The organism is Pseudomonas sp. LB-090624 (genome assembly GCF_003205205.1).
Taxonomy (GTDB): Bacteria; Pseudomonadota; Gammaproteobacteria; order Pseudomonadales; family Pseudomonadaceae; genus Aquipseudomonas.
Genome location: NZ_QJRL01000027.1, coordinates 1 through 57051, shown reverse-complemented (window position 1 = coordinate 57051; position 57051 = coordinate 1). Strand labels below are relative to the sequence as shown.

Below are 57051 nucleotides of genomic sequence, written 5' to 3'. Positions count from 1 at the left end.
ACTCAGGGGGCCTCGATTGCGGGCATAGTCACCGGCATCTTCGACAATACGGCTGGCCTCGTACTCGAAGCCTAGGTCCGCAAAGGCCGATGAGCCTTCGTGGTCGATCCGAAGCACTGCATACCTAGGCGGCAGGCTCGGGGTTGGCAGCGGCACCTCTTCAAGGCCGAGCCGTTGAATGTGCTCTATCTCTGGCTTCGAGCCCGCGAGCAATAACGAGAGTTCAGCCACTTGCTTCCTTGACTGCGCAGCCTCTTGTGCCTCGAAGCGTTCTTGTCGAGCCTCTACTGTCCCGCTAAAGCTGCTATCGGGCTGGTAGTCAGGCAACGACGAAGAACCTTCGGCCTTGTCGCTCCACCCGAAGAAGTTCTGACCTAGCTCCTTGCCGATGCGTCGGATAACTGGCTCGCCGCGCGAACCATCATTTTCAAATATGACTTTCCGGCCGCTCACCGCGTGATCGAAGGGCTGTTTCTGCCACTCCAGGCGCTCCAGAATTGTCCACCCCAGCACATTGGCCGTGCCACGCTCCGTCGGAAACGGTCGATTGTTGAGCACTGTCCAGGACCCGTTTTCCTCGCGCCTGAATGCTTCATTGCCTTTGAGCAATCGAGAATCGATCAACGCATCCTGCAACCGGTCAGGGTGCTTGATCAAAGCGTTGTATTGTTCGATGCGCTTCATTTCTTCCGGCGGCAACGGCCCCAATTCGACGCCAGCAGACTTCAGGCGATCGTACATGAAGGCCAGTGGACCAGCAGCCAGCAAATCGTTGCGGTAGCCGCCCCCAACTTGAGAGTGCGCGCCTGCGAACTTAATCTCTTCAACCCTTGAGTTGTCGTCGTTACGCAACGCGCTGGTCAGCGGAAACGTCGTACGATACTCATGCATTGCCACCAGGTGAGTGGTCGACTTTACGTTCCTGCTTATTTCCAGGTTCTTGTCAGGGTGGCTTTCCGTTATGGGCAAGCCGTAGGAGGCAACAGTGTCGAATATGGCGAGCTTGTTCACCTGCGCCTGACCAGGCGGAATCAGGTACTCCCGGGTCGCTTTCCACTGGCTATCAAGCTTAGGTATACCCCGATCAATGATCTCGTTCGCCAAAGCACGTGCTTGCGCTGCGCCGCGACTGAAGCCGATCAGGTTCAGGTCGACCTGCAGATCCTGGTTCTTGTTACAAAACGCGACAACGGCCTCGTAGGCTTGCTCGATACGGCTGTCGCCACCGCGCCCGGTACCACGCTCGATCAGGGCAGTCGGTGTGCTGCGCTGATGGCTACCCACCCCGTCGAAATAGAGCTTTTCTGAAAGACCCAGGTAATGGGCGGAATCATAGGCGACGGGCGCATGGCCGGAGTTTCGGGAAAGGTTGGTACCTTTCGCCGCATCACACTCATAAAGACGGGCCACGTTGGTGTGGCTGCCCAACGGTTTGTCGTTGTCCTTGCTATTAGCCGTACCGTCAAAGTACACGCTAAAGTATACGGTCTTACTCATGTCATATCCCTATGAACAACTGCAAGCGTCAGCCTTCATTCAACTTCAGAATATGGGCCTTTATGGCCGCACCGGCCCGTTCGATAAAGTCGCCGAAAAACGCCTTGCCCAAGGCCCGCAACGGTGAGCCGTCCAATGAATCCGCAGCCGCCTCCACGGTGACAATGGCAAACTGCTCGGCAATTATTTCGACACTACGCTTGCGCATCCAGGGCTCGTCATACGGCTTCTGATACCACGTGGCGATCTGGTATTGAATGTCGTCCCTCTCAAATGCCTGGTACAGATGCTCGGCCAGCGCGATAACAGTTTCGCGGATCAGACCGGGATCAATATTGTGCGCTTCAAGCAGCGCCTCCACAGGGGCGTTGGCAACTGCCATTAGGTCCCCAGTGGTGTAGCCTGGCATCGGTGGAAATACGCCGGGAGGCAACTCAACACCCGCGCCCTTGTTGTTGCCCACGTTGTCCTCGTCTTGCATATGAACACCCTCATGCTGCATACCAAATACTGATTACCGAGGCTGCTTCAGTACTTGAAGCTTGCCCGCTCGGCTAGCCCGCTTGCTGCAACCGCTGAGCAGCAGCATGGTAAAGAATTGTCAGATCCTGCCTGGCACCCATTACTTCATTGTGAAAAACCGCCGACACAAACGGCGCCACCTTGAAGAAATCCGGCAGCACCTGCGGAGCGCTGGCATGAATAGGAAAGACCGGATTGGCCGGCGCAGCTAGCTGAAACTGATAACCAAACCCGCCCAACCCCGCGCGCTCGGACAGCGCCTGGGCAATGCACAGCACTGCCACCAGGCCGATTTCCGCCACATCATCAGCGTACAGTTCACCACCATCGTAGATAAACTGCTCACCGCGCACGATGGCCTGGTCTGCCAGGCCGGTCAGAAGCCGTCGAAGCTGGTCTTCCAGTTGATTGTCATCCATGCCAAGCCTCCGCCAAGCGATCCGAGTCAGGTATCAAGATACGCACACGATTGCGCGTCACCGTCCAAGACAACCCGGGGCGAGTAAAATTCCGCCCAGGCTAGCAAATTGCCATCTCTTAACTGCACCCACCCAGTGCCTGAATATCTGCATCCCCACATCGCTGCCGCTCATCGGCTTTCGCCGTCGTCGCCTTTGCCGTTTGTCGAGTCAGCCCCGGCCGGAAGCGCAGCCTCATTGAACTGTTGACCCTGTGCGCCGGCACTTTCCGCCTGCGCGTCAGGCGAGGCGTCCTGCTCTTGAGTCGTGTCGCTCCCGGCGGGGGCTGAGCCACCGCTCAGAGAATCCTGGTACGCCTGAATTCGCGAATCCGCGCCTTCGTTATACGCAGCCTTGCCCTCAGCACCTGCTGTGCTGAAGGCTTGCTTGTAGTCGGCCCCGGCGGCACCTGCTGTAGACGCCAGACCCGCGCCTGCAGTCAGCACACCGTTGGCAACGCCATCACGTACCCGCCCTCCCAGCGAGGCCGCCCCAGACTCGCGGAAGGAATCTACGCCAGCACGCCCAGCGGACAAGGCAACACTGCCGGCCCTGCGCATGGTCCTGCCGGTGGCAGCTGTGCCACCCGCGATGGCCCGCCCCAGCGCCACCCCTGCAGCGTCAGTGCGTTTTTCACCCAAGGTTCGTTTGTCTCCCGACTCAGCCTCGGCTTTTGCGCTCGAGTCGCCAGCGGCCGGTCCGCCAACCCCCTGACCGTTGGCGTTGACCAGCGCCGCTTTATCGCCGGAACCACCACGGGACCCACCGCCACCTGACCCACCGCCGCCTGACCCACCACCGGGTGAGGAGCCATCCGGCGGGGGCAGCTTGCCTTGATCACGACCCAGGCGCATGCCCGTGCCAGTACCACTGATGCTCCCCCCTGCGGCAGCAATGCCGCCGCGCATCTGGCCAGTCGCATTGGTCTCACCCAGGTCACCAATACCCGCGCCGATCCAGCGCAGCACCTGGTCAGGCAAGGTCTGCGGCAGGCCAAAGATCATGTACAGCACGGGCAGCAGCGTCAGCCCGAACACCATGAACCACCAGGCAAACGTCAAGAATTCCGCAATGACACCCACTCCCCCCGTCGAGGACACGACTGCACCGCGCATGGCGAAAAAGCCCGTGGCTATGTAGTCGATCACGGGGTCGGACACCAGCACCGCCGCGAACAACCCCAGAATCGCAAGCGCAGGGCGGGCGAACAGTGACAGCAACAGCAAGTAACCTTGCGTCTGCGACCCCACGAACGTTCTGTCCGGCGTCATGTGCATCACAGCCCATAGCGGCGCAGCGATGATCGATTGCAATACGGCGAGCACCCAACCGACGAATACGATCATGAACAGCGTGTACGGCAGGCTAGGAAGGAAGACACTGAAGTAAAAGGCCAGAGGCTCGATGTAACTGGCCATCAACGCAAGCTGCTTGATTGGCACCTCGATCACCCAGTCCCAAAGCGGTGTGACGATCTTGTCCGCCTCCAGGCCGTTACCCAACACTTTTGCTGCGGAAACCGTACCCGCAAGCAAGCGCACAGCCGTGGTCGTGGTCTTGATCGCGACATCGGCAAGCAGGATCCCGGCGCGCGCAACGCTCAGATAGTCGCCCACGCACTTCATGCGGTTGAGCGAGCCCCCCATCTGTCCTGCCGTTCCGCAGAGCGGCGTCTGCCCGTTGCTGCCGGCACCGGTGGCAATCTGCACCACATTCAGCATCATTCCGTTGACGAACGACGACATCTTGCTGTCCATGTCTGCCCGCAGCGAACCCACGTTGATATCGGTTTTGGGGTCCTTGGGTATGAGGCTGGCAAAGTCTTCCGGCTTGGTGGTCTTGGCCTTGGTGTAAGTATCCTTCTCTTCAGCCTTTTTGTTGATTGCCTCGGTAACGGTGGTCACGCTGTTGCTCAGCAACATATAACGCGCATCCACAGGCAAACCGACCAAAGACGGTGCGCCTACGGAGCCGACCGGTTCCGCAAGCACGCCTGCAATCTGGCCGCGCACCATGCCAACGCGCTGGAACCAACCGCCAGCGGCTGCCCAGCCATCGTCGGTGAGGGTTTTCAGGAAGTCTTTCAGCCCACTGTCCACCTCACCCTGCTCGTTGTTGACTTCATTGACGAGCGCAGTGGCGATATGGTTCTCCCAGGTCTTCACAATCTGGTTGAAACGGTCGGAATCGACATCTTCCCAGCCTGAATCATTGATGCTCACAGGCCACGAGTCGACCCACGCGTCCAGATCTGCCATCAGGTAGCCGGCGGCTTCGATCTTCTGCCCTTGCACCTGCTGACGCACCTTCTCCAGGGCCTGGGGAATAGCATCGGATTTCGTCTGGGCCATGTACGAGGACAGCTTCACCGTACCGCAGAAAGGCTGACCACCGGCCAGGTTGGTCACCGCATTCCGGTCCTTGAGGAGGAAGGTGGACTCGAACCGGCCATCTATCTCGACTCGTTTGTCGGCAGCCTGCTTGCTGACGCCTTCGCTGATACTTTCGTTCTTGGCCTGAACTTTCGGCACTTCGGCCGGAGTGGGTCCCGCATAGATGGCATTTGCGGCCTTGGCACAGTAGGAAACGCCAATGTACTGGCGTGCGAAATCACGCAGCCCATAGAAGTTTCCTGCCTGGTTGACGCCCTGAACGATACCGTCTGCCGAGAGGACCCCGATGGCCATGCCAGCTTTATAGGTGCCATTGGCAAAGCCGATGCCCCACAGGGAAAACATCAGAACGATCAGCTGGATGAAAGAGAAACCGCTGGTGGTCGGCAGCAACACGGCGCCACCTGCCACGATCCGCACCGGCGTCCACAAGGACGACCAGCTCTTGCCCATTGCCTCGCCATCATTGGCCGTGTTGGTTACCCCCATCACCGCCACGTACGAGACGATCAGCGAGCCGATGATCAGGATGCCGCTGTTGAAGAAGCCGAACATGGTGGCAAGGATGTTCGCGCCCGACTCCACAGAGTTGGGGTCGGTGCCCATGACCAGCGAGTCGATGACCGGGCCGAATATCCTGCCAAGCATCGCGACCGACTGATCGGTACACGCGCTTGGGTCGCTGCATGGAGAAAACGGCATCTGGGCCATTTGTGATACCTACCTGAATCGAGTTGCGGACGGTTGATCTGAATCGTTCGCGACGAATTCCCCTTGGAATGCTCCGTCGTCCTTGAGTTGAGCTGTCGAGCAGCCCGGCAAGCGTTGCCTGCACAGCGTTGCTTTCGAGCCTGAGCCATGGCGTCACGCTACAAGCCGCGACCCACCAGATATCCAAAGCCAGGCAATCTTAAACCAGAAATCACTCATTTATCAAAATATTGTTATGAAAGAAAACTAACAAAAAACCGAAACAGGCCGACAAGTACTTGTAGCTACCGATGCCGCAAGGGCTACGTAAAGAAATGTAAAGTCGTGTAAACATTGGCATATTGCCACCAAATCAGCGATTAAAGGCGAAAAAACCGTGATAACCTGCACATCTGAACGAGAAGAATCCTTGCCGGGTTGATCTTTCTTCAGATAGTGCTTTCATAGGAAACTCAGCCAGTTTTCAGGCGTCAATTTAGCGTTGACCGAGGCATTTCAGGTCGCTTGACGGCGGTTCGGTAGGCAAAGCGCACGCCAGCGACGCTTTGCGCCAAAGGCAGTTGAAAAATTGACGGGAGACCCATGTTACGGGCGCTGGAGCCAGGCAGGCCCGATCAGCACAGGCATTGTGCTCAACGAGGAAGGCCCTGTTTTCAACGAGATCTACTGGGATACTTCAAGTAACCAAAAAAAACGATTTTTAAAGCGCACCCACAAGAATTGTGAAAGCAAAAATGCTAAGGTCATTCAAGCAGATGAACCCTTAGGGTTCGCATGGGTTTACCCGCAGCACGTCAGCGGAGGAGCTAACGAGATCCGCATGCCTGCGCGACGCAATTACGGCGAACCGCGCAGAGAAGCAGATACCGCTGAATGCAGACTGGTTCGGGCGCGTTCAAGCCCTGTGAAAAAACGACGGACATAGATGCAGCTATCAATACGCGATGCCAGCCGATTCGTGATCGGTGCCGGGTCCATGCGAGACAGAGCCATAGCGGCCTCTGGCAACCCGGCAATCAGCTTGGAAAACGTAGCGCAAGCCGCGTTACGGGAAGGTCCTGACGGCCAAAAAATTCGCCAGACGATTGACGCCCTGGGCGAGCAGGAATCGGCGTGGCTGCGTAATACGCCACCGCACACCCTGCGTTCCGACCGGGTCATGCAAAGCCGTAAAGCCGAGGCCGATGCATTCATAGCCATCCATCGCGCGGTGATCAGCGGCGTGGTGTTCGAAGCCGCAGGCGCAGGTGACAAGCGCGAAGCGGAAACCGGCCTGCGCCAATCACTGACCAGCGCCATCGAAGCAATCGACCAAGCTCCCGGCTCTCGAGCCGATCGAGAGGGGCTGCTGGCCAACCTGCGCGACCAAGTGATTGCAGTGGCCTCGGATGGCGACTTCATGAAGCAGCTATTACGCCATAGCGAACAAGCCTATCTGGCTGCCGACCTTGACAAGACATTTGCCCGTTACGCCAATCCTTCGCTGTCGCGCAGCGAGGACCTGGATGGGTACGGCCCCTAAGGACAAAACCATGCCGAACGCGCAGGACTTCCAGAGCTTCACCGCCTCCGTTTTTCCGTCACAAGCGGCGGAAATCGTCATTGCCAAACAGCCCGCACTGGCCGATTACGGCCAACAGCTACGCAGTGCCGTGAATCAGCTTCCACCGGAGGCCTCACGAGCGCTGCTAGGCGAATATGGTACGGCTTCGCCAGCGCTCGTCAGCGGGATTGAAGAAGCTATCGTGCAGCGCGAGTTTGCTCACGACCACGCAGCGCAGCAAGCAAACCTCAATCAGAATTGGCTGAACGCCGCAGATATGCATACTTCCGGCATCGACGAGGCGGTGGCGGCAGCAGACGATGCCTGGAATGCGGCGCCATAAGCGCCGCCCCCCGCCCCACCGATTCACAGAGACGGATTAGCGCACGGCGGCCTGCTGTGAGGCGCTCTTGTAGGTGCGCAAACCATCACGGCACGACATCGAAGCAACCGTGAACTGCACCTCATACTGCAAATACTCGTTCGCCGAGATAGTAGCCGGGCGCCGACCCCTGTCCTTTGTGGAGGTGTAGGCAAGCACTGCATCGCACGTGGTCCACTCACCGGATCGGGTGTTGAGTCTGCTTGCCTGCGAGCGCATCTGCGTCGCGAAACCGGCATCATCCATGACAACCGGAATTCGGTGAGGGGTGGTAACCACGGCCACATGCCGCCCACTTCCCTCGCCCATGAAGCCTGGCGTTATGGTGATGCTGCCATTGCTGTCGATGCGCGGAATTGCCGTGAAGCGCGCAGCAAACTGCTGCGTACTTGCCAGCTGGGCAAGGGTCTGGCCCTTAAGTTTGCCCCAGTAAGCATCAGGTGGGTTGCGCGCATCATAGCTAGGCGCGGCCCTGTCATAAGGGCTACCCGCCAGCTTCAGTTCCGCTTGACGCTGGAAATACCTGTCGCGACATGACGCATTGGTGTTCTTGTCCAGGTCCTGCCCGGATTTCGCACTGTAGAGCAAGGCGCTCGCGCAGGCGAAGTCGTATCGGCCATTGAAATACAGGTAGAGCCCGCTGCCGGCCAGGCTTTTGGTCGGGATCAAGTCCAGCTCGCCGCTGCTTGCCCCGCCACCAACAGCGGTAACAAGGCCGCTGGGCATCATCGAAGTCAGCGAGCTGACCGCTTCGTCCGAGAAACGAATCTTGGTCTTCCCGTCCGGCATCTGCTCGGTCGTGACACAGCCCGCCATTGCCACGGCGGCCAGCACGGGCAGGAGGAATTTACACTTGGTCATGCACGTATCCTTACTTGAAATGTCTGCTTGAGCGCATCAGAAGAACCGCCCCATGTCTTGCTGCTGCACCTTCGCCTGGCGGGTCTCGCGCAGCTGGCGCACCACGTCCCCTGCGCGCATCTCGACAGGTTCGCCACACGGCTCGCCCACCTCGACCACGTAGCCGTCACGGACCGACACCTGCACGAACTGGATGAAACGAGCAGCGGCCATGAGCGCGCGCTTTTCACCCTCGTCGACGAAGATACCCAGCGCCAGCGGCGGCATGCGCGAATCCATGAAGTTCACGCCCTCCACCGACAGGTACAGCCGGTCAGAGACGTAGGCAGCTTCGAAAGGCATGCACGAAGCCCAAGCTGCCTCGAATGGCTGGACACCGACATACAAAGTGTCGCCCTCCAGGGCAAAGCTGAAACGCCCACTTTGCATGGGCGAGAGCAGTATCACGCGGTCGTGCTCAGGATGGCGCAGCACTTCGTCCCGCTTGAAGTTCGCCGTCCAGCGCAGAAAGTTGGCATACCCCACCACCTGCCTGGCCGCCCGCGCTACACGGGCCCGCTCCCCTGCACTTATTGCCGGCCCGACGTCCTTATGGCCCTGGATCCCCATGTAAATCAGTCCTCGTGCTTTTTGCGTTTTTCCAGCATTCCGAAGAAGTCATCCAGAATCTTGTTCAGCATCTTCTGCGGCGTGTGGCCAAAGTTCTTGGCGTGCTCCGACACCCGCTCATGGTTGTCATTGCGCAAGGTGTAGGAGTTGGACGGGTCCTTTTTGCGGTTGCGGAACGAAATCAGCCCGGAACGGCGCGCCATCGACATCATGCGCTCGTAGTCCGTGTGCGAAATGTTGAATTTCTTGCGGATATCGACCTTGGTCAGGCGCTCGTCCGCCTTCATCAACCGCACCGACTCCACCATCAGGTTATGCAACTGGTTCAGCCGCACCAGGTGGTTGAAACCGCTGTCGATTTGCCCCCGCTCTACAGCCCCGCGATCGGTGTCCGGACGCGCCAGGCCACTCGAGAGGTTCTTCAATACGACCTCGTCGGACAAGTCGAGCGGGTTTCGGTTCTTCTTGGTTTCCTTGAAATCGGGTGATTCGCCGCTCAGGTAGTACACCGAGCCTTGTTTGGCGATTTCCACTTCCAGGAACGAACAGGCAACCATGAAGATGTCTTCGGTACAGAGCTTGCGCGACACGCCCTGCTGAATAGCCTCGCGGCTAAGCGGCTCGTCGGCAGCGCGCATGGCGGCCTGGGTATGCTTGGCCCGCTGGATGTCCTGGACCATGTTGAAATACGACTTCAGAGGCAGCACCTTGTCGGACAGGTTGACCAACGGGTGCAACTCTTTGACGGTGTCGGCCAGTACATCTGGCGAGGGGACCAGCAGCGACCTCAGGCCCTGGGCAAGGGACAATAACTTGGCCCCGTCTTTAACTTCATTCGCTGGTCGCATATACGTACCTAAGATTTCCAATCCAAAATAGTCTTAAAGTGCCTGCGCAGGCATACACACTCCGCTCAAGCAGAACAGCAGCACCAGGCTTCGTAGGCCCGGCCCGCTCTCATTCTCCAATCCTGGAAAAGATCCTCCTTCGGCACCGTAAGGCAGCATTCGGGCGACGCGAGAGGGCTCCCCGCCATTCTACGCGCCCGCAAACCAGCGAAAGGCATACCCCATCCGTGAAGCAGGAAGCAATGGCAATCATTGCGGCGCCAGGCACCCAATGTCGCCGCCCTGACCTGGATCAAGCCCCATGGACTGCAGGGTCTGCTTGGTCAGTTCCACCTGCGCCTTGATCGACTCAGGGTCGTTCGCCATCTGCTGCGCGACAGCATTTTCAATCGGCGCCTGGGAGGAAGCAAGATGAGACATGGTCGCCATCACCGCAATGACCACCAAAGGCGGTACCAGCCAGGCCATTGCGGTCTTGCGCCGGCGTGACCTGGCCTGGCTCTGGGCACTGCTTGCGGCCTGCTCGCGCAAGGCCTTGCGCGAAGGCTGCGGCGCTGCGCCCTGGTACTGCGAAGCAGTCAACGAAACCGGGCGCACGACCTCTGCTGGCACAGATGCACGTTCAGCTTCCTGGCGCTGGAAGTAGTCGTTCAAGGCCTCGTTCAGGCATTCCGAAAGGGCCTGGCGTACCGTGTAGGCAACCAGCGCAGGCTCGATATGGGTGAGCGCCCCCTTGCGGTCTGCCTCGGCATGAAACACCAGTTGCAGGGCCGCCAGTTCGTGACTGACCGGCAGCCCGCCATCGCCCTCGATCGCCAGGCTGACGCTGCCTTTGAGCACCCGCTGATGGCCATCGTCCTCAGCCGCGTCGAAGCCGGCCACTACCAGCGACAGTTGCTGGAACCCCCTGGCGATACGCACGGTACGGGTAGCCCGCTGCGCGTCATGGGGGCTTTGGCTGTCGAACACCACCAGCAAGTGCTCGCCCGAACCGAAGATGCGGATACTGGGGTCGAACTCAAAGTTCGGCGCTTTGGCTTTCATGTACTTTGCTCCTTAAAGTTTTCCAAAGATGTCTTCAATCACGACCGCCTGTGAAAGGCCGGTCATCATCCTTGGCTTCCCTGTACGGTGATCGATGAAGAACGCAGCCGGTACACCAGCCTGTTCCTTGCCGTTATGTTCGAATGCGGCGAACAGAAACGCCAGGTTGGTGCTCAACTGCTCGACGGTTTCCGGCGACGGCTCGGAGCGCACCTGCTCATGTTTGCCCAGCACCCGCGCCAGCATATTCTGGTCCTTGGCCTGCAGGATGGTGGCGGCCAGCGGTACGCCGTCTGCCGGGTTACCCAGCGCTGCGGACGGGATCCACTTGATGGAGTGGCCTTTGGCTGCGTAAGCCCTTGTCAGGTTGTATGCTTCGCGGCAGTACGGGCAACGTGGGTCGATGATGATGTAGACGGTATCGCCGATACCACCTTTGCCTTCCTTGATGCCTGCCAGGGAGTCGACGGTTTTCATCGACTCTGGGATCGCGCCTTTGAAGCTGCCGTCCATGGCGGCGGCTTCGCGCACATTCGGCGCCTCAACGGGTGACATCTGCGGCGCAGCTGGCGCGGCAGCGACCGGGGCAGCAACAGGCGGCGCGACGACGGCCTGTGCAACGCCAGGCAGGAAGGCATCGGAGATATTGCTGCCGGTTTCGGCATTCCAGGCCACGCCGGTGAACAGCACCGCAGAGTCAGGCGTACTGAAAAGCACCACTTGATGGCCGTTCTTTTCAACAGTCCAGGCGGTCAGCCCGCCGAGACCCACCGGCCGGGCGCTGACGATCCGCCCATAGCGCGACACCCGCTGCGCGGTCAGGTCATCAAGCTCCTGTTGGGCGGGGTTTACCTGTGCAGTGCCTTGAGCGGTGATGAAGGCAGAGAGGTCCGCCGGTTGTGCCGGGGCGGCATGGGCGACGGAAACCCCCGCCGCAAGCGCCGCCAGCATGGCGACAGGTCTTGCAATCACACCCTTCATGGCTCGATGTCCTTATTAAGAATCCAATACGACCGTATTCTAACAAAAAAGCAAAAAAAGGCACCAAAAAAACAAAAAAAGGCCATCTATAAAGATGGCCCTTTGCTTCTATCCAAACCTTCAAGGCTGCCGCTTCAGGCAGGCCCCTCATCGAGCGCTGCCCCTTGTGCCGCGGCATACCGTTCCTGCTGCAGGGCCTCATAGCGCTGCTTGTCGGCCTCGGAATACTTGTACGCCGACATCGCCAGCTCGAGACCGTTGACCGCCTTGTCCAGCTGGGGCTCCGCCAGCGATACCCCCGCTTTGCACTCATACAGGAAATGCGACAGGATCCCCGGCGCTTCCGGGAAACCGGCCTGGCGCCCGATCGTCTGCAGGGCATACCACATGTCACGGTCGAAGAAACGCAGCCAGCGCATTTCTGCGGGTGGCAGCACACCCAGGCGGCGAGCCTGGAAGAACATGGCAAAGATGATGGTGCGGACGAATGCATGCGCATGCAGAATCGCACTGGCATTGGGGTGCTTGATGTACTTCTGGATGATCGCCCGAGGCTCTTCCAGCGGCACTTCGGGCTTCAGCCAGGCATAAGGGTCGCCCCGCTGCTCGGCCTTGCCGACAGGTGCCTTGAACTGATCCCAGCACCAGGCAACCATGTAGTCGCTGTCGGCCATGGCCGCCTTGAAAGCATTGTCATCCAGCGCTGTATCGGTGGCGACCACCCGCGGCAACGCTATCGCCACCAGCAGTGTTTCTGCCGGCGTCAGGTTGGCAACCCGGGTCCAGTGCTGGCCCAACTGGCGACGCATCACCTCGGTGGTTTTCTCGCGATCCAGGGTTGGGGCCCAGCTGCGATCCGATTGCTCCTGCCAACCACTGATCAGCAAGTGCCGGTAGGCAAACTGGCGGGAAGTCTGCGACATGCCGAACACGGGATGGTCCAGCGGCTGGGCGATCAGGTCGAGTTCGGCGAACATGCGCAGGTGCGGGTACTGCGCCTTGTTCTCCTGCACAAAGCTCTTGATATTGTGCGTCTTGGTGAACCTGAGCTTGGGGTGGGTCTTGTTGATACGCAGGAACATGCGCACCGACAGGATCACCATCAGCAGCAGGAAAAAACCATTCATGAACAGCGACGACGAAGTGATTTCACCCCACGCCACGCTCGAAAAATCTCGCTGACAGGCACCGATGATGCCTTCCGGCGCACACATGCGCCCGACCCACTGGTTGATCGAGGCAATACCTGGCAGCGCGGCGAAGTCACCCAGCACACTCGGCAACCAAAGCTCGACGTAGCGAATGTAGGTGTACACCTTGGCAATCTTGTCGTGAGCGAAGTACCAGGCACCCCACCCCCCGAGGTAAAGCACCGCCATGATCCCGAGCAAAATGGCGGGGTCATCCCAGGTAAAGCTCTTTTGCCCACCTCCCTGTTGCTTCATTCAACGCCTCCTCTGGCCGCCACAAAGACTCTGCCGGTCATGTCTGTCTTGCCAACTACCTGGCCAGTTCTTTGAGCAAATTGTGCGTGGTACGCACTCGCCCCACCATGAACACGCCGGCGCGGCGGCAAACCGCCCGCACGGTCATTTTCTTCACCACCTCGATGTAGACCAGGCCAAAGGTCATGCACAGCGCCAGTGGCAGCAGAAACTTCCACAGCGCCGGCACCAGCAGCAACATCAGCCACGGCAAAGCGGCGCTTGCGTTGATCACGAAAAAACGTGCGGGGGGAGCGCATCTGCTCCAGTGATACCGTCCTGTTGCCATAACTTCTCCGTAAACTCGTTGCAGTCAGCATTAATGGGCAGCCAGCGCCTTAGCCGTGGCGCAGGTCGCGGGCAGTCGCCTCGCTGATCAGGCCTGCGGCCAGCAGGCGATCCGCCTCCGCAGCAAAGGTATGCCCTTCTTCACGCACGAACTCGGCAACCCGCTGGGTTACCCGGCCCATGTCGGTCAGGTCCATCAAGGTGTCACGCACCTGTTCGGTAAACCTCAGCCAAGATCGCGCAGCGGTGCGTTTGCCATCCACCGTCGGCACAAGCTTCTGCGCCATCATGAAACGGCTGGTATCGACAAGGTCGTAGATAGCGGTGGCACGCTCCTGTTCCGGAAAGCGGGAAATCATCCGGCGCATGATCGCCGCCACATCCTTGGCGTGCACCGTGCCGAATACCGGGTGCCCCGTCAGCGACAGCTCCACCGCCGCGCGAATGGTCTCCTGGTCGCGCAACTCGCCGATCACGCACAGGCCTGGCGCACGTCGCATGGCCTCGCGGTTTGCCCGGTAAAAGTCTTTGAAGTGCGTGGGGATCTGCGACTGCACGAAGATCGAATGCTTGCTCTGGACTTTGTCGTAGGTGAATTCGATCGGTTCTTCATGGCTGATCAGGTTGCCCTTGATCGGCGTGTCGTTTTCCAGGATGAAGCGGTTGATGGCGGCAAAGGTGGTGGTTTTGCCATGGCCGGTGGCACCGGCCACGTAGACGATGCCATCACGCGGCGTGGCCATTCTGACGATTTCCTCACTCAGGCCCACGTCCTGGATGCGTGGCGGGTCATCGGGAATGGCACGGATGACGATCTGGCACGAAGTATCGCCATGGCAGGCGATAGGCGAGGCGTTTACCCGGTAGGCATAGCGCAGGCGCGCACCGCGGGCATCCTTGCGCTCCGGGTCGAACAACTCGTAACGCTCGTTGACCGCCGTGCCGGAGACGATATCGGTGGTGGCGGTGTCCCGGTTGGCCGCCATCTTCAGCAGTTCGTTGACTTCCCCGACATCCAGCGCACGCCGAGTGACCGCATACATCCGCCCGTATTTCTTCACCACCACCGGCAATGCGGGCTGGATGAAAATGTCGCTGACGCCATGGGTCAGGGTTTCCAGCATCATGGCTTTGAACTGATCGGCGCGATCGAAACGAAACGGGTCTTCGTAACTGGTCAGGCGCTCCAGGCGCTCGATCATCGCCCCCGGCTCCAGCATCATCACGTCGTCGTGGAAGTCCTGCTTCATTGCCGCCCGCCTTCAACGCCCGCAGGCTGTCGGGCTGCAGCAGGCGTTGGCGCTGGGCTGCCAGCGCCGGTTACCGGGGCACGGCGTGGCGGGTTGGCAATGGTCGAAGTAGCGATCGAACTGCGCCACACGTTCATGTTGTCGTTGAACTCGGGCAAGGCGGTGATGCGCAGCAGGGTTTCGTCCACTGCCATCGACCGCCCTTCCCGGGTAACCGGGATCGCCGCACCGGAGATGATCGGCATGGTGACTTGGCCGTGACGGGCAAACTCATTGAAACGGCGCATACCATCGATATCGCGGTTCATCCGGTCGAAGCCGTAGGTCAGCATCAGGTTGGCCTGCTCGACCCCTTGTTGCCAGCCCTCGCGCACGGCCAGTTTCCATACCCGTTCTTCCTCGTCAGAGCGCGGCACCAGCGCCGAAACCAACGAGGTGCGGTCGAAGGTGGGCGGCGGGAAGCTGAGGTATTCGCGCCAGCTGGGCGGCACGGAGGAAAAGCGTGCCTGCGACTCGATCTTGTAGGCCGCCCCCGACAAGCGCAGCGTGTAGTCGCCGTCCTGGTTGTACAGGTGGCGCGCTTCGGTGATGACCGGCGGCACGACGCGGTCCTGGATCATCAGGCTGCTGAAGTCATAGACGGTGTCGAACTCACGCTCGCGCAGCTTCAGGGCTTTGTTGATGTTGGTCAGCTGCCACGCCAGGCCAGCTTTCACCCCCACCTGCAATGCCGCATCGAGAATGGCTTCGCCGCGTGCGGCCGATGCCTGGTTCTTCTCGTCACGCATGGCCTCGATCGCCGACCTGGCATCGCCTGCCTCACCCTGCTGCTGCACGTAGGCGGGTTTGTCATAGAGGCGCTCGGCGTCCTCGAGGGTCATCGGGGGCATGTCCATCGCCATGTTCAGCCCCTCCCCAGCGCCAGCGGCACCGGCTTGTAAATCAGGCGCAGCGTGTTGGTGCTCTTGTCCAGCACCACATCGGCACCGGTATCGATCTGTGCACCCACATCCTTCAGCACGTTGATCGGCGTTGCCTTGCGCACCCACACATTGATGGGCTTGAGATCGACGCGCTTGCCGCTCTCGACATAGGCGTAGCCATAACGGCTGGCGAAGGTCTGCAGAAGCTCCTGAGGCTTGCCAATGAAGTCGATATCGACCTGGTCGGTGTCTACCGCAGCCTGCCGCGAAGCCGCTTGCACACGGTCGGCGTTCAGCCGCGAAACGTAGGTGTGCTGAGAATTGACCGCCACCGACACCTTGTCGGCGATGATCCGGCTGGCAAACGCCTCGGTGTCTTCGGTAGTGGGCTTGGCAGAGCTGGCACAACCACCCAGCGCAACCAGTGCCACCAGCACACCGCCAGCCTTGCAGGCGCGTGCACCCATGCGTATTCCTTTCATGTAAAAACTCCTGAAGTTGTCTTGTTCATCGACCCGGGGCAACCCTGGCCCAGAAGGCTTGGCATTCTGCGGTGGCCTGCGTTACTGGTAGCTGACCACCAGTCTGGCGTGGCGCTGTCGCTCGAGGTACTTGCCCCATTTCACCGCCAGCGGGATCAGGTCTTTCTTGTAGATGTCGTTGAATTTGCGGGTGCGCGAGTGGTAATTGGCGGCGCGGGTCCAGAAGTCCTGGCCATTGTTCTCGTCCAGCTTCTGGCGCAGCAGCCACGCCGCCAACTCCGCGTTGTAGCAACCGCGCCAGGCAACATCGGACTTGGTGATCGCCGGGTATGCGGCAAACACGCCTTTCGGGCCCCAGTGGGTGGTATTGATCTGGAAGTGGCCAAGGTCGAAGGTGCCATTGCGGTTCGACACGCTTTGGCCGTTCTTGCCGCTTTCCTTGCTGGAGATGGCCAACAGCACGTTGGCCGGCACACCCTGGCGCTGCGCTGCCTGCACGACGCAGTCGATATCCGCAGGGCGCACGGCATAGAAGTCATCGGCCAATGCTTGCATGGCGCAACACATCAGGGGAATGAACAGCCACTGGGGCCGTTTGCGCATCATGGTCAGATGATCCATTTCTGGTGCTGGAACCAGAACCAGAAAGCGCCCTCGACGAACAACTGCCCGGTCGAGACCTGCCAGCTGCGATAGGATTTCTTCATGCCGAAGACCCACAGCGCGAAGCCGATCGACAGCCAGTTGAGGGCAATCAGGATGCCCGCGCCGGTCGCCAGCATGTAGACGAACCCGGCAATCGCAGCAGCGCTGGCAATGAAGAACGCCCGGGAGTGCAAGCGGTGGTTACGGGCAATCCGGTCGATCTCGTCACGTTCGATGGTGGTCAACTGCGCCTTGACGCGCTCGTTGCGATAGCGCGCGGCATGCTCCTTGACCTTCTTGACGTCATCCTCTTCAAGCAAGGCGAAGTCGCAGTTGTTGCAACCCCAGCTGTGCAGGACACGCATCTTGCCATGCGGCCCCTGCTCGAACTCCTGGTGGTCACCTTCCGTTTTTAGCAGCACACCCCGCTCGCACTGGGGGCACGCTGGGCTGAAGTTGGAACGCCAGAGTGCCTTGATGTGCTGGTTGCCCATGCGCAGCTGATTCACGCCAAGCGCCGCCATCGGCATGGTGACGAACGCGAATTTCGCAGCTTTCTTCCCTGAACTGAACAGCCCCATTGCCTCACCCTAGCATGCAAAAATTCTTGTTTCTGATTATCTGTCAGATATCTATCGTCGTCAATTTATGACATCAAATAGCATCGCACGCCGACCGACGGCCTTGATGCCCGGTATTACTCGGGCGGCTGCTCCTTCATCATCAGGCGGCACTTGGCCTGCAGATCATCCAGCCGCTCGCGCATGCCGGCCACACCCTGAGCACCGGGCTCAGGGGTTACGCTGTAGTCGGTCTGCCGGGCAATTTCTGCGCAGGTTTGCTCGATCCGCTCTTGTGCGGCCCACTTGTCCGACAGCGATGCGAAGCCTTCGCCGCTGGCCATCAGCTGCATGTCGAGCATCTGCTGAGGCACCACCATGGCCAGCTCACGTGCCCATTCATCGTCCAGTTCCGGCTCGCCTACCGGTGCAATGGCTGGCGTCACAGGCGTCACGGCCAACAGGTCGGCAACGGCCAGGATGCTTGCCTGGATCCCCTCCGGGCTCATGGGGTCAACTTGTGGTGCGGGCACAGGCGCTGCTGTAACCATTGCCGCAGCTGGCACCTCGGCGGGGGCCTGCTGCGCCGGCTTTTCTGCCAGTGGTGCTGCTGGAGCCGGCTTTTTCAGGTCGCCGGACAAATACGCCCCCAGCACGCCGAACGAGGTGTCCAGCCGGCCCAGCAAAGGCCGGTCTGGGTCGGCATAGTTATGCTCGAACACACTGTGCATGCGAGCAAGCGTGGGATCACCCTTCACTGCCGCCCGCACCCGTTTGGCGAAAGAGCCATCCTTCAGGCTGTCAACGAATGCCTGGCGCGACTGCCGATTCTGCGGCAGGTCCGAAGGCTCGGGCGGCTCGACCGGAATGAAATCGTTGATGCGCATTTCCTTCGGCGCCGGGCCGGCCGTGTAGAAGCCCAGGCCACGAATAAGCGCTACGCCACCGGTCTTGCCATTTTGCGATTTCTTGCCGATCAGGAAGGTGAACTCGCCGTTCTCCTGCATGGCGACGTCGTCGTAGTTCAACCGGCTGCGCTGCTCGATGGCAATGTTGTCCGACTGCCGCAGTTTTTCGTTGCCCGCAGTACGCTCGAAGTTGCCCAGCATGGCCTGCGCAGACTCGGCCGCCGCACCCTGCACGCGCCGCCAGGTTTCCGATTCGGTACCCGAGGTCAGGCGGCCAACGGCGCGAATGTTGGTGTTTTCCCAAGTGGCATCAGCCTCTTCGGCGCTGGATTTCTTCAGCGAGGAGAAGTCCTGCGCCGCGAAGGTGACACTGAAGCCCAGGCTACGCGCCTGGGCCGGCGCCACGGCAAAGCCGACCACGGCGTAATAGCCATATTCGTCGAGGATGGTATAGAACGGGAACTTCGAACCGGTCGGCCGGCTGTCGATGATTTCGCGCACTACCCCTTCAACCCGGTTGCCCAGGCAGCCGGCCATCATCTGCTTGATGCTGCCTACAATCATCTTGCCAAGCATGCGCATGCTGTCCGGTGCACGCTCCAGCGCCGGCAGCAGCACCACCAGCAAGCGGCGGTTGATCACCACATCGTAGAAGTCCACATCACCGACGCGGGTCTTGAAGATATGGCCATAGTTGAAGGTCAGGTCGTTGAAGATCCGCCCCAGCTGCATGACGATGTAGCCGTGCTGCTCCAGGGTCTTGGTTTCCTGTTTCTTGAACTTGGCCTTCTGGTAGCCCGGCAGCGTCAGCAGGTACGAGCGCAGCGGGGCGACGATTACGTCGAACATCTCGCCGTACTTGCCGCCGTGCTCCCACACCAGATCTTCGATGACGTTCAGCTCGAAATATTCCAGGTACTTCTCGGGCGACAGGTTGATGTGCCCCTTGTCCCGCAGGTAGGTCAGCGGCCGTGTCAGGGCTGCCACGAACATGATCGCCCGCCCCTTCCACATGTCACCGCCGCCGCCGGAATCATCCATCAGTGACACGATCAGCTCGATCAACATGCCCGACGAGGTGTTGCCCATCATGTTCATGTTGTTGGTCACCTTGTCGACCTGCTTCTCGACGAAGTCGCGGCCAGAGGTGATGAAGTTGATGATCAGCAGGTCATCTTCGCGGCCCAGGTAGCGCGACAGGCGGAAGATTTCCTTCTGCAGCTTGGGGTCACCCTTGCCGTCGACGTAGATGAACCCAGTGTTCTGCACCAGGGCGTTGAAGACGATGCCGAGCAACAGCTCGGTGTTATGGGTGACCAGGCTGTCATCAGTGATGTACAGGTGATGCGGGTGATCGATCTCGATGCACTGGCAAGGTGCCTGACCGGCAGCAGTCACTTTCCACACCTCGGCCCAGCCGTTGAACTTGGCCGAGCCCCGCTTCTTGCGCACCTTGGGCAGCATCACCACGATGCCGCGCCCCATCAGCTCGCGAATGGCGTCGGTGGTCACGGTATGGGCTTCTTCGCTGCCATCGTGCCCGCGGGTAAGCACCCGCCACAGGTGGTCACCCGTGGCTTGCGCCCGACGCCCGTCACGCGTGGCCACGGTCCAGATCGGCTGGATGCCCTGCTCGATCACCCGCAGCACTGCAGCTTGCTTGCCATCGGGCGTGCACACGCTATCGCCGACCCGGATGCGGCCCATTTCCACCCAGCCACCCGGGGTCAGTACCTTGGCATGCTTGGGCTGCGGCTTACCGGAGCCAGTGGTGCCCAGCACCAGCTGGTGAGTACGCAGGTCACTGTCGCCGGCGTAGATCTGCTCTTTGCTCTCCAGGTCATTGCCGAAGAGCGTCACGCCCTCGCCTTTCTTCTTGCCCTTGTACGAGCCGTCATTGACGTCCGCCAGCTTGGGCACCCGGTAAGGGAAATCGAACGTGCGGTTGTCAACGTCGACGAACTTGCGCTTGAACGCCCACGCCAGCAGCAACAGCAGCTCACCGGAAAAGGGCACCTTGATCGAAATCAGCGCCAGGACCGGTAGCGCGAAGGTTCCGAAAACCGCGCCATCGGCCGACTGGAAGAAATCACTGAAACGCTGCCCGGCCAGGCGGGTATCCTTGCGCCTGCGGCTGCTGCTGATTTCATGCTGACGGGATGCGCCCTTGTACTGAGCCATCTGTCACTCCCTCACACTACGTCTTCGAATGCACTGGCGCTGATGTAGTCAGCCACCAGGTCTTTGGCGATCCGTGCGATCACCGACTGTTCCATGTCGTCATCGACGAACTCGACGTCCTTGAACGTCTCTCGCTTCAAGCGTTCGACCATGTCTTTGCACCCCCCTGATGGGAAGCGCCGGGCCAGCAGGGCCAGCGCGTCCGGGCGCGGCATGTGCTCGTAGAGCATGGTCCGCAGCTTTCGGTCCTCGGCGGTTGTGGTCAGTGCCCACAGGCGCATCGGCCCGGCCGACATGGTGAACAGCTGGCTGTAGGTGGCATTCTTGGTCTCGAAGCGGGCCAGGAAGGTACAGCCATGCTTGTTCGCACCGTGCACGAAGTTCACCAGCGCATGCTCTTCGGTGTCGGAAAGGCCGATGTTCTTCCGCAACCAATCGCGGGTTTCCTTGGTGCCCGAGTCGAGGATGAAGGTGGCTGTGGCGATCTTGGTCAGCTGGCCGAAGTCTTCCATCAACTGCGAAGCCAGAATGATCTCCATGTTCCACTTACGGGCCTCGCGGCCATCGGTCTGCATCTGTTCCTGCAAGCCCACGTGGCCACCGGTCTTGTGGAATTCGTCCATGCACATGACCTTGTATTCATCCACCAGGTCGGCCACCAGGCGCTCGTAGAACGGCAGGTACTTCTCGGTGAAGAACGGGAAGTCCTCCTTCGAGAAGGCCACCTTCTTCATGAAGCACTGGCGGGCGATCATGTACATCAAGGCAGTCTGCTTCTTGGCCGAAGCAGAGCCCTGCAACGCCACGTCCTGCAGGTCGAGGGCAACGATACGGGCACTGCCGACGTCGAAACGGGTGTGGTCGGCGAACACCGGGAAGTCGCCGACCGCCTCGCGAATGCCGAGAATGAACGCATCGACCAGGCTACGCCCCACCTCACCGGAGCCTTCGTACTCGGCTCGCACCTCTTCGGTGGATGCCACCGCCACCAGGTCGTTGAGGGTAGGCACCGCATAACGCTGGGTAACTTCCGCCTCATACACCATGCCGGCGTCGAACATTGCGTCGACCAGTTCCCAGTAGGTGGTGGCCGGCAGAATGCGGAAGCCCAGCGCCGCCACGGCGCTGTCGACCACGTCGTTGTGCCCGGGCTTGTAGGTCTCCGGGCTGGCCCGCTCGATCTTGTCGTCCTTGCGCCGGTAGGCCAGGTCGACCATGCGGCCAACGAAGTTGCTCATCCCTTCATAGGGCTTTTCGCGTTCGGGCGGCGTCACCAGGATAGTGAGGAAATTCTTGTTGAACTCGCGGTCCTTCGGCAGCGGGTAACGCTGGCCAAGCGGCGTATCCAGCGGGTTGATGCAGTCCTTGCGGGCGTTCTGCAAACGCTTGTACACCACCAGGTGATGCAGCCGCGGCGGCAGGTTGTCGCGCACCAGGTCGCAGAAGCCGGAAGATGAAATACCGATGTCGGTGATGCCGATGTAGGGCAACCCGGTCAGGCCCGGCATCAGGCACGATTCGAAGTGGTTGTTGTTCATCAACACCGACTTGCCCGAACCTGGCTTGCCTGCAATCAGGGTGATCCAGGTGGTCTGCTGCGAGGAAAAACGCTGGTACTTGAGGATCTTGCCATCCAGGCTGCGGTAGATGGTCGAACCTTCCTGGAACGGGGAAGCTGGTCGGGTCAGCGGCAGCATGGCCACTGCATCCCCCAGCGGCGCAGCGGCTGGGTCGCCCATATGCTTGGTAGTCAGGGCCAGGCAGTTGGACTGGAACGCCTGCATCGGGTTACCGGTACGCTCGATGAATACCGGCTGGCCCCAGGCTTCCAGAGTGCGCCAGAGCTTCGACTTGCGCAGCGCCAGCTCCTTCACGCCCTTTTCGTCCGGGCTGGCCCAGGTCATCGCGGCCACCTGCAGCTTGACCATGCATTCACCGTCACGCACGCGCTCGCGCAGTTCCTTGGTGGCGAGGTTGATGTTGCGGTTCTGCTCGGAGGTGACCGACAGCAGCTGGGCGAACAGGCTCTTCCAGGCCAGCACGCTCATGCCGTCGGAGGACAGCATGATCGACACCGAATACGGCAAAGCGCGCGACACACCGTTCTCTTGCGTTTCCGCGCGATTGAGGCTGTTGAACAGGGTGTTGAAATATTGCGGCTCTGCCGGTGGAATCGACATCAGCAACGGCGCATACACGCGCGAGCCAACCCGCACGCTCGTAGGGTCCGGCAGCAGGCTGGTGCGCTCGCCACTGCCGATTTCAGCCGAAGTGACCATGATCTGGCTGGGCAGCGTGGGGTACATGAACTCCGACATGTCGCCATTGCGCTTGCTGGTCTTCCAGCGCATGGGAATGGCACTGCCCGGAATATAAGGCTTCCAGGTACGCGGCGTGATGTCGGGGTTCACCTTCGCACGAATGGCGCGGATCGCTTCACTGACGTCGAGTACATCCGCCGAGCAACCGAACTCGGGGGACGTCAGGTCTTCGGAAATCTTGGTGACAAAGGAAAGGTGGCGGTCCTTGAGATAGGAAATGGGCCGCAGCAGGTTCTGCGCTTCGGCGGTGGCCGGCCACTCCGATTCCTTCCTGAACTCGTTCAGCGCCTCGCGCGCCATCGACCGTTCGGTCTGGTCGAGCAGCGCGGGCCGCGACCAGAACACCAGGTAGCATTCTTCGTCATACACATACTGTGCGTACTTGCTGACACCTTCGTTGATCAGGTGCCGCACGTTGAGGTTCAGCCGCTCGGCGGTTGCTGCCTGCTGCAAGGCGTTCTGCTCCAGCGGCGCGGTCGCATCCAGGTCGCGGCTGAAGACAATCTGCAGGTGGTGGCCGCGCACCTTGAAGTACACCGAGAGCGACGCTTCCAGCAGGCTGACCAGGCGTTCGAACTGTTCGCGCCCAAGCACGCTCTTGGTGCCGTTGAAGCGCACGATGGAGGCCAGCGAACCGTCGTTGGCGACGATGGCCTGCCCGCCATCGACCGTTTCCAGGTCGCAATAGTCCTGCACGTCTGCCTTGAGCTGGCTCAGCACCGTCAGGATCACCGCCTCGAGTTTGTTAAACATTTCCTTGTTCTCCCTTGCCAACGCTCTCAACGGCGAGACTGAGCAGCAGTACGAGCGGCTGCATCAAGCAAAATTCTTCAGTAACTGGCTGGTCAATGCCGACCAGTTAGCTGGCAAAAACAGCGCGCGGTTATTGGCCGCGTAGTATTCGAGTTGTCCATCTTTGAACGCGCTTTTGGTTGGGAACAGCCGTAACGGCGCCAACCATTCAGCGCGCTTGCTAAATTCTTCATCGCTGACAAGTTGCTTGCTTGCGAGGGTTTCCGCCACGCCAAGCACGGTGATGACTTCGCCACCGAATATTGCTTTCAGTGTGTCATTACCCCGAAACTTGAAAGCCGCCAGCAGGCTGGCCAGTTTTTCATTGACCGCCACGTCATCGAGCAACTCATTAACGTAGATACAGCGGGCAATGTTATTGATCTCGGTTTGCGTCAGTTCCTGCACGGCGACGAAAAAACCGGTGTCATTCATGGCGCAGGCGCCAAGATGATGAACCTGACGACACAGGTTGCAGGCGGTGATCAGGTTTTCCTTGGTGCAGTTGTCGGCATTGCCGTCCAGTGCATGAAGTTCCTGAAACTTGGCAGACTTGAACCCGCAGAAGCGGCAGGTGTAATTGTCGCGCTGCCACACCGAAGTGCGAAGCTTGCTGTTTTCATCGCTGAACAGTTTGCGTTGGTCATCGTCCGAGCGCCACAGTGGCCGACGCACGCCAAATACCGGCTGGTTGGCAGTTCGACTGAGATAGCCACTCGACAACGTGGGCACCGTGTTTGCCCCGCGTTCAGAAGCGTTTGTTTCGCTCACGTCCGAATATTCCCGAAACTGTTCTTGAGGTGCGGGGCTTCACGCCCCGCCATAGGTTCAGCGGCGCACAGCCTTATTCGACCATGGTGTTGCGCATGATCCACATCACGGTACCGACACCCGCCATCAGGCCGCCGATGAACAGGCCGACAATCGCCGACATCGGCTTCTCACGCTCATCCTTGGAGGCTTTCCACAGGGTGTACAGGGAGATGGCGACGACCACGAAACCACCAATCGACACCAGCGAGATCAGCAGCGTGGCGCCGCCCTGAGCGGTGTTGTCGATATTGGTCATGACGTCATCGGCCGTCTTGCCGCCGGAAGTATCCTGGGTCAGGTCCGTCTTGGAGATGGCGAATGCCGACGGGGCAGTCAGCGCAGCAATAACAGCGGTAGTTGCACGAACCTTGGCCGAATCGTAGGCAGCTTTCAGGGTTTTGAGTGCTTTCATAAGTGACGCTCCTTGGATTTCATATTTCGAAACGCCGTTACGACCACGGCGTGAAAAGGCCAACCAGATTGAATCCGATTGTGTTGTTGAGTACATCGCTGAACCATTTGAAGTTCCACGCCAGGACACCGCCGATGATCCATCCGCTGGCGGTACCGAGGCCGGCTTGAGTTTGATTGTTGTAATAACCGTTTACCGTCAACCAACCTTTCACCATGGCGATCAAACCGACAACCTGCATGATGCCCAGCAGGGCCAGGGTTGCCAGTTGTGCCTGTTCTTGCAAAGTCGTCCCGGTCGAGGAATAGGACAGCATGCGCGAATTGGCATAATCCCCGGTCAGGGTTCGCGACATGATGCCCATCCACTCCAGCGTACCGATCGCCAGCAAAATAGAACCGATCACCAATTGCACACAGGCAGAGCCGACAGAAAATCGCTGCCGCCCCGCCACGTATTTCAATGCGTTGTCATGGGTGACACCCCATATTTCAATCAACGCAGCGCCGGTCAGGTAAAGGCCGATAAGCGCGGCAATACCTTGGCACATCATGATCGCTGTCGGGATGACCTTCCCGATATTGACCATTACATCTACTAGATCGGCAAATCCGGCCGCCATGACAACGTCCCTGTTTTAAAGAGCGGGTGAAGTAACCACGATGCCGCTGTCGCGATCCACGGCAAGCACTTTCAGTTCGCGCTGCACCGGCGGCAACGGGTCGCCAGCCTTGACGCTGTCTTCGCTATCGCCATTTTTTACCCAGGCCCGGTGCCCGACCACTGCCTGTACCTTGTAGCCAGTGGATTGCGGGATGGGGTGAGCGCGCTTGGCGTACCCTTGCGCAACAGCAGGCGCCGGTTCCCTGCGCGGAGGCTTGATCACCTCCACGCGCTGACGGCTGTCTTCGTAGAATTTCATGCGCTGCTGCAGGTCGGACAGGTTGGTATCCAGAGCTTTGATCTGGCTCAGCAGCAACTGAGTATTGCGCTGCGATTCCTCGCGTACGATCTTCAGCTGTTTTTCGCTGTTTTCCTGGGCCTGCAGCGCCGCCTGGGCCTGCTCCCGCGACTTGGCCAGCTCGATGCTCAGCACATCCATGCGTGGCTGTTGCGCCGATTGTGCCTGGACCGGCGTGATGCGCCTGGCCTTGGCCGCTGGCGACGAGGTCGCCTTGATCACGACCACGGCGAGCACGATGAGCGCCAGGAAGCTGCCGGCAAAAACGCCAATGAGTTTTCCGAACGACCAGTTCTTCATGTCGAACTCCTTATCGAGATTGATCGTGAACGTCTTGCAGGAAGAACAGGCCAAAGCCTTTGTTCGCAGGCGTTGCGTAGGTGGCCGGGCGATTGAAGCCGCGGCGCACTTCGCCGGCGATGGCGGTGCCCATTTCACCGACCGACGAACCGATCACCTGCTTGGTCGAAGGCTCGGTAGTGGTCTGTGCCACGACGCCGCTCGGGCTGATGACCGTGGTACCCGCTGTCTGCTGGTAAGCCCGACCGTAGCCGGACAACAGCGAGGCAGCCCCCAGGGCGAAATAGCGCTCCATGGTGTGGTGGTCCTTGGTCTCGGCAATACCCTGCTTGGCATCATCCTCGCGCAGTGCCACGGCGCTGATGCGCATGGTCGGACGAGGGTCGTTGACCGGCGGTGCAAGGATGGTGAACTTCACGCGAATGTTGTCGGGCGCCTGCTCGATCTTGCCGATCAGCTTGGAGCCGTTCCACTTGCCGCCTCGAATGGTCGCCAGCACGTCACCGCCATCATCGGTGTTCACCTCGGCATCGAGCGTGGCGTACATGATGGTACCGGTCTTGATCAGCAAGGCCCGGTCGGTATCACCCACGGCCTCGATGGCATTGGGGTCCTTGTCGTCCTTGGCAGTCCGCACCGCGGGGCCTGTCACACCGCTCCCTGCGCGTTCGGTCGGGTAGTAGCTGACGGTGCTGAAGCTGCTTTTCTCAGCGAACCCCTTGGCACTTTCAGACTCGCCCATCAGCTGCTTGATCGACTTCAGCGTTTCGCTTTTCAGCTCGCTGACGTACTTGTCGCGCTGCTCCTCGGCCTTTTTCAGTTCCTCCTCCAGGCGCCTGCGTTCCTGCTCCTGGGACTGCGCGTTGGCCGCCCCCGCCTGCTGCGAAACCGGACCCGAGTCACGAGGCGGCTGGCCAGCCCCGATGTAAATCTCTGGCGGCCGCTGGTTGCCGTCACTGTACGGCTGACCGGGCACATTGAACTGGGCGCTCTGGCCTCGGGACCAATCCTTCCCGGTGGACTGCACGATGTTCGGGTCGAAGCCAGGCTGATATGACATCCCGCGCTCGGCAGCCTGTTCCGCCTCCAGCGAGCTTCGCTGCGCACGGCGCTCTGCTTCGGCCGGGGAAATAGGGTCGATTGACACTTCAGGTTGCGGCGCATTCGGCACGTCCACCGTGGACGCCTTGCCCGCAGGCGCGTTTTTCGAAGACATGCCGTTGTAGGCCAGGGCACCCAGCGCCAGCACGACCAACCCGGCAGCGATCAGCGAGACCTTGCCGACACCGGAACCGAACACCGCCCGCAGGTTGCGCTGCATTTCATCGGACTTGCGCGCCTTCTTCACGTGCGAGCCAGTCGGGCCGTCGCGGTCGGCTACCAGGTGCTCGTCCTCTTCATCGAAGCCCGAGTCGTTCGGCGGCATGTTGTTATCACTCATTGCAGATTCCCTTGCTCGATGAAGACGGTTACGGCTTGCCCGCCAGTCGTGAACGTGACGCTGTTCTGCAGGCCCGCATAGCGATACACCGCCACACCGGTGGTGCTTCGCGCTGCGTTGGTGTAGGCCGGGTATTGCGCATCAGCCTTGGCTTTCACGTACATGTTCGGGCCATAGCTCCAGGCCTCGACGCCCTCCAGCCCGGTCACTTTCAGGCGGTTGGCCTCTTTCGGCGGCACACCATCCAGGAAGTAGGTCAACGCATCGTCGATCGACGGCATCCGCAACATCGCCACACTCGCTGTCGCATCCGGGTTGCGCCCCGGCACCTTGGCATCGACACGCATGTCCACTTCTTCCTGCCCGGCAGCCAGGATCAGGATGATCGGCGTGGCCAGGCCGCGCAGGGTGACGGTGACGTTGCCGTAGGCCGCGGCAGTGGCGGGGTCCAGGGTAAGGATATTGGTCGGCGCGGCAGTGCCGTTCTGACCGTTCTGCCCGCCTCGCTCGCGACCGTCACTGAACAGCTCACGGTTGATCGACACGTTCTGGATCATCCACGGCTGCCCGGCATAGTCGGAGAACACGATCGATGACTGCTGGCCCTTGCTCAGGCGAACGATGGGTGGCGATACCCCAGGGTCGAGGTTGAGTGCCAGCGTGCGGGTCACCGGCTTGGCCGGGCTGACATAGGCGGTGGCCTTCTGCTTTTCCCGCTCCAACCACAACTGCTTGATCAACTCGACTTGCGACGATGTCAGCTGCGAGTCCTGCACGTCGTTGACCGTGTCACTGATGACATCCTCAGGGCGCGGATAGACCACTTGAGCAGCGCTGGATACCTGCCGGCCCAGGCCATTCATCGGCGGCTGGGGCGGAGCTTCGCTGCCTTGCGCCGCGTCAACCTGCCCTGCGCCACCCTCGGCAGCGGGCGCAGTTGGCGCCTCGTTGGCAAATGCAGGCAAAGCGATAGCGCTCGCAAGCAACGATGCGATCAGATGCTTCTTCATGGTCACTTCCTTGAGGTGTACGGCGACAGCTGAACAGAATCGACGGCAATGCCTTTGATGTTGGTGGCCGAGGCGGGGATCTGGACGATGGTCACGGCGGCGAGGAAGTCCTGGCGCGAGCGCGCCTGCTGGTCACCGCCGACATAGAACTCGATGGCAATCGGTACCTGCACCAGCCAGTAGTTCTGCCCGCTGGCCAGCACACCGGCCTCTTCGACCTGGGCAACCTGGGTGGCCATGGCGCGCAGGATCATCCGCCCCTTGAGCACGCGCTCCAGGTTGCCGGAATCGTCCAGGGTCTTCAGAAAAGCCTTGCGCCCCTCGTCGGTGTACCAGCGGGCGCCCGCAGCATTGAGGTTGGAGCGGTAGTTCACATAATCGTAGGAGTACGAATTGACCACGGCATCCTTGGCATACTCGGCAAGGGTGGCCGGGGTGACGCGCGGGTTGTTCTCGGTCGAGACTTCACAGATCGCGTGGTTGTCAGTAGTCGGGATCCAGCGGTACTTCGGGTACCAGAACACCACCGCAGCGATGGTTATGCCAAACACGCAAGTCAGCGCCAGCAGTTGGCCCCATACGCGCTTGTTGCGGCGCTTGAGGTCGAGGCATTCCAGCTGCAGGCGTTTGACTTCACGCACGGTGGCCGCTGCTTCACCCGGCGTTTCATCCAGCGCCAGCTCCAGCAGTTTCTCTTCGTCCGCGCCCCGCCGAGCCTCCTGCGCTTCGCCACCAGGGGTTCCGTGTTGGGTTTCCTTACTCGACATTGCGGATTTCCCCTGTCGTTCCGTCGTAGATGCAAATCGAGTCGGTTCCGTCATAGAACACGACATTTTCAAAGTTGGTTTGAGTCACCAGCCAGATGGCAGCAACCGCAACAAACGGGAGCAGGCCTATGCACGCCCACTCGCCAACATTCAGCAACACGCCAAGCAAGCGGTTGTAGCGTCGCAGTGCGCGAACATCCACGTCCTCCCCTGCACCGCTGCCCCATGACGTAGTGATAGACCCCAGCTCATCCATATCTCGCTCCATGCGGCGGCATTTTCATCCAAAACTTAGAAAGCTGCAACAGCGAAATTTTGACAGATTGAGATAATACCTGCAATCCGCGACGCATTTTGACACGCCAGCGCCCGAGCCTTTGACGCTAAAGGGCCCCGATCATGCGCGCGGAAAGCCAAACAAAACCCTGCCAAAAACAGGAATTCTTCCCGATAAATGCTAATAAAATCAGACTTTTAAGATGTAGCACCCAGCCACCAGATTTGGCTGAGCACTTGAGTACTGAAGGTTTGAAAAAATTAAGGAATTCTGATTATTTTGATGCTATAAAACTGACCTATCAGTCATGCCCACAGGCCAAACGAGCCAGGTTTTCAAGGCCCTTTAAAAACAGCGAAAGCCACGAATTTCGTGGCTTACAGAGTTTTTAGCAGGGCATTCTTCCAGGCTGGGGCGGAGGGGCTTGCAACACATGATCCGTGACCAACCTGGAAATTGCTCCAGCCGTCCTCCCTGACCTTCACCGAAGCCTACAACTCACCCAGCTCGGGGAAAAACCCTTATAAATCAAGGGAAATAGCACTTCGCAAGCGCTTTCGGCCGCTTGCCATGTTGCGCGGCGCAACCGCAGGACCGGCGGATAAAATCCGGCCGTGGCGCAGAAGGCTCTCGTCAGGGTAACGCGCCGATATGGCTAAAGTATGATTTTCCAACAAATACACAACTTTCCGCGATAGCGGCTTTTTGATATCAAACTGCCATCATTTTCGAGTGCCAAGCAAATCGAAAGCGCCCGGGGCGCTCGATCTCACGGACGAAAAAAACTTGCGGCTCGCACCCTTCAGCGCCGCCGCTTTTTCACGCCCCAAAAAAAAGGGCACCCATCCACGGGTGCCCTCTGCTCTACCGCCAGGTGAATTCGATCACCCCATCGACCGCGCCGCCACCGGTTGCGCATGACCGCGGGAAGTCACGATGCCCAGGAAAGAAATCACGATCGCCAGGCCCAATGTCGAGCTCACTTCCACCCGGTGCTCCGGGGTGTACATCATTACCGCCAGCGCCCCGGCGATGAAAATGATCACCGCCCAGGTCAGGTACGGGAATAACCACATGCGGAACTTCAGCTCGGTGTTCTCCCGCTCCAGCCGGCGGCGCATGCGCAGCTGCGAGATGGCGATGACCATGTATACCAGCAGGGCGATGGCGCCCGAACTGGCCAGCAGGAACTCGAACACGCCCTTCGGCGCGAAGTAGTTGAGGACTGCGATGGCCGCACCGATCAGGGTACTGCCGAACACCGCAGCACGCGGTACGCCGACCTTGGAGGTCTTGTTGAGGAACGCCGGGGCATCACCGCGCTTGGCCAGCGAGTACATCATTCGCGAAGCGATGTAGATCGACGAGTTCATGCAGCTGGTGACGGCCACCAGCACCACCAGGTCGACCATGAATGCCGCGTTGGGGATGTTCATGATTTCCAGCGCACGCTGGTATGAACCCACCACCGCCAGCTGCGGATCGTTCCACGGCACCACCGAGATGATCACGAAAATCGACAGGATGTAGAAGGTGCTGATTCGCCAGATCACCGAGCGGGTGGCCTTGGCGATGTTGCGCGAGGGGTCGCTGGACTCGGACGCGGCAATGGTCACCGCCTCTGTACCGATGAAGCTGAACATCACCGTGATGAACGCGCCGACCACCGCCGACCAGCCCTTCGGTGCAAACCCGCCGTATTCGGCCATCAGCCCGCTCAGCCCACTGACTTCGCGGTTGGGCAGCCAGCCCATCAGCGCGGCGAAGCCCAGGCCGATGAAGCCAAGAATGGCAGTGACCTTGAGGATGGCGAACCAGAACTCGAACTCGCCGTACTTGGCCACGCTGAACAGGTTGGTGCAGGCCAGCAGCAGCACCGACGCCAGCGCGAAGATCCAGCTGTCCACCTGGGGGAACCAGGCGTTCAACACATGCCCGGCGGCCAATGCTTCGATAGGAATCACCAGCACCCAGAACCACCAGTACAACCAGCCGATGGTGTAGCCGGCCCAACGGCCGATCGCCTGGTCGGCGTAGGTGGAAAACGATCCGGTGTCAGGGTGTGCCACGGCCATTTCGCCGAGCATGCGCATGACCAGTACCACCAGGGTACCGGCTACGAAATAGGAAATTATGGTAGCTGGGCCGGCTGCCGCAATGGCATGGCCAGAGCCGACGAAAAGTCCGGCGCCGATGATGCCGGCGATGGACAGCATCGTTACATGACGTGGCTTGAAACCTTGTGCAAGGTTGCCATCAGATCCCACGGTGTTCATTGATGTTGTTCTCTTTTTGCTGACACAAGGATGGACGGGCAGGCGTAGGCGAAAATATCTCCTTTGAAATCAATAAGTCGACACGTTGTTCGCGCGCTGTTGTTGATATTTGGCACGCGTCACAGAGCAAGGTGTCAGTGCGGTTCGGGGTTCATTTAAGCCCCGCAGGGCTGTGGCTAATTACACGAGAACGCCCCGGAACTGTTCGATCACGACAGGGCATTTCCAATAGCGCCAGATGTCGCGAATGGCATGCCCGATCGCGCCACCGGGCCATTTGGTGCTTTTGTTTTTCATTTGAATGTGTTGCCGGGGCCGATATCTTCGCCGCGCGCCGACGCTCGATGAACCCGCTTCTGCAAGCCGCCAATAAAAAAGCCCCGGTTTCCCGGGGCCTCTGTTGCCAAGGCGTCTGCCTACGCCTGCCCGGTACGCTCGAAGCGCCTGGCCAGCAACAGGTAAGCGAGGATCCCCAGCACGCCATGGGCGGCCACGAACCAGAGTGCGTTGTGAAACGAGCCGGTGGTGGCAACCACGTAACCAATCACCAGCGGGGTGACGATGCCGGCAATGTTGCCGATGCCATTGAACACGCCACCGCACAGGCCGACCATCTTCTTCGGCGCCACGTCCGACAGCACCGCCCAGCCCACCGCAGCCAGGCCCTTGCCGAAGAACGCCAGGGTCATCAGGGCGATGACCGCCGCGTTGCCATCCACATAGTTGGCCAGCACCAGGCTGGTGGACAGCCCCATGCCGATAATGAACGGGGTCTTGCGCGCCCTGGACGGGTGCACGCCACGGCGGATCAGCCAGTCGGATACGAAGCCACCCAGAATACCGCCAGTGAAACCACAGATTGCCGGCAGTGCGGCCACCCAGCCGGCCTCCATGATGGTCATGCCACGGCCCTTGATCAGGTAGATCGGGAACCAGGTGATGAAGAAGTAAGTCAGCGCAGTGATGCAGTACTGGCCAAGGTACACCGCCCACAGGTTGCGGCTGGTGAACAGTTGCGCAAGCTCTGCCCGTGTCGGCTTGCTCTTGGCGGCCTTGCGTTCCTTTTCCAGGTCGACCAGGGCGCCACCTTCGCGCATGTACTCCAGCTCTTCACGGCTCAACCCAGGTGCGCTGTGCGGCTCATGGTACAAGCGGAACCAGAACAGGCTCAGCAGCAAGCCCAGAAGCCCCATCCAGATGAACACCTGCTCCCAGCTCATTGCATGGGTCATCCATGCCATCAAGGGTGCGAACACCACCACCGCCATGTACTGCGCCGAGTTGAACAGTGCCGATGCAGTGCCACGCTCGCGGGTCGGGAACCAGCAGCTGACGATGCGCGAGTTGGCCGGGAAGGCCGGCGACTCCACCAGCCCAAGCATGAAGCGCATTGAAAACAGCGCCACCGCCGCCGACACACCGGCCAGCCCCATCCAGCCCACAGTGCCTTGTAGCAAGGTAAACAGCGACCAGAGGATCAGGCTGATACCGTACACACGGCGGGCACCGAAGCGGTCGAGCAGCCAACCCCCTGGCACCTGGCCGAGGGCGTAGGCCCAGGCGAAGGCAGAGAAGATCATGCCCAGCATGACCGGGTCGAGCCCCAGGTCCTTGAGCACCTCGGTGCCGGTGATCGACAAGGTGGCGCGGTCGGCGTAGTTGATGACGGTAATGACGAAGATCAGCGCCAGGACCAGGAAGCGATGGCGACCGATCCCGGCCACGGCCTGCGGTGCGGCAACGGCGGATTTGCTGTTCATGTGGACCCTCTTGCTTCTCGAAGGAAGCGATTGTTCTTGTACGCAGAAGGGGTGGCCGCAAGGGCCTTGTAGTACCTGTACCCGCGAAAGGGGGCTAACTGTCGATCACCCGATTCGGTGGCACTTCACCTCGGAAACAGGCCTGAAGGTTGTCCAGCACCATGCGCCCCATCTCCAGCCGGGTCTGCAGCGTCGCGCTGCCCCGGTGCGGTTGCAGGCTGACCTGGTTCAGGTCCAGCAATGCCGGCGGCACCCGTGGTTCATCGACAAATACATCCAGCCCTGCCCCGGCGATACGCTGCTCGCGCAACGCTTCCACCAGCGCGTCTTCATCGACCAACTTGCCACGTGCCACATTGACCAGGTAACCCTGTGGCCCCAGCGCCTCCAGCACCTCGGCCGTCACCAGCACTTGCCCGCCGTCAGCCGAAGCGGCCACGACCAGCACATCCACCGAGCGCGCCAACTCAACCACATCAGGCTCATAGCGGTAGCCCGTTTCTGGCTGCTCGCGCCGGCCGTTGTAGGCGATGCTCATGTCGAAGGCGGCGGCACGGCGAGCGATGGCCTTGCCCACCTGGCCGAGGCCGATGATGCCCAGCGCGCAACCACTGACCCTGCGCGCCAGCGGCAGGTCGACTTTGCCCCACAAGCCATCGCGTACCAGCCGCTCCCCCTCGCCCAGGCGACGCAGGCTGCTGAGGATCAACCCCAGGGCCAGGTCGGCAACGTCGGCCGTCAACACCCCCGGGGTGGTGGTGACGTGGATGCCGCGGCTGGCCGCATGGCGCAGATCCACCGCATCGGTACCGATGCCACTGATGGCGATGATCTCAAGGGCAGGCAACTGGTCCATCAGCGCGGTGGACAGGCCTTTGGCACCGCCGGTGACCACGCCGCGGATGCGCGGTGCGGCTTCGTCCAGCAGCTGTTGCGGGTTGTGCTGCTGGTACAACCGATGCACGAGGTAGGCACTGACCAGTTGGGCATCGATCGCCTCGGGTACGGGCTGGGTCAGCAGCACTTCAATGGGGGTGTGGGTCATCGCGGGCTTCCGGCATTGAGAAGACATGAGTCGATGCTAGGCCTGCATTTGATACAGGTCTAATATAGATGGTGGATTGAATAATTCAGGATTTGAATCGTGGAATTGCACCAGCTGCGCTGCTTCGTGGCCGTGGCCGAAGAGCTGCATTTCGGTCGCGCTGCCACCCGCCTGCACATGACCCAGCCACCCCTTAGCCGGCAGATCCAGCTGCTGGAGCATGCCTTGGGTGTGCTGCTGCTCGAGCGCAACAACCGTCAGGCGCGGCTCACCCTGGCGGGCGCGAGCTTCCTCGAGGATGCCCGGCGCATTTTGCAGATTGCCGAATCGGCCAGCCACTCCGCGCGGCGCATCGCCCACGGCGAAGCAGGCCGCCTGACCCTGGGTTTCACCGCCGTTGGGGCGTACAGCATGATCCCTCGTTTGCTGGTGCACGCCGGGCAAACGCTGCCGGACATCGAGCTGGTGCTCAGCGAGCGCGTCTCCAGCACTCAGGTGCATGACCTGGAAGCAGGGCTGATCGATGTCGGGCTGGTGCGCCAGGTACTGCCCAGCGCGCGGGTGGAGTACTTGCCAATCCACCGCGAGCCCTTCGTCGCCGCCCTGCCCGCCGGGCACGCGCTGGCGAACCACGAACGGCTGACACCCAGCGACTTCGACCAGCAGCCGTTCGTGATGTACAGCGCCAACGAAGGGCGGTATTTCCATGACCGTATTGCCAACCTGTTTGCGCGGCACGAAGTGCAGCCGCGCTACCTGCACCAGTTGGGTCAGACTCATTCGATTCTGGGCCTGGTCAATGTGGGACTGGGCTGTGCCGTGGTGCCGGCCTCTGCCCAGGCACTGCGCCTGGAGCAGGTGGTATTCCGGCCGTTGGAGGGGATGGAGCAACAGGCAGAAATCTTCCTGGCGTTCTGCCGGGACAACCCCAACCCAGTGCTGGGGTCATTCGTTGCAATGGCGCGGGCTTTTTTCGAAGCCGGTTGAGGCCCTGCCACCCCCACAGGCCCCACACAAGCCTGACGCCAGGTGCAGTACCAGCGGAAGCGGCTTTAGCCGCGAACACCGGCGGCCAGCCGCCTTAGCGTACCAGGCAAGGCCGTTTGTTATCGAAGCTCCAACCCGGGATCAGGAACTGCATCGCCACGCTGTCATCGCGCGCGCCCAGCCCCATGTTGCGGTAGCACTCATGAGCCTTGGCCAGCTGGTCTTCGTCCAGTTCCACGCCCAGGCCCGGCCGCGCCGGTACCCGCACATGCCCATCGACAATGCGCAGCGGATCACGCGTCAGCCGCTGGCCATCCTGCCAGATCCAGTGCGTATCGATCGCAGTGATATCCCCCGGCGCAGCAGCCGCCACCTGGGTGAACATCGCCAGCGAAATGTCGAAGTGGTTGTTCGAGTGCGACCCCCACGTCAGGCCCCAGTCGTTGCACATCTGCGCCACCCGCACCGAGCCCTGCAAGGTCCAGAAGTGCGGGTCGGCCAGCGGGATGTCCACCGATTGCAGCTGGATCGCATGCCCCATCTGCCGCCAGTCGGTGGCAATCATGTTGGTGGCGGTGGGCAGCCCGGTGGCCCGGCGGAACTCGGCCATCACCTCACGGCCCGAGTAACCATTCTCGGCACCGCAGGGGTCTTCGGCGTAGGCCAGTACATCGTGCTTGTCACGGCACAGGGCGATGGCTTCCTTGAGTGACCACGCGCCGTTGGGATCGAGCGTGATGCGCGCTTCGGGGAAGCGTTCGGCCAGGGCGGTTACCGCTTCGATTTCTTCCTCACCCCGCAGTACGCCGCCCTTGAGCTTGAAGTCGCTGAAGCCATAGCGCTGCTTCGCCGCTTCGGCCAGGCGCACGACCGCCTCAGGGGTCAGGGCCTTTTCGTGGCGCACGCGAAACCAATCGTCATCGCTATCGGCTTCGTGACGGTAAGCCAGGTCGGTCTGCTGGCGGTCGCCGATGTAGAACAGATAACCGAGCATCTTCACCGCATCGCGTTGCTGGCCCTCGCCCAGCAGGGCCGCCATCGGCACATTCAGGTGCTGGCCGAGCAGGTCGAGCAATGCCGACTCGATGGCAGTCACCGCATGCACGGTGATGCGCAGGTCGAAGGTCTGCAGGCCGCGACCCGCCGAGTCACGGTTGGCGAAAGTCTGGCGCATGGCATTGAGCACACGCTGGTAATGGCCAATCGGCTGGCCCACCACCAGGCTACGTGCGTCCTCCAAAGTCTGGCGAATTTTCTCGCCGCCGGGCACTTCACCCAGGCCAGTATTGCCGGCGCTGTCGCGCAACACCACCACATTGCGGGTGAAGAACGGGCCATGGGCGCCACTGAGGTTGAGCAGCATGCTGTCGTGGCCAGCCACGGGGATCACGCGCAAGTCGGTGACCACTGGGGTGCTGGCATGTACGGCGGGATTGGTCTGCATATTCATGGTTGTTGTCTCGCAGTCATCAATGGGTATGGCCCAGGGCCGAGGGGGCCTTGAGGTCATCGGAAGGGGTGCCCTTGGGACGGGTGCGTACGAAGAAGATGGCAATCGCCGCCAGCACCGAGGTCACCGCCAGGCCATACAGGCCGCCCTGGATCGACCCGGTCTGCTGCTCCAGCAGCCCGAAGGTGGTAGGGGCGACGAAGCCGCCGAGGTTGCCGACCGAGTTGATCAGGGCAATGACTGCCGCCGCGATACGCGCATCCAGGTAGCCCTGAGGGATAGGCCAGAACAGCGAAGACGCCGACTTGAAACCGATAGCCGCAAAGCACACCGCAACGAAGGCAAAAACCGGCCCGCCGGTGGTGGACATGAACATGCCAATGGCAGCGATCACCAAGGCGCCAGCCACCCAGGCCTGCTGGAACCTCCAGCGTGCGGAACCGGCAGCAAAGGCGTACATGGCCAGGATCGAGATCAGCCACGGGATGGAATTGAAGAAGCCCACCTGCAGGTCACTGAGGTCGCCCATGCGCTTGATGATGCTGGGCAGCCAGAAGGTGGCGGCATAAATGGTCAGCTGGATGCAGAAGTAGATCAGGCAGAACAGCACGATCTGCCGGTCCTTGAGCAGGCTCCAGGCCGATGGCTTCACTGCGCCGATCGCCTCGCGCTCACGCTGCTCGCGGTCGATGGTCGCTACCAGCGCCTCCTGCTCCGCCTGGTTCAGCCACTTGGCGTCCTGCGGCTTTGAGTCGAGCCAGAAGAACACAAAGAAGCACAGCGCCACCGAGGCCATACCTTCAATGAACAGCATCCACTGCCAACCATGCAGGCCCAGGCCCTGGATCTGCATCAGCGCCCCGGCGAGCGGCCCGGAAATCAGCGAGGCAAGTGCAGAACCGCTGAGGAAGATAGCAATGGCCTTGCCGCGCTCTGCCGCCGGCAGCCAGCGGGTGAAGTAGTAGATCACGCCAGGAAAGAAGCCTGCTTCGGCAACCCCGAGCAGAAAACGCAACACGTAGAACTGGGTTTCGTTCTGCACGAAGGCCATGGCCGTGGCCACCAGCCCCCAGGTGAACATGATGCGGGTCAGCCACAGCCGGGCACCGACCTTTTGCAGCAGCATGTTCGAAGGCACTTCGAACAGCGCGTAACCGATGAAGAACAGCCCGGCACCAAAGCCAAAGGCCGCAGCGCTGATGCCCAGGTCGCTTTCCAGATGCGGGCGGACGAAGCCAATGTTGACGCGGTCGAGGTAGTTAACGATGAACATGATGACGAACAGCGGCAGGACGTGGCGCTTGACCTTGGCCACGGCACTGGCCAGCGCGTCGCCATCATTCCGGGCAGACGGAGCGAGGGTGTCGTTCACTTGCGGATCTCCCACTAATTGTTTTTGTGCGGGTCGGGTTGTCTGACATGGCAGTGGGGAGGAGCTTATTCGCAGCGAGGTTGTACGACAAGATTGTCAACGTCGGTAAAATAGCAAAATACAAGCTGTCATAATGCAAATTTGATCCGAACATGCAAAAACAGATCAGCTACATGCCCGATTGGAGGCGCGAAAAATCGGCAAAAAATATTTCTATCGATTAACTTGTCGTACAAGTAAATCAAGATCCGGATCACACATGGAACCCGAACACGCTCGCAAACGCGGCCATAGCCGTGCCCATGACCTGGTTTCCAGCCTGACCCAGCAGATTCTGCTGGGTACGTTCAAACCAGGTGACAAACTGCCTTCGGAAAACACCTTGGTGCGCGAGCACGGGGTAAGCCGAACGGTGGTTCGCGAAGCCTTGTCGAAACTGCAGGCCTCTGGGCTGGTGGAGCCGCGCCACGGTATCGGGACATTCGTGATGGAGCGACAGGCCCAGGCCGGGCTGCGCGTTGCGGCGGAAAGCGCGGCGAATGTGCGCGACCTGCTGGAGCTGCGTATTGGCCTTGAGGGCCAGGCTGCCGCGCTGGCCGCACTGCGTCGTGATGAAGGGCAACTGGCGCGCATGCGCCAGGCGCTGGATGACTATCAGGATTTGGCCGCTGCCGGCGACAGTTGCATCGAAGCCGACCGGCGCTTTCACCTGCTGATTGCCGAGGCCACCGGCAATCTGTATTTCACCGAGATGCTGCTGCAACTGGGTAACGGCCTGATACCGCGCAACCGCATGGCCCTGGCCGAGCGCGGGGGGGCCAAGCTGGCGCGGCAAGCGTACCTGGCCAACCTGGAGCATGAGGCGATCCTCAATGCCATACGCCGGCAAGACCCGGATGCCGCGCGTGCGGCAGTGTGCCTGCATCTGTCCAACAGCCGGGACCGGTTACTGCCGGACTGACTGTCAGGCAGTGCAAGGCCTCGGGTTTGATGCTACGAATAGCATGGCGTGCAGGGTGGCCCTTACATCCAGCTACCCTGCCCTCACCAAGTCAGGCAGATCTTGCCGAAATGCCGGTTGCTCTCCTGGTAACGGAACGCCTCGACGATCTGTTCCAGCTCGAAATGCTTGTCCACCACCGGCCGCAGGCCATTGGCATCGATCGCCCGCACCATCGCCTGCTGCTGCGCCCGGCTGCCCACCAGCACCCCTTGCAGGCGAATCTGCCGCACCAGCGCCTGCACCAGCGGCAACTGCCCAGCCACCCCGGTAAGGATGCCGATCAGCGACACATGCCCGCCAATGCGCGCAGCAATCATCGACTGCTCCAGCGTCGCTGGGCCACCCACTTCGATCACATGATCAACGCCACGGTTGCCCGTCAGCTCGCGTACTTTCTCGCCCCAGGCCGGCGTGCTCTTGTAGTTGATGAGGTGGTCGGCACCCAGGGCCTTCAGGCGCTCCAGCTTGGCATCGCTGGACGAGGTGGCGATCACCGTGGCACCCGCCAGCTTGGCGAACTGCAGGGCGAAGATAGACACGCCCCCCGTACCCTGTACCAGCACCGTATCGCCGGGCTTGAGGTGGTCGTCGCTCATCAGCGCACGCCAGGCGGTGAGGCCGGCGGTGGTCAGGGTGGCGGCCTCGGCGTGGCTGAAGCCCTTGGGTGCCAGGGTAAAGGCGGTGGCGCGGGCGGTTACCTGCTCGCGCGCGTAGCCATCGACGCCGTCACCCGGCACCCGGGCAAAGCCCTCGACATTGGCCTCGCCATCGAGCCAGTCGGGGAAGAAAGTGCTGACCACATTGTCGCCGACCTGGAACTCAGTGACGCCAGCCCCCACCGCAACCACCTCGCCGGCGCCATCGGCCATGGGGATGCGTCGCTCGCTTGGGCCCCACATGCCGCTGACCACGGCGAAATCGTGGTAGTTGAGGGAACTGGCGTGCAGGCGCACGGTGATCTCGCCCGCTTTGGGGGCCTGGGCCTCGCAGGTGCCGACCTGGACCTTGTCGTAGCCGCCGCCAGGTTGTACGTAGATGGCCTTGCTGCTCATGGGTGGGTCTCCGTATCAGAGCAAAGAATGGGGTTCAGCATAGACAGATCCGGCCCTTTAGCGGGCATGCCTGCGAAGAGGCTCCCATTGCCACACGCATCAGCCCAGCATCACCTTCAACGCTCGGCAATCCGCCGCATGCCAATCCACCAGCTCCGGCCAGGGATTGTCCGGCAGGTTCACCAGCACCGTGCGTGCCCCCGCCGCCCGCCCACAGTCCAGGTCAAAGCGGTAGTCTCCCACCATCACCAGTTCGCTCGGGGTCACGCCCCAGGCGCTGGCAATCTTCAGCAGCCCATCCGGGCTCGGCTTGGGCGCAGCCTCGTCACGCCCGAGAATGTGTTCCACCGGGAAGCAGTCCGCCAGGCCAATGGCCTCCAGCGTTACATGCGCCAGTTCACGCGCATTGCGGGTCAGAATACCCAGCCGGCACCCGCGCCCCGCCAACTCGCGCACCAGTTCCACCGCCCCGCTGGCCGCCGTGGAGGCAGTTGCCAGATCCCTTTCGTGCGCCAGCAACCAGGCATGCTTGGCCGCCGCTTCTTCTGCCGGCAAGGCCGCCAGGTGGGTGAGGATGTCGTGTTCGGCCGGGATGTCCAGCGCCACCCGAATGGCGGCAAAGTCGTGCACGGCCACGGTCAGGGTGCCGTCCATGTCGAACACCCAGTTGCGCACCTCGCCCAGGCTCATGCCCAGTCCTTGCGATAACGAATCAGGCCTTCCTGGGCCGACGACGCTACCAGTTGCCCGGCCTGATTGAAGATGCTGCCGCGGCTGAAACCACGGGAATTGCCCGCCCAAGGGCTGTCGGTGGCGTACAGCAGCCACTCATCGGCGCGCAGGTTGCCGTGAAACCACAGCGAATGGTCGAGGCTGGCGATCTGCATGTCGCGCTGCCACACCGACTTGCCATGCGGCAACAACGAAGTGGTCAGCAGGCCGAAATCCGAGGCGTAGGCCAGCATGTACTTGTGCAGGGCCGGCACGTCGGGCAGGTTGCCGTCAGCGCGGAACCAGGCGTACTTCACCGGGTCGCCCGGCTTGGGGTTGAACGGGTCACGCTCGGTGACCGGGCGGATCTCGATCGGCTTGGCGCACAGCACCTTGTCGCGAATGCGCTCGGGCAACTGGTCAGCCATGGCCCGCGCCAGCTCCACTTCAGTGGGCAGGTTTTCCGGGCCGACCACGTCAGGCATCTGCGCCTGGTGTTCGAAACCTTCCTCGTCGTACTGGAACGACGCGCTGCAGGTAAAGATGGTCTGGCCCTTCTGAATCGCCGTTACCCGCCGGGTGCTGAAGCTGCCGCCATCACGCACGCGGTCCACCGAGTACACCACTGGCAGCGTGGCATCGCCCGGGCGCAGGAAGTAACCGTGCAGCGAATGCACATGGCGCGCGTCCTCGACCGTCTGGCTGGCTGCCGACAACGACTGCCCCAGTACCTGCCCGCCGTACAGCTGGCGGAAGCCCAGGTCCTGGCTGCGTCCACGGAACAGGTTCTCCTCGATGGACTCGAGGCTCAACAGGTCGACCAGGTCGTCCAACACATGACTCATCGGGGGTTCTCCGTAGGAGCGAGCCTAGCTCGCGATGCGCCGCCCGAGCGGCGCTCGATTTCACAGGCGCTGAACGTGTAACGGGCAAGCGCCTTCCAAGTGGGCAAATGATACAGCGTTTGTCATTCGCGCCGGGCATGGCCGTGCATTCAGGCGCGCAGGGTACGCTCCCAGTGCGCACGGTCGATGCGATACAGCACATGCGGCCGCAGCGGGTGGCCCTCGGGCAGGCGGGGGTGTTCGAAGCTGCCGTGCACGTCTTGCTGCATGCCAATGGCCTGCATGACCTTCTGCGACGGCAGGTTACTCGCGGTAGTGAACGACACCACCTCTTCCAGGCGCAATTGGGCGAAAGCACAACGCAGGCAGGTCCATGCGGCTTCGCTGGCAAAACCCAGGCCCCAGTGGCGGCGGGCCAGGCGCCAGCCAATCTCCACGGCAGGGGTGAAATCGGCGTCGAAGCCCACGTGCAGCAAGCCGGTCATGCCAATGAACGCACCGCTGTCCTTGCGCTCCAGGGCCCATAAACCAAAACCGTACTCGTTGAAGTGCCCGCGTATACGGCCAATCAGCGCGGCAGCCTCCAGGCGCGTCAGCGGCGCAGGGAAGTAGCGCATTACCTGTGGGTCGGCGCACAGCGCGGCGAACTCGCGCAAGTCATCGTCATGCCATTGGCGCAGCACCAGACGTGCGCTTTCCAGTTGAAGGATAGGGGTCATCGGGCCTGCTCCGGTTGTGCCGTCTTGCAGTTTACAGCTTAGGCGTGGGCAAGGGTTTCACCCACCCGGCAGCAGCCGAATGCAATTTTCACACGCCCTTCACCGGCCCCCGACAGGCCGCTTAGGAAAATGCCGCCATCTCTGCCGTGCCTGCCACGGCCATGCCAATGGAGCAACGCATGCTATCAAGCAATACCCTGGGGCATTCTGCCATTCACGCCCGGCGCAAGCGCCGCCTTGGCCGCAAGGCTTTGGGTGCCGCCCTTGGCCTGTGCATGGTCATCGCGGCGTTGACCACCTGGCTGGCGACGAGGACGCACATCGTGGACCTTGGCAAAGAGCAACAACTGCGTGACAGCGGCCTGCTGCAGGAATGGGCCGACGGAACGGTGATCGTGATGATCCGCCATGCCGAACGCTGCGACAGCGCCCCCGGCCCTTGCCTGGACGACCCCACCGGCATCACCGTTGCCGGTCGCCAAGCCGCCAGCCGCGTTGGTAAAGGGCTCCACCAACTGGGCCTGAACAACGCCGACCTGCTCAGCAGCCCGAAACTGCGCACCCGGCAGACTGCGCACTTCATACTTGGCCAGGCAGTGGCCAGCGAGGACTGGCTCGAGAGTTGCGACAACCAGTTCGTCAGCAACGCACTGGCGCACAAGCGTGCCGGGCACAACCTGGTGCTGGTGACCCACAACGGTTGCATCGACCATTTCGCCCGCCAGCAGAACGTCGTGGGGAATGAGCGTGCAAGCGGCTATGCCAGCGCGCTGTTCGTTTCGGTGGATGGCAATGGCAAGACGCGGATCCTCGGCCGCCTTAACGAGCCCGACTGGCAGCGGGTACTGGCCAGCGCTGCGCAGTAGCACAACCGATCACTCAGGGCGCCATGCCGGCATTGGCGAGCCGGAGATTGCGCAGCAATGCCGCCCCAGCCATGGCAAGATCAGCACTGGCCCTGATTGCGACCTCCACCCATGCCGTTGCCGCTGATCTACCACGAAGACTACAGCCCGGAGTTCCCCGCCGAACACCGCTTCCCGATGGACAAGTTCCGCCTGCTGCACGACCACCTGGTCGACACCGGGCTGACCACCGACCAGGCCTTGCTGCGCCCGGAAATCTGCCCCAACGATATCCTCGCCCTGGCCCACGACCGCGGTTACATCGAGCGCTACATGAACGGCGAACTGTCCCGCGAAGACCAACGCCGCCTCGGCCTGCCGTGGAGCGAGGCACTGGCCCGGCGTACCGTGCGCGCCGTGGGCGGGTCGCTGCTGACCGCCGAGATGGCGCTGCAGCACGGCATCGCCTGCCACCTCGCAGGGGGCACCCATCACGCCCACTACGATCACCCGGCCGGCTTCTGCATCTTCAACGACCTGGCAGTGATCAGCCGCTACCTGCTGGAGGCCGGCCGGGTGCACCGGGTGCTGATCTTCGACTGCGACGTACACCAGGGCGACGGCACCGCGCGCATCCTGCACGACACGCCAGAGGCGATCACCGTGTCGCTGCACTGCGAGCAGAACTTCCCGGCGCGCAAGGCACAAAGCGACTGGGACATCCCCTTGCCCCGGGGCATGGGCGACCACGCATACATGAAGGTGGTGGACGACGCCCTCAACTACCTGCTGCCGCTGTATCAGCCCGACCTGGTGCTGTATGACGCCGGCGTCGACGTGCACAAGGACGACGCCCTCGGCTACCTGCAACTGACCGACGCCGGCGTCGCCGCCCGTGACGAGGCGGTGCTGCGCCACTGCCTGGGCCGCGATATCCCGGTGGTGGGCGTGATCGGCGGCGGCTACAGCAAAGACCGCAGCGCGCTGGCCAGGCGCCATGGCATCCTTCACCACAGCGCCGCGCGTGTCTTGGGTTGTTCACAATGACTGTGGAACCGCTTGTGGATAACCTGCGGGAAAGGCGCTGTAACCCTTAGCCAGCAAGGCCTGCAGAAGACTGGTTATTTTTTGACCAGTGCTTCCATGGCCCACGCTGCGCTAGAATGGGCATCTTTTCCACAGCCCGCTACCCACCATGCCCGATCTCAACCCCGCCTCCCCTCCCCTCGCAGTCGTCATCGGTGGCGGCCCGGCCGGCCTGATGGCCGCTGAAGCCCTGGCCCAGGCAGGCCTGGCGGTGGAAGTGTTCGATGCCATGCCTTCGGTGGGGCGCAAGTTCCTGCTGGCGGGTGTCGGCGGCATGAACATCACCCATTCCGAGCCCTACCCGGCGTTCGTCGCCCGCTATGCCGAGCGCCAGGGCAACATCGAAGCCCTGCTGCGCGACTTCGACGCCGACGCCTTGCGCCAGTGGATTCACGGTCTTGGCGTCGAAACCTTTGTCGGTACCTCGGGCCGGGTGTTCCCCTCCGACATGAAAGCCGCACCGCTGCTGCGCGCCTGGCTCAAGCGCCTGCGTGAAAGTGGCGTAGTTATCCACACCCGTCACCGCTGGCTGGGCTGGAATGCCGAGGGTGCCTTGCGAATTGCTTATCCACAGGGCGAGCGCGCGGTGAAGGCTGCAGTCGTGGTACTGGCGCTGGGTGGCGGCAGTTGGGCGCGCTTGGGTTCAGACGGTGCCTGGCAGCCATTGTTGGCCGAACGGGCTGTGGATATCTCGCCTATGCAACCCAGCAACTGCGGGTTTGAGGTGGAAGGCTGGAGCGCAGTGCTGAAGCAAAAATTCGCGGGCGCGCCATTGAAGAACATCGCCCTCAGCGTGCCCGGCAGCGCCCCCCGCAAAGGCGAGTTCATTCTCACCGCGCAAGGTGTGGAAGGCAGCCTGGTATATGCCTGGTCGGCGCCAGTGCGCGAGGCCATCAACCGCGAAGGCCAAGGGGTACTGCTGCTCGACCTGCTGCCGGACAAGCCTGTGGACAAGATTGCCCAGGCACTGGCCAAGCCACGTGGCTCGCGCTCAATGGCCAAGCATCTGCACAGCCAGCTGGGGATTGATGGGGTGAAGGCGGCGCTGCTGCGCGAACTGACCGATCAGGCGACCTTTGCTGACCCAGGGTCGCTGGCCCGGGCGATCAAGGCATTGCCGATCACCTTGGTGCGTACGCGGCCCCTGGATGAAGCGATCAGCAGTGCCGGGGGGGTCCGCTTCGAGGGGCTCGATGATGGGTTGATGGTCAAGGCCGTGCCGGGGGTGTTCTGTGCCGGCGAGATGCTGGACTGGGAGGCGCCGACCGGGGGGTATCTGCTCACGGCGTGCTTTGCCAGCGGCTTGCGCGCCGGGCGGGCAGCGGCGGATTGGGTGCGGGCCTCCTGACCGATTGCCGAGGCGGCGTCCACAAGTACTGCGTCAACCCAGATTGTGCAGCCCATGTGGAGGCGGCCTTGCGTCGCAAAAGGGCCGCAAAGCGGCCCCAAGTCTCAAGGCTTACGCTTGCGCGGCCCACCATTGAAGCTCGGTACCTTGCGCACCGCCTTCACCGCCGGCTCCGGCTCCCCACTGTCCATCCAGCGCCCCAGCCCGCGTTTGGCGCTGGTCTCTTTCGGCTTCTTGGGCTTCTTCGGCTTTTTGATCACCTGGCCGCTGGCATCGGTCATCGGCACCCGATGGTCAGGGATGAAATCCGGTTCTTCATGGCGCGGCAGGGTCTGCCGTGTCAGCACTTCGATCGCCGACAACAGCTGCACTTCGTCCGCACACACCAGTGAAATCGCCTCGCCCTTGTTACCCGCCCGCCCGGTACGGCCGATGCGATGCACGTAATCCTCGGCAACGATCGGCAGGTCAAGGTTGACCACCAGCGGCAGGTCATCGATGTCCAGGCCGCGGGCAGCTACGTCGGTCGCCACCAGCACCTGAATCTCACGGGCCTTGAAGCTGTCCAGTGCGCGCTGGCGGGTGGCCTGCGGGCGGTCACCGTGGATGCCGTCGGCATTCACCCCTTTGGCCAGCAAGCGCTCCACCAATTGGTCGACGCCATTGCGGGTCTTGGCGAACACCAGTACCTGCTTCCAGCGCTGCTTGCGCATCAGATGGCAGAACAGGTCTTCCTTGCGCTTTTTATCCACAGGCACCAGCCACTGCTTGACGCTGCTGGCCGTGGCATTGCGCGGGCTTACCTCGATGCTTAGCGGGTCATTCAGCGCCAGCCCTGCCAGCATGCGGATTTGCTCGGAGAAGGTCGCGGAGAACAACAGCGTCTGGCGCTTGCGTGGCAGCGCGGCATACACCGACTGCAGTTCTTCGGCGAAGCCCAGGTCGAGCATGCGGTCGGCTTCGTCCAGCACCAGGGTCTGCACCTGGTTGAACTTCACCGCATTCTGCCGGAACAGGTCGAGCAAGCGGCCGGGAGTAGCCACCAGCAAGTCGACGCCGCGGCGCAGGCGCATCATCTGTGGGTTGATGCTGACCCCACCGTACACTGCATAGGTGCTCAACGGCAGGTTCTCGGCGTACTCACGCACATTGTTGTGCACCTGCTCGGCCAGCTCACGGGTGGGCACCAGCACCAACGCACGGATCGAGTTGCTGGCCACCTTCTCGCCTTCCAGCGCCAGGCGCTGCAGTACGGGCAGGGCAAAGCCGGCGGTCTTGCCGGTACCGGTCTGGGCTGCGGCCATCAGGTCGCGCCCGGCCAGCACGGCGGGGATGGCCTGGGCCTGCACCGGGGTCGGGGTGGTGTAGTCCAGCTGCTGCAGGGTACGCAGCAGCGGTTCGATCAGGCCGAGTTTGGCGAAATTCATGGCAATACCATCAGGGGTTCAGCGAAGGCGGCAAGTTTACCGCATCGCCCCTGCCTACTTGCAGATTTCGCCTTTCAATGGCTGTGCAGGTTCAGGTGCCTTGCGCCACTGCGGCAGGCCGATCAGCACTACCGCACCAATGATCACTGCCATTGCCACGCACTCCTCGGCGCCGATCTGTTCACCGGCAAACACAATGCCCAGCAGCACCGCCACCGCCGGGTTGACGTAGGCATAACTGGTGGCAGCCGCCGGGCGCACATGCTTGAGCAGGTACATGTAGGCACTGAAGGCCAGGATCGAACCGAAAAACACCAGGTAGGCCAGCGCGCCCCAGCCAGCAGCGGTCGGCATCTGCGTCAGGCGTTCGCCCGAAAGCACGCTGCCCAGCAACAACACCGCGCCCCCCACCAGCATTTCGGCAGCGCTGGCCATCGGCCCCTGTGGCAGCGGCAGGGACTTGCTCCACACCGAGCCGAATGCCCACGATGCCGCCGCGAAGATGATCAGCGCTGCACCAATCGGGCTGGCCTGCAGGTTGGAGCCCAGGTTCAGCAGGCCGATACCGACCAGCCCAAGGGCAATCCCCGCCCACTCGAGCTTCGAATTGCGGTGCCCGAACAACAGGCCGAACAGCAGCGTAAACAACGGTACCGTGGCCACTGCCAATGCCGCTACACCCGACGCCACGCCCGCGTGTTCGGCCACGGTCACACCGCCGTTACCACAGCTCAGCAGCAAGAAGCCGATTGCCCCTGCCGCCCGCCACTGCGCCCAAGTCGGTGCCGATACGCCGCGCCAACGCAGGAAGCCGTACAGCAGGCCACCGGCAATCAGAAAGCGCACCCCGGCCATGAGCATGGGTGGCCAGCTCTCGACGCCAATGCGAATGAACAGGTAGGTAGAGCCCCAGACCAGGTACAAGGCCAGGAAGGCACCAATGAGCAGCAAGGGAAAGCGACGGGAGGCAGGCATGAAACACTCGAAATCCATTTACGGGTGGCTCAGTTTAAGAGCCTGCCTGAGAAAACATAAGTTACAAAATGGCTTGAAATGAGCGGCACACTTTTGGTGCGTTGGGCTCGAAGGCCCTTACCTGCAATTTGCCAGGATGTTCCGGACCTTCGCCGCAGGGGTCTTCTGCAACCTGCACAGCAGCTCATGAGAAAGCCGCTCCACACCATGATGCTGACGCAATACGCCCGCCAGATGGTGCAACAGGTTGGCCGCCATTTCAGCATCGGCCATCGCCCGGTGCGCTGTGCCCGTGTCCGGTAGCCCGGCCCAACGGGTCAGGGTACCCAGCTTGTGGTTCGGCGCCGCCGGCAACAGGCGACGAGACAGCAGCAGCGAACAGGCGAACGGCTGGCTGCGGGTACGCCCGATACGGCTCAGTTCGTAATCCCAGAACTTTTGGTCGAACGCAGCGTTGTGCGCCAGCAACGGGGTGCCGCCAACAAACTCGGCCACCTCGCTCATCACCTGGTCGACCGGCGGCGCGCTGCGCAGCATGGCCGTGGTGATGCCGGTCAGCCCGGCTACGAATGCCGGTACCGGTACACCCGCATTCATCAGGCTCTGGTAGCGCTCGACGATGCGCCCGTCCTCCAGCATTACCACCGCGACTTCGGTTGCACGACAGCCGGTACCGGGGGAAATGCCAGTGGTTTCAAAGTCGATGACAGCGATGCGTTCCACGAATAACCTCAGTGCTTGAGCAACAACTTACCCTCGATGGGTACATAGCGGGTGGCAGCGCGGATCAGCGACAGTGCCGTCAGCCCGGGCACACCATACACCACCGCTTCAGTACCGTGGCGCTGGATCACCCGCTCCAGCAGCAGGTCGAAATCACCATCGCCGGAGGCCAGCACCACCTGGTCGACCCGGCTGGCCGCATCGATCACGTCCAGGGTAATGCCCACATCCCAGTCGCCCTTGGCCGAGCCATCGCTGCGCTGGATGAAAGGCTTGAGGCGCACATCGAAACCGAGGTTACGCAATATCTGCTGGAATTGTTGCTGCTTGCTGTCGCCACGGTCGATGGCATACGCCACGGCCTCGACGATCTGGCCTTCGCGGCTGACATCGGCCCACAGGGCGGTGTAGTTGAAATGGCAACCATGAGCTTGGCGCACGGTGTAGTAGAGGTTCTGCACATCGGCGAACAGCGCGATCTTTTTCACCTGGGAACCTCATTTATGGCCTGGCGTGCCCGCGAAGGGGCGCAAAGCGCCCCCGGAAGTGCCAGCAGTATGCCAGACCTGTCAGACGTAAGAATCGTCGTCCGAGAAGAACCCGCCGTCATCGCTGCCGTAATCGGTGTCGGCGTACCCACCCTGGTCACTGCCCCAGCCACCATTGTCAGCCACTTGATGTTGCCCGCCCTGGTCATTCCAGCCGCCAGTGTCGCTGGCAGGTGCAGGCTCTTCCTTGATCACCTCCACCACTTCCTCGGGCTGCGAGTTGTGGTTGAACAGGCTGCTGATACCCTGCGCCAGCAACACACCACCGGCCACGCCGGCGGCGGTCTGCATGGCCCCCCCGAGGAAGCTGCTGGCACCACCACGTGCCGGTGCGGCACCGAAGCCAGGCTGCTGCCCCTGCGGCTGGGAGAAGCCAGGTGCTGACGGCTCACGCCAGCCACCACCCGATGCTACAGGTGGTGCCGAAGGGCGCTGCGGCTGCACCGCCGGCGCTGCGTTGCGCCCACTCGAACCAAAGATGCTGGACAAGAAACCACCCCCGCCACTGCTCGGCGTACTGCTGGCGGCTTGTGCCGCCTGAGCCTGCGCGCGGGCCTGTTGCAGCTCGGCTTCCAGCTGCTTGTTCTGCTCGTCGAGGCGCTTGATCGCGGCCTCCTGCACCAGGATCGCCTGGGCCATGTAGTAAGGCGCCGCCGGCTGCTGACGCAGGTGCTGCTCGATGCAGGCCTGGGCCTGCGGGTCACGCGGCTGGCTTGGGTCTTCGGCTTGCTTGATGCGGCCGAACAGGCCGTCGATCAGGGTTTGTTCTTCAGTGTTCATGGGGCGACCTCGTGGGGTAGCAGGACAACGGACAGCGTCAAAGATGGGGCGTGCCGGCGCGGGATTCAATCTCCGCCGCGGTGAAACTTTTTTCAGCAAGTGACAGCCCCAGGCTTGCTTTGGGCTAAAGTGATGCCCTTGTTTTTACTGCCATGCGATGTTGACCGATGAATCCGCTGAGCGTCCTGCGCGACTCCCTGTACTTCTTCCGCCGCCACCTGCCAAACATCCTCCAGCTGTGCCTGCCGCTGGTAGTGCTGGAGGCCCTGCTCACCCAACTGCTGTACCGGCAGCTGGGCGACCAGGCATCACCGGCCTACGGCATGCTGGTCAGCCTGCTGCTCTACCCGCTGTACAGTGCTGCACTGATCCTGTATTTGGACACCCGCAGCAAAGGCCAGGACATCGCCAACCGCGACCTGTTCGCCCGCGCCCTGCAGCTGTGGCCGCAACTGGCGCTGCTGATCCTGATCAGTTCACTGCTGATCATGGCTGGCCTTGCGCTGTTCATCTTCCCGGGCGTGTGGATCATGATCAACCTGGTGTTCGCCGAGTACCTGCTGGTACTGCGCGGCCGCCCGGTGGTGCAGGCAATGCGCGACAGTGCCAGCATGACCACCGGGCACTTCATGCGCATCATGATCTGTGTGGTCGCGGTACTGGCGCCGATCTGGCTGATCGACGGGCTGTTGCTGATGGCCTTCCCCGAGCCCTCCCCCGGGATGGAACTGGCCATGGACAGCCTCAGTGGCTTCCTGCAGCTGTTCAGCACCGTGGTGCTGTACCGCCTGTTCATGCTGCTGGAGGGCGAGGCCAGCACCTGAGCGCACCAGGGGCGCAAAGCACTGGAGGAAGCGGTTCTGCCTCCAGTGCTGCCGCTGCGGTACCTACAGTGGGATCCCGATAACCCAGGTGACCCCACATGAACCACGAAATACAGAGTAGATATGCCAGGTCGTTCAGCGCTCGGCTGTACGCAATAGACAGCGACAGGACTGTTCCCTTGCACCAAAGCACCGGCACTGAGCGATGGGACTGGGGCTTTGAGCCGCAATCCGGTTGGTTGATGGCAGGCGGCACGGCCCCGTCGATCCTCCTGTCGTTCGCCTTTCATTCCAAGTCAGAAGATCGGCTCCACTTCCACATCAGGCCGGTCGGGAGCCAGGCTCGAAAAAAACTCGGCCTCAGCCGCAACGGCTACCTGGGGTTCTACGAGCTGGCGCAAGTGTCCGACTACTGGAAGCTCGAGCCGCTGGAGCTTACCGAAAACGGTCTGGTCTGCTACATCCGCGATCATGAGGGCCATCGGGTGGGCGCCATAAAAGACTACCCACACCTGGATCAACAGGTCATGAGCCTGCTGAATACAAGGCAAGGCGAAACCCTGACCTTCCTCCTCCAGCAGGTCGACTGAAACCGCCCTTCAGGTGCCGCGCGGCTTTGCCCGAGCGGTTGCCTCGGCCACCAACGGGTCATCCGGCCAGTAATGCTTCGGGTACCGCCCCTTGAGGTCCTTCTTCACTTCGGCATAGGTGGTACGCCAGAAACTGGCCAGGTCCTGTGTCACCTGCACCGGGCGGCGTGCAGGCGACAAAAGGTGCAGCTTGACCTGTTGGCGGCCATTGGCAATGCGCGGGGTGTCAGCAAGGCCAAACAGCTCTTGCAAGCGCACGGCGAGAATCGGCGGGTTCTCGCTGTAATCCAGCCGAATGTTCGAGCCCGACGGGACCGCAATGTGTGCCGGTGCCTGCTCCTCCAGACGCTGGGGCAGTGGCCAGGGCAAAAGATTGCGCAGCATCGCTGGCAGGTCCAGGGCGGCGAAATGACCGAGCCGCGACACTTTGCCCAGGTACGGCAGCAACCAGTCTTCCAGGCTGGCTAGCAGTGCCGCGTCAGCCAGGTCGGGCCACTCACTTTGCCCGCCGTTGTCCAGGTCCAGCTGACGCAGCAGGCCTACCCGCGCCTGCCACTGCCGAAGCTCAGGGGTCCAGGTCAGCAAGTTCAGGCCCTTGCGCCGAACCAGGCCAAGCAGTGCCCGGGCTCGGGTTTCATCGTCCAGCCCTGGAAGCGGCTCGCGGCTCAGCACCAGTTCGCCAACCTTCACCTGGCGCTCGGCACGCAGCACCTGCTCCCGCTCGTCCCAATCAAGCACATCGACCCGCTGGACCTGCTCGGCGAGGACACTGTCGAGCAGCGCCGGATCGAATTCGGCGGCGAGGTAGATGCGCTCCTCCCGCTGGCCCTGGCGGCTTCCCAGGTCGGCGATCACCAGCCACGGGCACTTCATCAGCGCATCGACCTCGGCAAACAGCGCCGCACGGCCGTTGGCCAGCCGATATTCAGCGCCGCCTTCACGACGTTGCTGGGCGACACGGTCAGGGTAAGCCAGCGCCAGCAGCGCACCCAGCCAGCGCGGATGGGCCGGGTCGGCCACTGCGGTAGCAGCCTTGCCCCGCAGCAGGCCGCGGTATTGGCGAGACAGCTGCCGGGCACGTTGCACGCCACCCTGGCCGCCACGCCCTGCTTTGCTCTCGCCGCTGACCAGCGCCAGGCGGCTATGCAAATCGGCACCACCACCACGCTGGATATCCCGCTCGCCCAACAGCGCAGCGACATCGCAAGCCATCTGTGCCAGGCCCAGAGCCTGGCCGCGCAGCAACAAATGCGCGATACGTGGATGCGCTGGCAATTCGGCCATGGCCTGGCCATGTTCGCTGAGGTTGTCACGGCTGCCCGGTTTGAAGGCATCGAGCCGCGCCAGCAGGTCCTGAGCCTGGGCAAACGCGGCCATCGGCGGCTGGTCGAGCCAGCGCAGTTGCTCGGGAGCCACGCCCCAGCGCGCCAGCTGCAGAGCCAGCCCAGCCAGGTCAGCCTGCAGGATTTCGGCACTGCCATGGGCGGCCAGTTGGTCATGCTGAGCCTCAGACCAGAGGCGATAGCACACACCTGGTTCCAGGCGGCCAGCCCGCCCAGCGCGCTGGGTGGCACTGGCGCGCGAAATGCGCTGGGTGTCCAGGCGGGTCATGCCGCTGCCTGGGTCGAAACGGGGCACCCGAGCGAGACCAGCATCGATCACCACCCGCACACCATCGATGGTCAGGCTGGTTTCGGCGATGTTGGTGGCCAACACCACTTTGCGCAGGCCCTTTGCCGGCGGGTCGATGGCCGCTCGCTGGGCGTTGAGGTCAAGCTCGCCATGCAACGGGCACAGCAGTACATCGGGCCGCTCGCCCAAGGCCTCCTGCAGGCTCTGGTGCACACGGCGAATTTCGGCCTGGCCAGGCAGGAACACCAACACACTGCCCGCCTGGTCGGCCAGCGCTTGCAGCACGCTGTCAACGACGCGGGGCTCGATGAATTCGCCGGGCTGGAACGGCCGCCCCCAGCGGATATCGACCGGGTGCATACGCCCTTCGCTGCTGACCACAGGGGCATCGCCAAGCAGCCGCGACAAGCGCTCGCCCTCCAGCGTGGCAGACATCAGCAGAATCTTCAGCGGCGGGTCGTCGCGCAGTAGTTCGCGGCCATTGAGGCTCAGCGCCAGGGCAAGGTCGGCATCCAGGCTGCGCTCATGGTATTCGTCGAAAATCAGCAAGCCCACGCCTTCCAGCGCGGGGTCGGCCTGCAGGCGCCGGGTGAGGATACCTTCGGTGACCACTTCGATGCGGGTTCTCGGCCCGACCTTGCTGTCCAGGCGGATGCGGTAACCCACGGTTTCACCGACCTGCTCGCCCAGTTCGCTGGCCAGCCGCTCGGCTGCCGCGCGCGCCGCCAGGCGCCGTGGTTCAAGCATCAGAATGGTCTGCCCGGCCAGCCACGGCTCGCGCAGCAGTGCCAGCGGCACGCGGGTGGTCTTGCCGGCGCCAGGCGGCGCTTCAAGCACCGCTTCGTCACGGTTTTGCAATGCCTCGCACAGCGCAGGCAAGACGGCATCGATTGGTAAAGAAATCATGGTGGTCCTCGAACAGTCCCGCGAGTATAACGGCGAACCCAGCCTGCTCTATCATGGTCTTAGCTTCAGGTGCTGGCGCTTCGCTTGCCCTGCTGAAAACCTTCTCGGAGATTTACATGCGCATCCCAACCCGCGTCATCGGTGGCGTCCTGATTGCCACCCTGCTGACCCAACTGACCGCCTGCGGCACCATTTTCTACCCGGACCGTCGCGGCCAGATCGGCGGCAAGATCGACCCCGTGGTTGCCGCAATGGACGCTATCGGCATCCTGTTCTACGTGATCCCCGGGCTGATCGCCTTTGGCATCGACTTCGCGACCGGCGCCATCTACTACCCAGGTGGCCGTACCGCTCAGGTCGACCCGGCGAAACTGCAGGAAGCCGTCAGCCCAGAGGGCAAGGTCGACAACCTGAAGCTGCAGGCCATTCTCGAAAGCGAACTGGGCCAGCGTCTGCCGCTGGACGACCCGCGGCTGATCCAGCACCGCGGCAGCATCGAGCAGCTTGCCAGCCTGGGCCTGGTGCCAGCAGCCTGAACCACAAGGACGCTGACCACGGATGATCACCACCCCGGCTGAACACCAGCGCTTGCTGCGCCTGGCCACCCGCGCGTCACTGGCGGTAGCCAGCATCCTGGTGCTGAGCAAGGCGCTAGCCTGGTGGCTGAGCGGCTCGGTAAGCCTGCTGGCCGGGTTGACCGACTCGGCCCTGGACGCCGTAGCCTCGTTCCTCAACCTGCTGGCGGTGCACTACGCCCTGCGCCCGGCCGACGACGACCACCGCTTTGGCCACGGCAAGGCCGAAGCCCTGGCCGGCATGGCGCAGGCGCTGTTCATCGGCGTCAGTGCAGTGCTGATCGGTGTGCAGGCGGTCGAGCGCCTGCACAACCCGCAGCCGCTGGGTGATACTGCCCTCGGCATCGCGGTGATGCTGCTGTCGCTGGTGCTCACGCTTGCCCTGTTGGCATTTCAGTACAAAGTCATCCGCCTGACCGGGTCCACGGCGGTAAGAGCCGACTCCCTGCACTACCGCTCGGATTTGCTGCTCAACAGCAGCATCTTGCTGGCGCTGGTGCTGGCCCGTTTTGGCTGGCCGCAGCTGGATGCGCTGTTCGGCCTGGGCATTGCCGTCTACATCCTCTGGAGTGCGTTGCAAATTGCCCGTGAGAGCACGGCGATCCTGATGGACAAGGAACTGCCAGGCGATGTTGGCGAGGAGATGGCCGCGCTGGTGCTGACGATTGCGGGGGTCAAAGGCGTGCATGACCTGCGTACGCGGGTGTCGGGCAACCAGTGGTTCGTGCAGTTGCACCTGGAGTTGCCGGGGCAGCTGCCGCTGCATGAAGCACACGGGTTATGCGTAGAGGCTTCACGGGTGATCCGCCAGCGTTATCCACAGGCGGATGTGATGGTGCACGCCGATCCAGTGTAAACCTGGATCAGTTGATGCTGTAGCCCCGCCCACTGAAGCAGGCCCCCAGCGCCCGTTGGTAGTTGCTGAGCACGTTGGCCGGCGGCGCGTACGTCGCCGTCGCCGGGTCGAAACCCGACTGGCTCACCGCCCACCGATGGCACTGGTAACGGTCCTGCTCCTGCTGCTCCTGGCCCTGGCCGTACATCGGGTATGCCACCACGTCATAGCCACCATTTGAAGGTGCCACCGGGACCGGTGTCGGCACGCCGACCGGTGGGTTGACCACCACGTATTCCTGGCTGTCTGCCAGGTACTGGTAGTAGGTATCGGCCACCAGGAAGAACAGCGCACCACCCAGCCACACTTCCCGCGCGTAGGGCGGCAGGTAGTTGACCCGCACGCCGTAAGGCGGGGTCACCACGATGTAACTGCCGCCATGCGGGCGGTACCAGTAGCCACCGGAGTAGAAGTAGTCACTGCCGCGATAAGGCACTTTCCAGTAGCGGTCGGGGAAATGCTCGATGGTGTGCCCGGGGCGATATTGCGGACCTGGCCCCCAGCCATTGCCATGACCATCCGGGCGGCCCTGCCAGTCACCCCCTGGGCGCTGCCCAGGGCCACCAGCTTGCCAGTGGCGGTAATCGCCATGACGTTGGGGAATGTCCTGATAATAGCCCTGGCGCGGGGCCTGGGTCTGGCGCACTTCGTCGCGCGAGTTGAGCGAGCGGCCCGGCCCAGGCCCACCTTCACCTTGCAGTTGCTGGCCGCGTTCACCGTGCCCCTCGCCCGGCCCTTCGGCCAAAGCTCCAAGGCTGATGCTCAAACCCAGCAAACCAACACCTGCCAACTGCCAGATGCGCGACTTCATGGTATTCCTCTCGGTAGAAAAAACTGCACCCGCAACCAGTCTACCGCGCCCGTCACACAGGCCAATTAAATTTCCAGTGTCTAGTCCTGAAATAGGTTTACACCTGTTCAGGTAGCCCGATAGACCTCAAAACGCCCGATGCACCGCATCGGGCGTTTTGTTTTTCAGGGCCATGTGAGGCCGCTCTGTGTTGTAGATCTGC

General features: G+C 61.8%; 53 protein-coding genes (1 of these 53 only partly in view). 11 read left to right on the top strand and 42 right to left on the bottom strand.

What is annotated here, in order from left to right; all coding sequences use genetic code 11:
* The 4 genes from DMX11_RS20850 to DMX11_RS20835 form a co-directional block, all read right to left on the bottom strand.
* Positions 1–1497, bottom strand: the 5' portion of a protein-coding gene (locus DMX11_RS20850) for a DUF2235 domain-containing protein (protein ID WP_110746340.1). The gene continues 327 nt to the left of window position 1, outside the view; only the first 1497 of its 1824 coding nucleotides appear in the window; its start codon is at positions 1495–1497; its stop codon lies off the left edge, out of view.
* 28 nt (positions 1498–1525) lie between these two features.
* Positions 1526–1978: a hypothetical protein gene (locus DMX11_RS20845; protein WP_110746337.1), complete on the bottom strand. Its 453-nt coding sequence runs from the start codon at positions 1976–1978 to the stop codon at positions 1526–1528.
* A gap of 73 nt (positions 1979–2051) precedes the next feature.
* Positions 2052–2438, bottom strand: a complete 387-nt coding sequence (locus DMX11_RS20840) for a hypothetical protein (protein ID WP_110746335.1) — start codon at positions 2436–2438, stop codon at positions 2052–2054.
* A gap of 170 nt (positions 2439–2608) precedes the next feature.
* Positions 2609–5581 (bottom strand): DotA/TraY family protein, encoded by a 2973-nt coding sequence (locus DMX11_RS20835; protein ID WP_110746333.1) that lies wholly within the window; start codon positions 5579–5581, stop codon positions 2609–2611.
* Between the two features lie 976 nt (positions 5582–6557).
* Between DMX11_RS20835 and DMX11_RS20830 the strand changes: the two genes are divergently transcribed.
* Positions 6558–7103 carry a hypothetical protein gene (locus DMX11_RS20830; protein WP_256590644.1) on the top strand — a complete coding sequence of 182 codons (546 nt, stop codon included), beginning with the start codon at positions 6558–6560 and terminating at the stop codon, positions 7101–7103.
* Between the two features lie 10 nt (positions 7104–7113).
* The gene (locus tag DMX11_RS20825; RefSeq protein ID WP_110746328.1) at positions 7114–7467 is read left to right on the top strand and encodes a hypothetical protein; all 354 of its coding nucleotides are present in this window, start codon (positions 7114–7116) and stop codon (positions 7465–7467) included.
* Between the two features lie 36 nt (positions 7468–7503).
* On the opposite strand, the gene DMX11_RS20820 is transcribed toward DMX11_RS20825, so the two are convergent.
* The 25 genes from DMX11_RS20820 to DMX11_RS20700 all read right to left on the bottom strand — a co-directional run bounded on the left by DMX11_RS20820 (position 7504) and on the right by DMX11_RS20700 (position 34745).
* Positions 7504–8367 carry a hypothetical protein gene (locus tag DMX11_RS20820; RefSeq protein ID WP_110746326.1) on the bottom strand — a complete coding sequence of 288 codons (864 nt, stop codon included), beginning with the start codon at positions 8365–8367 and terminating at the stop codon, positions 7504–7506.
* Between the two features lie 36 nt (positions 8368–8403).
* Positions 8404–8976 carry a hypothetical protein gene (locus tag DMX11_RS20815; protein ID WP_256590643.1) on the bottom strand — a complete coding sequence of 191 codons (573 nt, stop codon included), beginning with the start codon at positions 8974–8976 and terminating at the stop codon, positions 8404–8406.
* Positions 8977–8981: 5 nt separating this feature from the next.
* On the bottom strand, positions 8982–9785 hold the full coding sequence (locus DMX11_RS20810; protein WP_256590642.1) for a hypothetical protein: 804 nt from the start codon (positions 9783–9785) through the stop codon (positions 8982–8984).
* A 288-nt stretch (positions 9786–10073) separates the two neighbouring features.
* Positions 10074–10868, bottom strand: a complete 795-nt coding sequence (locus tag DMX11_RS20805; protein WP_110746320.1) for a hypothetical protein — start codon at positions 10866–10868, stop codon at positions 10074–10076.
* A 12-nt stretch (positions 10869–10880) separates the two neighbouring features.
* Complete coding sequence (locus DMX11_RS20800) at positions 10881–11849, bottom strand: hypothetical protein (RefSeq protein ID WP_110746317.1); 969 nt, start codon at positions 11847–11849, stop codon at positions 10881–10883.
* A gap of 134 nt (positions 11850–11983) precedes the next feature.
* Positions 11984–13294 carry a type IV secretion protein gene (locus DMX11_RS20795; RefSeq protein WP_110746315.1) on the bottom strand — a complete coding sequence of 437 codons (1311 nt, stop codon included), beginning with the start codon at positions 13292–13294 and terminating at the stop codon, positions 11984–11986.
* Between the two features lie 55 nt (positions 13295–13349).
* On the bottom strand, positions 13350–13568 hold the full coding sequence (locus tag DMX11_RS20790) for a hypothetical protein (protein ID WP_110746313.1): 219 nt from the start codon (positions 13566–13568) through the stop codon (positions 13350–13352).
* 103 nt (positions 13569–13671) lie between these two features.
* Positions 13672–14871, bottom strand: coding sequence for an ATPase, T2SS/T4P/T4SS family (locus tag DMX11_RS20785; protein ID WP_014592463.1), 1200 nt, complete (start codon positions 14869–14871; stop codon positions 13672–13674).
* Positions 14868–15761, bottom strand: a complete 894-nt coding sequence (locus DMX11_RS20780; protein WP_256590641.1) for a type IV secretory system conjugative DNA transfer family protein — start codon at positions 15759–15761, stop codon at positions 14868–14870. The genes DMX11_RS20785 and DMX11_RS20780 overlap by 4 nt, the downstream gene beginning before the upstream one ends.
* Before the next feature lie 14 nt (positions 15762–15775).
* Entirely contained in the window at positions 15776–16276 is a 501-nt protein-coding gene (locus DMX11_RS20775) for a DotD/TraH family lipoprotein (protein WP_223279199.1), read from the bottom strand.
* A gap of 81 nt (positions 16277–16357) precedes the next feature.
* Positions 16358–16882: a transglycosylase SLT domain-containing protein gene (locus DMX11_RS20770; protein WP_110746311.1), complete on the bottom strand. Its 525-nt coding sequence runs from the start codon at positions 16880–16882 to the stop codon at positions 16358–16360.
* A 2-nt stretch (positions 16883–16884) separates the two neighbouring features.
* Positions 16885–17502 (bottom strand): hypothetical protein, encoded by a 618-nt coding sequence (locus tag DMX11_RS20765; RefSeq protein WP_110746309.1) that lies wholly within the window; start codon positions 17500–17502, stop codon positions 16885–16887.
* A 116-nt stretch (positions 17503–17618) separates the two neighbouring features.
* Entirely contained in the window at positions 17619–20570 is a 2952-nt protein-coding gene (locus DMX11_RS20760; protein WP_110746306.1) for a type IV secretion protein DotL, read from the bottom strand.
* Positions 20571–20581: 11 nt separating this feature from the next.
* The gene (locus DMX11_RS20755) at positions 20582–23644 is read right to left on the bottom strand and encodes a type IV secretion protein DotO (RefSeq protein ID WP_110746303.1); all 3063 of its coding nucleotides are present in this window, start codon (positions 23642–23644) and stop codon (positions 20582–20584) included.
* Between the two features lie 63 nt (positions 23645–23707).
* Positions 23708–24454, bottom strand: coding sequence for an HNH endonuclease (locus DMX11_RS20750; protein ID WP_110746300.1), 747 nt, complete (start codon positions 24452–24454; stop codon positions 23708–23710).
* 73 nt (positions 24455–24527) lie between these two features.
* Complete coding sequence (locus DMX11_RS20745) at positions 24528–24908, bottom strand: hypothetical protein (protein ID WP_110746298.1); 381 nt, start codon at positions 24906–24908, stop codon at positions 24528–24530.
* Positions 24909–24945: 37 nt separating this feature from the next.
* Positions 24946–25530, bottom strand: coding sequence for a hypothetical protein (locus DMX11_RS20740; protein WP_019097480.1), 585 nt, complete (start codon positions 25528–25530; stop codon positions 24946–24948).
* A gap of 15 nt (positions 25531–25545) precedes the next feature.
* Complete coding sequence (locus DMX11_RS20735) at positions 25546–26169, bottom strand: type IV secretion protein DotF (protein ID WP_110746295.1); 624 nt, start codon at positions 26167–26169, stop codon at positions 25546–25548.
* Positions 26170–26179: 10 nt separating this feature from the next.
* On the bottom strand, positions 26180–27610 hold the full coding sequence (locus DMX11_RS20730) for a DotG/IcmE/VirB10 family protein (protein WP_110746293.1): 1431 nt from the start codon (positions 27608–27610) through the stop codon (positions 26180–26182).
* Complete coding sequence (locus DMX11_RS20725) at positions 27607–28620, bottom strand: DotH/IcmK family type IV secretion protein (protein ID WP_110746291.1); 1014 nt, start codon at positions 28618–28620, stop codon at positions 27607–27609. The genes DMX11_RS20730 and DMX11_RS20725 overlap by 4 nt, the downstream gene beginning before the upstream one ends.
* Positions 28621–28622: 2 nt before the next feature.
* The gene (locus DMX11_RS20720) at positions 28623–29387 is read right to left on the bottom strand and encodes a DotI/IcmL family type IV secretion protein (protein ID WP_110746289.1); all 765 of its coding nucleotides are present in this window, start codon (positions 29385–29387) and stop codon (positions 28623–28625) included.
* The gene (locus DMX11_RS20715) at positions 29377–29643 is read right to left on the bottom strand and encodes a hypothetical protein (RefSeq protein WP_110746287.1); all 267 of its coding nucleotides are present in this window, start codon (positions 29641–29643) and stop codon (positions 29377–29379) included. Before DMX11_RS20715 ends, DMX11_RS20720 begins: the two co-directional genes overlap by 11 nt.
* Before the next feature lie 905 nt (positions 29644–30548).
* Entirely contained in the window at positions 30549–31940 is a 1392-nt protein-coding gene (locus tag DMX11_RS20710) for an amino acid permease (protein WP_110746284.1), read from the bottom strand.
* Positions 31941–32356: 416 nt separating this feature from the next.
* The gene (locus tag DMX11_RS20705; RefSeq protein ID WP_110746282.1) at positions 32357–33700 is read right to left on the bottom strand and encodes an MFS transporter; all 1344 of its coding nucleotides are present in this window, start codon (positions 33698–33700) and stop codon (positions 32357–32359) included.
* 94 nt (positions 33701–33794) lie between these two features.
* Positions 33795–34745, bottom strand: coding sequence for a 2-hydroxyacid dehydrogenase (locus tag DMX11_RS20700; RefSeq protein ID WP_110746280.1), 951 nt, complete (start codon positions 34743–34745; stop codon positions 33795–33797).
* Positions 34746–34844: 99 nt separating this feature from the next.
* Here DMX11_RS20700 and DMX11_RS20695 point away from each other — a divergent pair, with 99 nt between their 5' ends.
* Positions 34845–35732 carry a LysR substrate-binding domain-containing protein gene (locus DMX11_RS20695; RefSeq protein ID WP_110746278.1) on the top strand — a complete coding sequence of 296 codons (888 nt, stop codon included), beginning with the start codon at positions 34845–34847 and terminating at the stop codon, positions 35730–35732.
* A 94-nt stretch (positions 35733–35826) separates the two neighbouring features.
* Here the strand turns inward: DMX11_RS20695 and gudD are convergent, their stop codons facing one another.
* Positions 35827–37182, bottom strand: coding sequence for a glucarate dehydratase (gene gudD / locus DMX11_RS20690; protein ID WP_110746275.1), 1356 nt, complete (start codon positions 37180–37182; stop codon positions 35827–35829).
* A 19-nt stretch (positions 37183–37201) separates the two neighbouring features.
* Positions 37202–38554, bottom strand: coding sequence for an MFS transporter (locus DMX11_RS20685; protein ID WP_110746272.1), 1353 nt, complete (start codon positions 38552–38554; stop codon positions 37202–37204).
* A gap of 259 nt (positions 38555–38813) precedes the next feature.
* Between DMX11_RS20685 and DMX11_RS20680 the strand changes: the two genes are divergently transcribed.
* Positions 38814–39515, top strand: a complete 702-nt coding sequence (locus DMX11_RS20680; RefSeq protein ID WP_110746269.1) for a FadR/GntR family transcriptional regulator — start codon at positions 38814–38816, stop codon at positions 39513–39515.
* An 83-nt stretch (positions 39516–39598) separates the two neighbouring features.
* Here the strand turns inward: DMX11_RS20680 and DMX11_RS20675 are convergent, their stop codons facing one another.
* From DMX11_RS20675 to DMX11_RS20660, 4 genes are all read right to left on the bottom strand, one after another.
* On the bottom strand, positions 39599–40609 hold the full coding sequence (locus DMX11_RS20675; protein ID WP_110746266.1) for an NAD(P)-dependent alcohol dehydrogenase: 1011 nt from the start codon (positions 40607–40609) through the stop codon (positions 39599–39601).
* Between the two features lie 99 nt (positions 40610–40708).
* Positions 40709–41299 (bottom strand): HAD family hydrolase, encoded by a 591-nt coding sequence (locus tag DMX11_RS20670; protein ID WP_110746264.1) that lies wholly within the window; start codon positions 41297–41299, stop codon positions 40709–40711.
* The gene (gene tesB / locus DMX11_RS20665) at positions 41296–42165 is read right to left on the bottom strand and encodes an acyl-CoA thioesterase II (protein WP_110746262.1); all 870 of its coding nucleotides are present in this window, start codon (positions 42163–42165) and stop codon (positions 41296–41298) included. The genes DMX11_RS20670 and tesB overlap by 4 nt, the downstream gene beginning before the upstream one ends.
* 149 nt (positions 42166–42314) lie before the next feature.
* Entirely contained in the window at positions 42315–42884 is a 570-nt protein-coding gene (locus DMX11_RS20660) for a GNAT family N-acetyltransferase (protein WP_110746260.1), read from the bottom strand.
* 179 nt (positions 42885–43063) lie between these two features.
* Here DMX11_RS20660 and DMX11_RS20655 point away from each other — a divergent pair, with 179 nt between their 5' ends.
* From DMX11_RS20655 to DMX11_RS20645, 3 genes are all read left to right on the top strand, one after another.
* The gene (locus tag DMX11_RS20655; protein WP_110746258.1) at positions 43064–43750 is read left to right on the top strand and encodes a histidine phosphatase family protein; all 687 of its coding nucleotides are present in this window, start codon (positions 43064–43066) and stop codon (positions 43748–43750) included.
* A 111-nt stretch (positions 43751–43861) separates the two neighbouring features.
* On the top strand, positions 43862–44776 hold the full coding sequence (locus tag DMX11_RS20650) for a histone deacetylase (protein WP_110746256.1): 915 nt from the start codon (positions 43862–43864) through the stop codon (positions 44774–44776).
* Between the two features lie 148 nt (positions 44777–44924).
* Positions 44925–46163 (top strand): TIGR03862 family flavoprotein, encoded by a 1239-nt coding sequence (locus tag DMX11_RS20645; RefSeq protein ID WP_110746254.1) that lies wholly within the window; start codon positions 44925–44927, stop codon positions 46161–46163.
* Positions 46164–46267: 104 nt separating this feature from the next.
* On the opposite strand, the gene DMX11_RS20640 is transcribed toward DMX11_RS20645, so the two are convergent.
* From DMX11_RS20640 to DMX11_RS20620, 5 genes are all read right to left on the bottom strand, one after another.
* Positions 46268–47590, bottom strand: a complete 1323-nt coding sequence (locus DMX11_RS20640) for a DEAD/DEAH box helicase (RefSeq protein WP_110746252.1) — start codon at positions 47588–47590, stop codon at positions 46268–46270.
* A gap of 54 nt (positions 47591–47644) precedes the next feature.
* Positions 47645–48565 carry a drug/metabolite exporter YedA gene (gene yedA / locus DMX11_RS20635; RefSeq protein WP_110746387.1) on the bottom strand — a complete coding sequence of 307 codons (921 nt, stop codon included), beginning with the start codon at positions 48563–48565 and terminating at the stop codon, positions 47645–47647.
* A 117-nt stretch (positions 48566–48682) separates the two neighbouring features.
* Positions 48683–49288, bottom strand: coding sequence for a PolC-type DNA polymerase III (locus DMX11_RS20630; RefSeq protein WP_110746250.1), 606 nt, complete (start codon positions 49286–49288; stop codon positions 48683–48685).
* A gap of 8 nt (positions 49289–49296) precedes the next feature.
* Complete coding sequence (locus tag DMX11_RS20625; protein WP_016489324.1) at positions 49297–49776, bottom strand: NYN domain-containing protein; 480 nt, start codon at positions 49774–49776, stop codon at positions 49297–49299.
* Positions 49777–49857: 81 nt separating this feature from the next.
* Complete coding sequence (locus DMX11_RS20620) at positions 49858–50616, bottom strand: DUF2076 domain-containing protein (RefSeq protein ID WP_110746248.1); 759 nt, start codon at positions 50614–50616, stop codon at positions 49858–49860.
* A 167-nt stretch (positions 50617–50783) separates the two neighbouring features.
* On the opposite strand from DMX11_RS20620, the gene DMX11_RS20615 reads away from it, so the two are divergent.
* Together DMX11_RS20615 and DMX11_RS20610 are read left to right on the top strand one after the other, a co-directional pair.
* Positions 50784–51440 (top strand): YciC family protein, encoded by a 657-nt coding sequence (locus DMX11_RS20615; protein ID WP_110746245.1) that lies wholly within the window; start codon positions 50784–50786, stop codon positions 51438–51440.
* A 179-nt stretch (positions 51441–51619) separates the two neighbouring features.
* Positions 51620–52030 (top strand): hypothetical protein, encoded by a 411-nt coding sequence (locus DMX11_RS20610; protein ID WP_371921801.1) that lies wholly within the window; start codon positions 51620–51622, stop codon positions 52028–52030.
* Between the two features lie 9 nt (positions 52031–52039).
* Here DMX11_RS20610 and hrpB read toward each other — a convergent pair whose 3' ends face one another.
* Positions 52040–54568 carry an ATP-dependent helicase HrpB gene (hrpB, locus tag DMX11_RS20605; RefSeq protein WP_110746240.1) on the bottom strand — a complete coding sequence of 843 codons (2529 nt, stop codon included), beginning with the start codon at positions 54566–54568 and terminating at the stop codon, positions 52040–52042.
* A 116-nt stretch (positions 54569–54684) separates the two neighbouring features.
* Between hrpB and DMX11_RS20600 the strand changes: the two genes are divergently transcribed.
* Entirely contained in the window at positions 54685–55104 is a 420-nt protein-coding gene (locus DMX11_RS20600) for a polyribonucleotide nucleotidyltransferase (protein ID WP_110746385.1), read from the top strand.
* Between the two features lie 22 nt (positions 55105–55126).
* Complete coding sequence (locus DMX11_RS20595; RefSeq protein ID WP_110746238.1) at positions 55127–55999, top strand: cation diffusion facilitator family transporter; 873 nt, start codon at positions 55127–55129, stop codon at positions 55997–55999.
* Between the two features lie 7 nt (positions 56000–56006).
* Here DMX11_RS20595 and DMX11_RS20590 read toward each other — a convergent pair whose 3' ends face one another.
* Positions 56007–56849, bottom strand: coding sequence for a DUF6515 family protein (locus tag DMX11_RS20590; RefSeq protein WP_110746236.1), 843 nt, complete (start codon positions 56847–56849; stop codon positions 56007–56009).
* Positions 56850–57051 lie beyond the last annotated feature (202 nt).

Coding starts and splice junctions, on each gene's coding strand:
- DMX11_RS20845 (WP_110746337.1), bottom strand. CDS start 1,978: ATGCAAGACGAGGACAACGTGGGCAACAACAAGGGCGCGGGTGTTGAG.
- DMX11_RS20840 (WP_110746335.1), bottom strand. CDS start 2,438: ATGGATGACAATCAACTGGAAGACCAGCTTCGACGGCTTCTGACCGGC.
- DMX11_RS20835 (WP_110746333.1), bottom strand. CDS start 5,581: ATGGCCCAGATGCCGTTTTCTCCATGCAGCGACCCAAGCGCGTGTACC.
- DMX11_RS20830 (WP_256590644.1), top strand. CDS start 6,558: ATGCGAGACAGAGCCATAGCGGCCTCTGGCAACCCGGCAATCAGCTTG.
- DMX11_RS20825 (WP_110746328.1), top strand. CDS start 7,114: ATGCCGAACGCGCAGGACTTCCAGAGCTTCACCGCCTCCGTTTTTCCG.
- DMX11_RS20820 (WP_110746326.1), bottom strand. CDS start 8,367: ATGACCAAGTGTAAATTCCTCCTGCCCGTGCTGGCCGCCGTGGCAATG.
- DMX11_RS20815 (WP_256590643.1), bottom strand. CDS start 8,976: ATGGGGATCCAGGGCCATAAGGACGTCGGGCCGGCAATAAGTGCAGGG.
- DMX11_RS20805 (WP_110746320.1), bottom strand. CDS start 10,868: ATGAAAGCCAAAGCGCCGAACTTTGAGTTCGACCCCAGTATCCGCATC.
- DMX11_RS20800 (WP_110746317.1), bottom strand. CDS start 11,849: ATGAAGGGTGTGATTGCAAGACCTGTCGCCATGCTGGCGGCGCTTGCG.
- DMX11_RS20795 (WP_110746315.1), bottom strand. CDS start 13,294: ATGAAGCAACAGGGAGGTGGGCAAAAGAGCTTTACCTGGGATGACCCC.
- DMX11_RS20785 (WP_014592463.1), bottom strand. CDS start 14,871: ATGAAGCAGGACTTCCACGACGACGTGATGATGCTGGAGCCGGGGGCG.
- DMX11_RS20780 (WP_256590641.1), bottom strand. CDS start 15,761: ATGCCCCCGATGACCCTCGAGGACGCCGAGCGCCTCTATGACAAACCC.
- DMX11_RS20775 (WP_223279199.1), bottom strand. CDS start 16,276: ATGAAAGGAATACGCATGGGTGCACGCGCCTGCAAGGCTGGCGGTGTG.
- DMX11_RS20770 (WP_110746311.1), bottom strand. CDS start 16,882: ATGATGCGCAAACGGCCCCAGTGGCTGTTCATTCCCCTGATGTGTTGC.
- DMX11_RS20765 (WP_110746309.1), bottom strand. CDS start 17,502: ATGGGGCTGTTCAGTTCAGGGAAGAAAGCTGCGAAATTCGCGTTCGTC.
- DMX11_RS20760 (WP_110746306.1), bottom strand. CDS start 20,570: ATGGCTCAGTACAAGGGCGCATCCCGTCAGCATGAAATCAGCAGCAGC.
- DMX11_RS20755 (WP_110746303.1), bottom strand. CDS start 23,644: ATGTTTAACAAACTCGAGGCGGTGATCCTGACGGTGCTGAGCCAGCTC.
- DMX11_RS20745 (WP_110746298.1), bottom strand. CDS start 24,908: ATGAAAGCACTCAAAACCCTGAAAGCTGCCTACGATTCGGCCAAGGTT.
- DMX11_RS20740 (WP_019097480.1), bottom strand. CDS start 25,530: ATGGCGGCCGGATTTGCCGATCTAGTAGATGTAATGGTCAATATCGGG.
- DMX11_RS20735 (WP_110746295.1), bottom strand. CDS start 26,169: ATGAAGAACTGGTCGTTCGGAAAACTCATTGGCGTTTTTGCCGGCAGC.
- DMX11_RS20730 (WP_110746293.1), bottom strand. CDS start 27,610: ATGAGTGATAACAACATGCCGCCGAACGACTCGGGCTTCGATGAAGAG.
- DMX11_RS20725 (WP_110746291.1), bottom strand. CDS start 28,620: ATGAAGAAGCATCTGATCGCATCGTTGCTTGCGAGCGCTATCGCTTTG.
- DMX11_RS20720 (WP_110746289.1), bottom strand. CDS start 29,387: ATGTCGAGTAAGGAAACCCAACACGGAACCCCTGGTGGCGAAGCGCAG.
- DMX11_RS20715 (WP_110746287.1), bottom strand. CDS start 29,643: ATGGATGAGCTGGGGTCTATCACTACGTCATGGGGCAGCGGTGCAGGG.
- DMX11_RS20710 (WP_110746284.1), bottom strand. CDS start 31,940: ATGAACACCGTGGGATCTGATGGCAACCTTGCACAAGGTTTCAAGCCA.
- DMX11_RS20705 (WP_110746282.1), bottom strand. CDS start 33,700: ATGAACAGCAAATCCGCCGTTGCCGCACCGCAGGCCGTGGCCGGGATC.
- DMX11_RS20700 (WP_110746280.1), bottom strand. CDS start 34,745: ATGACCCACACCCCCATTGAAGTGCTGCTGACCCAGCCCGTACCCGAG.
- gudD (WP_110746275.1), bottom strand. CDS start 37,182: ATGAATATGCAGACCAATCCCGCCGTACATGCCAGCACCCCAGTGGTC.
- DMX11_RS20680 (WP_110746269.1), top strand. CDS start 38,814: ATGGAACCCGAACACGCTCGCAAACGCGGCCATAGCCGTGCCCATGAC.
- DMX11_RS20675 (WP_110746266.1), bottom strand. CDS start 40,609: ATGAGCAGCAAGGCCATCTACGTACAACCTGGCGGCGGCTACGACAAG.
- DMX11_RS20670 (WP_110746264.1), bottom strand. CDS start 41,299: ATGAGCCTGGGCGAGGTGCGCAACTGGGTGTTCGACATGGACGGCACC.
- tesB (WP_110746262.1), bottom strand. CDS start 42,165: ATGAGTCATGTGTTGGACGACCTGGTCGACCTGTTGAGCCTCGAGTCC.
- DMX11_RS20660 (WP_110746260.1), bottom strand. CDS start 42,884: ATGACCCCTATCCTTCAACTGGAAAGCGCACGTCTGGTGCTGCGCCAA.
- DMX11_RS20655 (WP_110746258.1), top strand. CDS start 43,064: ATGCTATCAAGCAATACCCTGGGGCATTCTGCCATTCACGCCCGGCGC.
- DMX11_RS20650 (WP_110746256.1), top strand. CDS start 43,862: ATGCCGTTGCCGCTGATCTACCACGAAGACTACAGCCCGGAGTTCCCC.
- DMX11_RS20645 (WP_110746254.1), top strand. CDS start 44,925: ATGCCCGATCTCAACCCCGCCTCCCCTCCCCTCGCAGTCGTCATCGGT.
- DMX11_RS20640 (WP_110746252.1), bottom strand. CDS start 47,590: ATGAATTTCGCCAAACTCGGCCTGATCGAACCGCTGCTGCGTACCCTG.
- yedA (WP_110746387.1), bottom strand. CDS start 48,565: ATGCCTGCCTCCCGTCGCTTTCCCTTGCTGCTCATTGGTGCCTTCCTG.
- DMX11_RS20620 (WP_110746248.1), bottom strand. CDS start 50,616: ATGAACACTGAAGAACAAACCCTGATCGACGGCCTGTTCGGCCGCATC.
- DMX11_RS20615 (WP_110746245.1), top strand. CDS start 50,784: ATGAATCCGCTGAGCGTCCTGCGCGACTCCCTGTACTTCTTCCGCCGC.
- hrpB (WP_110746240.1), bottom strand. CDS start 54,568: ATGATTTCTTTACCAATCGATGCCGTCTTGCCTGCGCTGTGCGAGGCA.
- DMX11_RS20600 (WP_110746385.1), top strand. CDS start 54,685: ATGCGCATCCCAACCCGCGTCATCGGTGGCGTCCTGATTGCCACCCTG.
- DMX11_RS20595 (WP_110746238.1), top strand. CDS start 55,127: ATGATCACCACCCCGGCTGAACACCAGCGCTTGCTGCGCCTGGCCACC.
- DMX11_RS20590 (WP_110746236.1), bottom strand. CDS start 56,849: ATGAAGTCGCGCATCTGGCAGTTGGCAGGTGTTGGTTTGCTGGGTTTG.